This is a genomic window from Metabacillus sp. FJAT-52054 (assembly GCF_037201815.1).
GTDB classification, from domain to species: Bacteria; Bacillota; Bacilli; order Bacillales; family Bacillaceae; genus Metabacillus_B; species Metabacillus_B sediminis.
The window spans coordinates 1,776,212-1,833,882 of the sequence record NZ_CP147407.1 but is presented as its reverse complement, the minus strand read 5'-3'; the positions used below and the strand labels follow the sequence as shown (position 1 = coordinate 1,833,882).

The 57,671-nt window shown below is 44.8% G+C and carries 60 protein-coding genes, 2 riboswitches and 1 other annotated feature (1 of these 63 cut by a window edge); of the genes, 3 read left to right on the top strand and 57 right to left on the bottom strand.

The genetic code is table 11. The features are described 5' to 3' along the window. From WCV65_RS09660 to WCV65_RS09605, 12 genes are all read right to left on the bottom strand, one after another. Window positions 1-146: the 5' portion of a Stp1/IreP family PP2C-type Ser/Thr phosphatase gene (locus WCV65_RS09660; protein WP_338781887.1), read on the bottom strand. 616 nt of this gene lie to the left of the window's left edge; the window shows 146 of its 762 coding nt (coding positions 1-146); it begins with the start codon at window positions 144-146; its stop codon lies beyond the left edge, outside the window. Between the two features lie 6 nt (window positions 147-152). After that, window positions 153-1,244 (bottom strand): 23S rRNA (adenine(2503)-C(2))-methyltransferase RlmN, encoded by a 1,092-nt coding sequence (rlmN, locus tag WCV65_RS09655; RefSeq protein ID WP_338781886.1) that lies wholly within the window; start codon window positions 1,242-1,244, stop codon window positions 153-155. A gap of 3 nt (window positions 1,245-1,247) precedes the next feature. Further along, window positions 1,248-2,591 (bottom strand): 16S rRNA (cytosine(967)-C(5))-methyltransferase RsmB, encoded by a 1,344-nt coding sequence (gene rsmB, locus WCV65_RS09650; protein ID WP_338781884.1) that lies wholly within the window; start codon window positions 2,589-2,591, stop codon window positions 1,248-1,250. Then, entirely contained in the window at window positions 2,592-3,530 is a 939-nt protein-coding gene (gene fmt / locus WCV65_RS09645; protein WP_338781882.1) for a methionyl-tRNA formyltransferase, read from the bottom strand. It lies immediately after the preceding gene. Window positions 3,531-3,535: 5 nt separating this feature from the next. Further along, on the bottom strand, window positions 3,536-4,018 hold the full coding sequence (gene def / locus WCV65_RS09640) for a peptide deformylase (protein WP_035412814.1): 483 nt from the start codon (window positions 4,016-4,018) through the stop codon (window positions 3,536-3,538). A gap of 122 nt (window positions 4,019-4,140) precedes the next feature. Further along, complete coding sequence (gene priA / locus WCV65_RS09635; RefSeq protein WP_338781879.1) at window positions 4,141-6,552, bottom strand: primosomal protein N'; 2,412 nt, start codon at window positions 6,550-6,552, stop codon at window positions 4,141-4,143. Continuing rightward, complete coding sequence (coaBC, locus tag WCV65_RS09630; protein WP_338781877.1) at window positions 6,549-7,763, bottom strand: bifunctional phosphopantothenoylcysteine decarboxylase/phosphopantothenate--cysteine ligase CoaBC; 1,215 nt, start codon at window positions 7,761-7,763, stop codon at window positions 6,549-6,551. Before coaBC ends, priA begins: the two co-directional genes overlap by 4 nt. Window positions 7,764-7,977: 214 nt before the next feature. Then, window positions 7,978-8,178, bottom strand: coding sequence for a DNA-directed RNA polymerase subunit omega (gene rpoZ / locus WCV65_RS09625; protein ID WP_035412823.1), 201 nt, complete (start codon window positions 8,176-8,178; stop codon window positions 7,978-7,980). Window positions 8,179-8,183: 5 nt separating this feature from the next. Then, window positions 8,184-8,801 carry a guanylate kinase gene (gene gmk / locus WCV65_RS09620; protein ID WP_338781875.1) on the bottom strand — a complete coding sequence of 206 codons (618 nt, stop codon included), beginning with the start codon at window positions 8,799-8,801 and terminating at the stop codon, window positions 8,184-8,186. Window positions 8,802-8,816: 15 nt separating this feature from the next. Continuing rightward, on the bottom strand, window positions 8,817-9,080 hold the full coding sequence (locus WCV65_RS09615; RefSeq protein ID WP_035412829.1) for a DUF370 domain-containing protein: 264 nt from the start codon (window positions 9,078-9,080) through the stop codon (window positions 8,817-8,819). Between the two features lie 65 nt (window positions 9,081-9,145). Further along, entirely contained in the window at window positions 9,146-10,021 is an 876-nt protein-coding gene (locus WCV65_RS09610; protein WP_035412832.1) for a YicC/YloC family endoribonuclease, read from the bottom strand. A gap of 162 nt (window positions 10,022-10,183) precedes the next feature. Beyond that, complete coding sequence (locus WCV65_RS09605; protein ID WP_338782233.1) at window positions 10,184-12,856, bottom strand: cation-translocating P-type ATPase; 2,673 nt, start codon at window positions 12,854-12,856, stop codon at window positions 10,184-10,186. A gap of 280 nt (window positions 12,857-13,136) precedes the next feature. Here WCV65_RS09605 and WCV65_RS09600 point away from each other — a divergent pair, with 280 nt between their 5' ends. Further along, entirely contained in the window at window positions 13,137-14,846 is a 1,710-nt protein-coding gene (locus WCV65_RS09600) for an NFACT RNA binding domain-containing protein (RefSeq protein ID WP_338781872.1), read from the top strand. Between the two features lie 133 nt (window positions 14,847-14,979). On the opposite strand, the gene WCV65_RS09595 is transcribed toward WCV65_RS09600, so the two are convergent. The 10 genes from WCV65_RS09595 to WCV65_RS09550 form a co-directional block, all read right to left on the bottom strand. Next, on the bottom strand, window positions 14,980-15,381 hold the full coding sequence (locus WCV65_RS09595) for a hypothetical protein (RefSeq protein WP_082883917.1): 402 nt from the start codon (window positions 15,379-15,381) through the stop codon (window positions 14,980-14,982). Between the two features lie 3 nt (window positions 15,382-15,384). Further along, complete coding sequence (locus tag WCV65_RS09590; protein ID WP_338781868.1) at window positions 15,385-15,564, bottom strand: FbpB family small basic protein; 180 nt, start codon at window positions 15,562-15,564, stop codon at window positions 15,385-15,387. Between the two features lie 540 nt (window positions 15,565-16,104). After that, the gene (locus tag WCV65_RS09585; RefSeq protein WP_338781866.1) at window positions 16,105-16,611 is read right to left on the bottom strand and encodes a bifunctional precorrin-2 dehydrogenase/sirohydrochlorin ferrochelatase; all 507 of its coding nucleotides are present in this window, start codon (window positions 16,609-16,611) and stop codon (window positions 16,105-16,107) included. Beyond that, window positions 16,608-17,372 (bottom strand): sirohydrochlorin chelatase, encoded by a 765-nt coding sequence (locus tag WCV65_RS09580; protein WP_338781864.1) that lies wholly within the window; start codon window positions 17,370-17,372, stop codon window positions 16,608-16,610. Before WCV65_RS09580 ends, WCV65_RS09585 begins: the two co-directional genes overlap by 4 nt. Then, a complete protein-coding gene (gene cobA / locus WCV65_RS09575; protein ID WP_338781862.1) occupies window positions 17,373-18,149 on the bottom strand; it encodes a uroporphyrinogen-III C-methyltransferase in 777 nt (258 codons plus the stop codon). 61 nt (window positions 18,150-18,210) lie between these two features. Beyond that, window positions 18,211-18,825 (bottom strand): adenylyl-sulfate kinase, encoded by a 615-nt coding sequence (gene cysC / locus WCV65_RS09570; protein WP_338781860.1) that lies wholly within the window; start codon window positions 18,823-18,825, stop codon window positions 18,211-18,213. Continuing rightward, complete coding sequence (gene sat / locus WCV65_RS09565) at window positions 18,822-19,976, bottom strand: sulfate adenylyltransferase (RefSeq protein ID WP_338781858.1); 1,155 nt, start codon at window positions 19,974-19,976, stop codon at window positions 18,822-18,824. The genes cysC and sat overlap by 4 nt, the downstream gene beginning before the upstream one ends. 41 nt (window positions 19,977-20,017) lie before the next feature. Beyond that, a complete protein-coding gene (locus WCV65_RS09560) occupies window positions 20,018-21,079 on the bottom strand; it encodes an inorganic phosphate transporter (protein WP_338782229.1) in 1,062 nt (353 codons plus the stop codon). A 13-nt stretch (window positions 21,080-21,092) separates the two neighbouring features. After that, entirely contained in the window at window positions 21,093-21,794 is a 702-nt protein-coding gene (locus WCV65_RS09555) for a phosphoadenylyl-sulfate reductase (RefSeq protein WP_338781857.1), read from the bottom strand. Between the two features lie 123 nt (window positions 21,795-21,917). Continuing rightward, window positions 21,918-22,061 (bottom strand): YezD family protein, encoded by a 144-nt coding sequence (locus tag WCV65_RS09550; protein WP_082883918.1) that lies wholly within the window; start codon window positions 22,059-22,061, stop codon window positions 21,918-21,920. Between the two features lie 66 nt (window positions 22,062-22,127). Beyond that, window positions 22,128-22,233: riboswitch (SAM riboswitch) on the bottom strand. 165 nt (window positions 22,234-22,398) lie between these two features. Between WCV65_RS09550 and WCV65_RS09545 the strand changes: the two genes are divergently transcribed. Together WCV65_RS09545 and WCV65_RS09540 are read left to right on the top strand one after the other, a co-directional pair. After that, on the top strand, window positions 22,399-23,073 hold the full coding sequence (locus WCV65_RS09545; RefSeq protein ID WP_338781856.1) for a hypothetical protein: 675 nt from the start codon (window positions 22,399-22,401) through the stop codon (window positions 23,071-23,073). Then, complete coding sequence (locus WCV65_RS09540; RefSeq protein ID WP_338781855.1) at window positions 23,070-23,345, top strand: hypothetical protein; 276 nt, start codon at window positions 23,070-23,072, stop codon at window positions 23,343-23,345. The genes WCV65_RS09545 and WCV65_RS09540 overlap by 4 nt, the downstream gene beginning before the upstream one ends. Here the strand turns inward: WCV65_RS09540 and WCV65_RS09535 are convergent. The 35 genes from WCV65_RS09535 to murG form a co-directional block, all read right to left on the bottom strand. Continuing rightward, complete coding sequence (locus tag WCV65_RS09535) at window positions 23,322-24,521, bottom strand: ATP-binding protein (protein ID WP_338781853.1); 1,200 nt, start codon at window positions 24,519-24,521, stop codon at window positions 23,322-23,324. The genes WCV65_RS09540 and WCV65_RS09535 overlap by 24 nt on opposite strands. Before the next feature lie 123 nt (window positions 24,522-24,644). Further along, complete coding sequence (locus WCV65_RS09530; RefSeq protein WP_338781851.1) at window positions 24,645-24,950, bottom strand: hypothetical protein; 306 nt, start codon at window positions 24,948-24,950, stop codon at window positions 24,645-24,647. Between the two features lie 44 nt (window positions 24,951-24,994). Next, complete coding sequence (locus WCV65_RS09525) at window positions 24,995-25,117, bottom strand: hypothetical protein (protein WP_338781850.1); 123 nt, start codon at window positions 25,115-25,117, stop codon at window positions 24,995-24,997. Between the two features lie 170 nt (window positions 25,118-25,287). Next, window positions 25,288-25,467, bottom strand: a riboswitch (cobalamin riboswitch). Between the two features lie 61 nt (window positions 25,468-25,528). Then, window positions 25,529-26,170: an orotate phosphoribosyltransferase gene (pyrE, locus tag WCV65_RS09520; protein WP_338781848.1), complete on the bottom strand. Its 642-nt coding sequence runs from the start codon at window positions 26,168-26,170 to the stop codon at window positions 25,529-25,531. Beyond that, entirely contained in the window at window positions 26,167-26,886 is a 720-nt protein-coding gene (pyrF, locus tag WCV65_RS09515; protein ID WP_338781846.1) for an orotidine-5'-phosphate decarboxylase, read from the bottom strand. Before pyrF ends, pyrE begins: the two co-directional genes overlap by 4 nt. After that, complete coding sequence (locus tag WCV65_RS09510; RefSeq protein WP_338781844.1) at window positions 26,855-27,790, bottom strand: dihydroorotate dehydrogenase; 936 nt, start codon at window positions 27,788-27,790, stop codon at window positions 26,855-26,857. The genes pyrF and WCV65_RS09510 overlap by 32 nt, the downstream gene beginning before the upstream one ends. After that, complete coding sequence (locus WCV65_RS09505; RefSeq protein ID WP_338781842.1) at window positions 27,784-28,563, bottom strand: dihydroorotate dehydrogenase electron transfer subunit; 780 nt, start codon at window positions 28,561-28,563, stop codon at window positions 27,784-27,786. The genes WCV65_RS09510 and WCV65_RS09505 overlap by 7 nt, the downstream gene beginning before the upstream one ends. Then, complete coding sequence (gene carB, locus WCV65_RS09500; protein ID WP_338781840.1) at window positions 28,560-31,769, bottom strand: carbamoyl-phosphate synthase large subunit; 3,210 nt, start codon at window positions 31,767-31,769, stop codon at window positions 28,560-28,562. Before carB ends, WCV65_RS09505 begins: the two co-directional genes overlap by 4 nt. Continuing rightward, window positions 31,754-32,854 carry a carbamoyl phosphate synthase small subunit gene (locus WCV65_RS09495; protein ID WP_338781838.1) on the bottom strand — a complete coding sequence of 367 codons (1,101 nt, stop codon included), beginning with the start codon at window positions 32,852-32,854 and terminating at the stop codon, window positions 31,754-31,756. Before WCV65_RS09495 ends, carB begins: the two co-directional genes overlap by 16 nt. Next, window positions 32,851-34,137, bottom strand: coding sequence for a dihydroorotase (locus tag WCV65_RS09490; RefSeq protein ID WP_338781836.1), 1,287 nt, complete (start codon window positions 34,135-34,137; stop codon window positions 32,851-32,853). Before WCV65_RS09490 ends, WCV65_RS09495 begins: the two co-directional genes overlap by 4 nt. Then, entirely contained in the window at window positions 34,121-35,047 is a 927-nt protein-coding gene (locus WCV65_RS09485) for an aspartate carbamoyltransferase catalytic subunit (RefSeq protein ID WP_338781834.1), read from the bottom strand. The genes WCV65_RS09490 and WCV65_RS09485 overlap by 17 nt, the downstream gene beginning before the upstream one ends. A gap of 192 nt (window positions 35,048-35,239) precedes the next feature. After that, on the bottom strand, window positions 35,240-36,556 hold the full coding sequence (gene uraA / locus WCV65_RS09480; protein ID WP_338781832.1) for a uracil permease: 1,317 nt from the start codon (window positions 36,554-36,556) through the stop codon (window positions 35,240-35,242). A 127-nt stretch (window positions 36,557-36,683) separates the two neighbouring features. Next, window positions 36,684-37,232: a bifunctional pyr operon transcriptional regulator/uracil phosphoribosyltransferase PyrR gene (gene pyrR, locus WCV65_RS09475; RefSeq protein ID WP_338781830.1), complete on the bottom strand. Its 549-nt coding sequence runs from the start codon at window positions 37,230-37,232 to the stop codon at window positions 36,684-36,686. A 183-nt stretch (window positions 37,233-37,415) separates the two neighbouring features. After that, on the bottom strand, window positions 37,416-38,324 hold the full coding sequence (locus WCV65_RS09470; protein WP_338781828.1) for an RluA family pseudouridine synthase: 909 nt from the start codon (window positions 38,322-38,324) through the stop codon (window positions 37,416-37,418). Then, window positions 38,324-38,803: a signal peptidase II gene (gene lspA, locus WCV65_RS09465; protein ID WP_338781826.1), complete on the bottom strand. Its 480-nt coding sequence runs from the start codon at window positions 38,801-38,803 to the stop codon at window positions 38,324-38,326. The genes WCV65_RS09470 and lspA overlap by 1 nt, the downstream gene beginning before the upstream one ends. 103 nt (window positions 38,804-38,906) lie before the next feature. Beyond that, window positions 38,907-39,275, bottom strand: coding sequence for a TraR/DksA family transcriptional regulator (locus tag WCV65_RS09460; RefSeq protein ID WP_035412888.1), 369 nt, complete (start codon window positions 39,273-39,275; stop codon window positions 38,907-38,909). Window positions 39,276-39,697: 422 nt separating this feature from the next. After that, on the bottom strand, window positions 39,698-42,466 hold the full coding sequence (gene ileS / locus WCV65_RS09455; protein ID WP_338781822.1) for an isoleucine--tRNA ligase: 2,769 nt from the start codon (window positions 42,464-42,466) through the stop codon (window positions 39,698-39,700). A 106-nt stretch (window positions 42,467-42,572) separates the two neighbouring features. Next, window positions 42,573-42,794 (bottom strand) — a binding site (T-box leader). A 45-nt stretch (window positions 42,795-42,839) separates the two neighbouring features. Next, on the bottom strand, window positions 42,840-43,355 hold the full coding sequence (locus WCV65_RS09450) for a DivIVA domain-containing protein (RefSeq protein WP_035413387.1): 516 nt from the start codon (window positions 43,353-43,355) through the stop codon (window positions 42,840-42,842). Window positions 43,356-43,447: 92 nt separating this feature from the next. After that, window positions 43,448-44,224 (bottom strand): RNA-binding protein, encoded by a 777-nt coding sequence (locus tag WCV65_RS09445; RefSeq protein WP_338781819.1) that lies wholly within the window; start codon window positions 44,222-44,224, stop codon window positions 43,448-43,450. A gap of 50 nt (window positions 44,225-44,274) precedes the next feature. Next, entirely contained in the window at window positions 44,275-44,538 is a 264-nt protein-coding gene (locus WCV65_RS09440) for a YggT family protein (protein ID WP_338781817.1), read from the bottom strand. A gap of 6 nt (window positions 44,539-44,544) precedes the next feature. Beyond that, a complete protein-coding gene (locus WCV65_RS09435) occupies window positions 44,545-44,991 on the bottom strand; it encodes a cell division protein SepF (RefSeq protein ID WP_338781816.1) in 447 nt (148 codons plus the stop codon). 18 nt (window positions 44,992-45,009) lie between these two features. After that, window positions 45,010-45,678, bottom strand: coding sequence for a YggS family pyridoxal phosphate-dependent enzyme (locus WCV65_RS09430; RefSeq protein WP_338781815.1), 669 nt, complete (start codon window positions 45,676-45,678; stop codon window positions 45,010-45,012). Next, on the bottom strand, window positions 45,679-46,509 hold the full coding sequence (gene pgeF / locus WCV65_RS09425; RefSeq protein WP_338781814.1) for a peptidoglycan editing factor PgeF: 831 nt from the start codon (window positions 46,507-46,509) through the stop codon (window positions 45,679-45,681). Between the two features lie 123 nt (window positions 46,510-46,632). Further along, on the bottom strand, window positions 46,633-46,884 hold the full coding sequence (locus WCV65_RS09420) for a YlmC/YmxH family sporulation protein (RefSeq protein WP_035412908.1): 252 nt from the start codon (window positions 46,882-46,884) through the stop codon (window positions 46,633-46,635). Between the two features lie 286 nt (window positions 46,885-47,170). Next, on the bottom strand, window positions 47,171-48,019 hold the full coding sequence (sigG, locus tag WCV65_RS09415) for an RNA polymerase sporulation sigma factor SigG (protein ID WP_338781813.1): 849 nt from the start codon (window positions 48,017-48,019) through the stop codon (window positions 47,171-47,173). A gap of 80 nt (window positions 48,020-48,099) precedes the next feature. Continuing rightward, entirely contained in the window at window positions 48,100-48,819 is a 720-nt protein-coding gene (gene sigE / locus WCV65_RS09410; RefSeq protein ID WP_035412913.1) for an RNA polymerase sporulation sigma factor SigE, read from the bottom strand. A 42-nt stretch (window positions 48,820-48,861) separates the two neighbouring features. Continuing rightward, a complete protein-coding gene (gene spoIIGA / locus WCV65_RS09405) occupies window positions 48,862-49,785 on the bottom strand; it encodes a sigma-E processing peptidase SpoIIGA (protein ID WP_338781812.1) in 924 nt (307 codons plus the stop codon). 269 nt (window positions 49,786-50,054) lie between these two features. Next, window positions 50,055-51,215 carry a cell division protein FtsZ gene (ftsZ, locus tag WCV65_RS09400; RefSeq protein WP_035412918.1) on the bottom strand — a complete coding sequence of 387 codons (1,161 nt, stop codon included), beginning with the start codon at window positions 51,213-51,215 and terminating at the stop codon, window positions 50,055-50,057. Between the two features lie 42 nt (window positions 51,216-51,257). Then, on the bottom strand, window positions 51,258-52,550 hold the full coding sequence (gene ftsA, locus WCV65_RS09395) for a cell division protein FtsA (protein WP_035412920.1): 1,293 nt from the start codon (window positions 52,548-52,550) through the stop codon (window positions 51,258-51,260). 242 nt (window positions 52,551-52,792) lie between these two features. Next, window positions 52,793-53,158 carry a small basic family protein gene (locus WCV65_RS09390; RefSeq protein WP_035412922.1) on the bottom strand — a complete coding sequence of 122 codons (366 nt, stop codon included), beginning with the start codon at window positions 53,156-53,158 and terminating at the stop codon, window positions 52,793-52,795. Beyond that, window positions 53,158-53,883: a DUF881 domain-containing protein gene (locus WCV65_RS09385; protein ID WP_231889990.1), complete on the bottom strand. Its 726-nt coding sequence runs from the start codon at window positions 53,881-53,883 to the stop codon at window positions 53,158-53,160. The genes WCV65_RS09390 and WCV65_RS09385 overlap by 1 nt, the downstream gene beginning before the upstream one ends. Before the next feature lie 29 nt (window positions 53,884-53,912). Further along, window positions 53,913-54,617 carry a DUF881 domain-containing protein gene (locus WCV65_RS09380; RefSeq protein ID WP_338781811.1) on the bottom strand — a complete coding sequence of 235 codons (705 nt, stop codon included), beginning with the start codon at window positions 54,615-54,617 and terminating at the stop codon, window positions 53,913-53,915. Next, window positions 54,601-55,416, bottom strand: coding sequence for a cell division protein FtsQ/DivIB (locus WCV65_RS09375; RefSeq protein ID WP_338781810.1), 816 nt, complete (start codon window positions 55,414-55,416; stop codon window positions 54,601-54,603). Before WCV65_RS09375 ends, WCV65_RS09380 begins: the two co-directional genes overlap by 17 nt. A 136-nt stretch (window positions 55,417-55,552) precedes the next feature. Continuing rightward, window positions 55,553-56,464, bottom strand: a complete 912-nt coding sequence (gene murB, locus WCV65_RS09370) for a UDP-N-acetylmuramate dehydrogenase (protein WP_035412932.1) — start codon at window positions 56,462-56,464, stop codon at window positions 55,553-55,555. Between the two features lie 27 nt (window positions 56,465-56,491). Next, complete coding sequence (gene murG / locus WCV65_RS09365; RefSeq protein ID WP_338781809.1) at window positions 56,492-57,589, bottom strand: undecaprenyldiphospho-muramoylpentapeptide beta-N-acetylglucosaminyltransferase; 1,098 nt, start codon at window positions 57,587-57,589, stop codon at window positions 56,492-56,494. Window positions 57,590-57,671: the final 82 nt, after the last annotated feature.

Genomic DNA, 57,671 nt, shown 5'->3' with positions numbered 1-57,671 from the left:
GAGCTTGCTACATCGCCCGCTAAATGGCCTCCCATTCCGTCTGCTACTACGGCAAAAGCCGCTTGTTCCCTGTTAAAGAAAATACCTGTACAATCCTCATTATGAGAACGGACTTTACCTATGTCCGATCGAAAAGCAGTCTCCAAAAAAGGTCACCTCGTCTCTTCTTTCCGCTCCTTCGCCCTTAGCTGGCCGCATGCTGCGTCAATGTCAGAACCTTGCTCACGTCGAATCGTTACGTTTACACCGCGGTCTTTCAATGCTTTTTCAAACGCAAAAATTTGATCTCGAGGTGTCCGCACATAATCACGTTCCGGCACATAGTTCACAGGAATAAGGTTTACGTGGCATTTGATGCCTTTAATAAGGTCAGCCAATTCTTCTGCATGCTCCACCTGGTCGTTCACGCCGCCGAATAATCCATACTCAAATGAGATTCTGCGTCCCGTTTTGTTTACGTAATAACGAATGGATTCAATAAGATCAGGAAGCTTATAAGCCTTGTTGATCGGCATTAGACGGCTTCTGATTTCATTGTTTGGAGCGTGCAGGGAAAGGGCAAAGTTAATTTGCAGCTGTTCATCTGCAAATTTGTAGATTTTAGGAATAATTCCGCTTGTGGAAACAGTAATATGGCGTGCTCCTATGTTCAATCCTTTATCATGGTTGATGATTTTCAGGAAAGACATCATTGCATCATAGTTATCAAACGGTTCGCCGATTCCCATTATGACGACGGAGCTTACGCGTTCGCCAAGTTCATCGAGAGCCTTCTGTACTTTTACGACCTGAGCAACGATTTCTCCTGCTTCAAGGTTTCTTTTTAATCCCCCAAGGGTTGATGCGCAGAACGTACAGCCGATCCGGCAGCCTACCTGAGTGGTAACACAGATGGAGTTTCCATACTCATGCTTCATCAATACCGTTTCAATTGAAGAACCGTCATGCAGCTCGAAAAGAAACTTCATTGTACCGTCGCCGGACGTTTGCTGGATTAGCGTCTTTAATGTGGTTAATGTGAATTGCTGTTCCAGTTTTTGACGCAGTTCTTTTGAGAGGTTCGACATCTCTTCAAAAGAAGTAACCCTTTTTATAAATAGCCAGTCGAAAATCTGCTGTGCACGGAACGCCTTCTCGCCATTTTCCTCGAGCCAGGTTTTAATTTCATGAAGTTCAAGGGAATAAATGGACGGCTTAGCAGCCGTTACTCCCTTTTTACCTTGTTGTATTGTTGTTTTATTCAATGATTACACCTTCTTTTTTAATCTTGTGATGAAAAATCCATCTGTTTCAAAATAATGCGGAAGAATTTGCAGTTTTCCGCCGTTGATATATGGGTGAACCTTCTCAGGAAGGAGCTGTTTTAAGGAATGATCTTCTTCAAATTCAGGATGGGACGCCAGGAAATCAGCGATAACCTCTTCATTTTCTTCCTTATCGATTGTACAGGTACTATAGACAAGTGTACCACCTTTTTTAAGTAAACGCGAAACCGAATCCAGGAGCTCCTGCTGAATGGCAGAAAGTCTGTTAACATCGTTGGCATTTTTTGCATATTTTATATCTGGCTTTCTTCGAATGACACCAAAGCCCGAGCATGGCGCATCCACTAAAATTTTGTCAAATTGAATACCACTGAGTTCTAGTGGAGCCTCCCTCGCATCCATGACTTGAGGAGAAATGTTGTGGAGCCCGGCTCTTTCAGCCTGTTCCTCAATTAGCTTCACTTTGTGTTTGTGAAGATCCAGAGAAACAATCTCACCAGTCCCTTCCATCAATTCAGCCATATGCAAAGACTTGCCCCCAGGTGCAGCACAAGCATCAAGGACTACTTCATTTTTGGCTGGACTTACAGCTCTTGCAGTAAGCATGGAGCTTTCATCCTGAATGGACAGTTTCCCTGCTTTATAAAGTCTGCTTTTAGAAATATTGCCTCTTTTCAGGATTACCGCATCTTCTGAAAGAACTCCTCGTGCTGCGTCGAAGGATTCTTCTGCCAGACCAGCAACTGCCTCTTCAACGGTAAGGTGCATCCGATTTACCCTTGCGGAAGCGACAGGAGGCTTCATATGAACTTCGCACATTTTCTGTGTATCATCCAGTCCATACTGATCCGCCCATTTTTTCACGAGCCAAACCGGGTGGCTTGTTTCAAGCGCCAAACGTTCAATAGGATCTTCAATTTCATTGAGTGAAGGCACTCCTTCTCTTTGAACAGCACGAAGGACTCCATTTACAAATCCGGCAATTCCTTTATGCCCTTTTTTCTTGGAGATTTCGACTGCCTCAAAAAAGATCGCCCTTTCCGGAATGCGGTCAAGATAGATCATTTGATAAAGGGACATTCTAAGCAAAATCCGTACCCATAATTCCATTTTTTTTGCTTTCGAAGTAAAAGGCTCCAAATAATAATCAAGCGTTATTTTTCTTTGAAGTGTTCCATATACAAGCTCTGTGAATAAAGAAACGTCCTTAGATGACAAATTGCTTTTCTGGATGGTGGTGTTAAGCAGCAGGTTGCTGTATGCCTGATTTTTCTCAATGGACATCAAGGCATCTACTGCCAATTCTCGTACATTTGCTGTTTTCATTTATTCACCAAGTTTCGTTCCGGGGGCAATCTGGCTGCCGCGCAAAAAGTCTTCCCCGCTCATTTTTTTCTTGCCTGCCGGCTGAAGCTCTACTATTTTTACGGCAGTGCCGTTTCCAGAAGCCACGACAAAACCATCTGAATCGATTCCAATCACCGTGCCCGGCTCAGATGGATTGGTGCTTTTCATTTTTTCTCCGCGCCAAATCTTCACTGTTTGTCCCTCTAAAGAGGTGAAAGCTACCGGCCAGGGATTTAAACCGCGAATATGGTTGTAAATTTCTTCACCTGTTTTAGTCCAGTCGATCTTTTCCTGCTCGCGTTTAATATTGGATGCAAAAGTCGCCTTTGAATCATCTTGCTTTATCGGCTTCAGTTTGCCTTCCAGAAGCATCGGGAGAGTTTCAGCCAGTAGTTCTGTTCCGGCTTTGCTTAGTTTATCGTGCAATGTACCGACGTTATCTTCTTCTGTAATCATAACCTCAGCTTGTGTGAGGATATCACCCGCATCAAGTTTTTCGGCCATATACATAATTGTTATTCCCGTTTTTTCTTTCCCCTGTAAAATGGAATAATGAATGGGGGCGCCGCCGCGAAGTTCCGGCAGCAAGGAAGCATGGACGTTAATACAGCCGTGCTTTGGCGCTTCCAGCAGCTCATTCGGTAAAATTTGTCCGAATGCCGCTGTTACAACTAAATCCGGTTTCAGTGCCAGTACTTTGTCAAGATCCTTTTGATGGCGGATTTTCTCCGGCTGCAGGACCTCAATGCCATGCTTTAAAGCCTCTGTTTTGACTGGGGGAGGCGTCAGTTCTTTTTTGCGGCCTTTCGGACGGTCCGGCTGGGTGACAACACCGACTACATTATACCCTTCATCAACAAGCCTTCTTAAAACAGGAACAGAAAAATCAGGGGTTCCCATGAATACGATTCTAGTCATTTCATTCATCCTTCCATTTCCTCAAGCTCTCCGTCTTCATAATATCGAAGAACTTTAGCAGTAAAAAGAGTGCCATCCAGATGATCGATTTCATGCTGAAGAGCTCTTGCCAAAAAACCATCTGCTTCAACAGTGAAAGGTTTTCCTTTCCGATTGAGCGCATGTACTTTCACATAATCCGCACGCTTGACTTCACCAAACAGTCCTGGGAAGCTCAAGCAGCCTTCAGGTCCAGTCTGTTCTCCGCGTGAGTTCATAATTTTTGGGTTGATTAATTCGATTTTTCCATAATCATCTCCAATGTCTACTACAGCGATTCGTTTTGCAATCCCCACTTGAGGGGCGGCTAATCCTACCCCATCTGCAGCGATCATTGTTTCATACATATCTTTAAGCAGCCTTGTAAGCTCCCTATCAAAAACCGTTACTTTCTCACAGGACTGCTCAAGAATTGGATCCGGGTGCTCTGCAATTTTCAGTATAGCCATAAAAGGTTCCTCCCTCACATTTTGAAGTGTTTACTCGGTGCCGCAGGGTTTCCTAGCTTTTGATGAAATATACGTAAGCCCTGATTACATATATAAAACCGGCAACGGCCGGTCTTAGGATGCTACATTAAAGTTGTTGGGTTCAAATCAATTGAAATAACGAGCTCATCTCTTGCCATTTCCTGCTGATAGCGATCCATCACTTTTTTCAGCGCAGGGATTAATTTTTCATCCCGCTTGTATTTTATCATGCATTGATAACGATATCTATTCTTGATCCTGGGTATCGGTGATGCAACAGGACCCAGCACTTTTGTATGGGAATCAAGGTTTTGTATAAGAAACTGTGCGATTGTTTCCATTACTGATGACGTTTTAAGCAAATCGGGATGTGATACGTTGACAACCGCCACATAATAAAAAGGCGGATAGGCATGCTGCTTTCTTTCCATCATTTCCCTCTCATAAAACCCATCATAATCGTGATCTTTAGCGAGCTGGATACTGTAGTGATCCGGTGTATAGGATTGGATGACCACTTCACCGGTTAATTCATGCCTGCCCGCTCTGCCGCTTACCTGCGTTAGCAGCTGAAAGGTTTTCTCTGCAGCCCTGAAGTCCGGCAGGTGAAGCATCGTATCTGCGGCAAGAACTCCTACAAGCGTAACATTGGGAAAATCAAGACCCTTGGCAATCATTTGCGTTCCAAGCAGGATATCTGCTTTTCCTTCGCCAAATTGCCCCAGAAGCCGTTCATGGGCTCCTTTTCTTGAAGTTGTATCTACGTCCATTCGAATTACCCGTGCTTCCGGCAAAACCTTTGCAAGTTCTTCCTCCACCTTTTGAGTACCCGTTCCAAAAAAGCGGATATGCTCGCTGCTGCACTCTGGACATAAAGAAGGCATTGGTGCTTCATGTGCACAGTAGTGGCATTTTAGTTTATTTCCCTGACGGTGATAGGTCATGGAAATATCGCAGTTAGGACATTGAATGACATAGCCGCAATCCCTGCACATGACAAAGGCAGAAAAGCCCCTTCTGTTTAAAAACAGAACCGTTTGCTCTTTTCGGTCCAGCCTGAGCTGCAGCTGCTCGAAAAGATCGGAAGAAAACATCGAACGATTTCCATTTCGCAGCTCTTCTCTCATATCAACAACATTCACCTCAGGCAGTGCCCGGCTGTTGACCCGCTCCCTTAATGGAAGAAGATGATAAACCCCTTTGCTTGCCCTAGCAAACGATTCAAGGGATGGAGTCGCACTGCCTAATACAACCGGACAGCGGTAGCTTTCAGCTCTGTGAATTGCGACGTCACGGGCATGATATCTTGGGTTTTCTTCCTGTTTATAGCTTGATTCATGCTCCTCGTCAATTACAATGATTCCAAGGTTCTCAAACGGGGCAAAAATAGCCGAGCGGGCACCGACGGCGAGCTGGACTTCCTTGCGCTGAATTTTCCGCCATTCATCGTATTTTTCTCCCGTCGACAACCCGCTGTGCAATACGGCGACTTTTGAACCGAACCGTCCTTTGAACCGATCTACCATTTGCGGGGTAAGAGAAATTTCAGGAACGAGCACAATGGCTTCCTTTCCTTCTTTCATGACGCGGTCGATGGCTTGAAGATACACTTCTGTTTTCCCGCTTCCGGTCACACCGTACATCATAAAGACATCATGCCTGGAAGCTTCAATTGAATCCAGAATTGGAGCAATAGCACTTTGCTGTTCACTGGTAAGCGCCATATTTTCTGTTGCCTTAAAGGTGCGATGCTCAAATGGATCACGATATACTTCCAGCCATTCTTCAGCCAGTATCCCTTTTTGAACAAGAGCTTTAATGGAAGAATCGCTTGCGTTCGCTCCGCTTTTCAAATCGGCTGCAGAGATCTCACTTTTTTGGGATGCAATAATATAATCAAGAGCAGCCTTTTGCCTGCCGGCTTGTGCAGGCATTTCCTCTGCAGTTTTTTTTAATGCTTCAAGATCTGCTGCAGGTTTCAAATACCGGACTTTTTTTTGCTTCCCCTTTTGTGCTACCTGGTAGACGACTTCTAAGCTGCCTTTTTTTATTTCCTTCTGCAACTCTGCAAAGAGATTGTGAGCTTCAGCCTCTTTCCAGGATATATCCCTGGTATTTTCAAATAACACAGCAAGTTCCGGGGGCAATTCACTGCTATTCCGGGTCAGGCAAATCCGTTTTTCATATTTTGCTTTCATGGCTGCAGGAAGCATGGCTTGAAAAGCAGAAATCTGGAAGCACAGGGTTTTTTCTGTAAGCCACTTTCCAAGTTCAAGCAATTCATCCGTTAATGCCGGCGTCAAATCAAAAATCTCTGAAATTTTTTTGAGCTTGTTTACCTCAGATGCTGATGCCACCTCGATAACAAAGCCCTGTACTTTACGCGGGCCAAACGGTACGATCACTCTGATTCCCGGTACAATGACATCCTCCCACTCTTCCGGAACTAAATAATCAAAAGGCCTGTCTGTCTGCATGGCAGGGACATCGACCACTACCCTTGCAATTTTCATTCTTCTTTCTCCAAACGCAGCATTGCAGCAGCCTCCAGCAAAATACTCTCAGCTACCTTATTCTTAGACATTAAAGGGAGCTCCTTACTGGTTCCATCTTTGCGGTGGATTGTGACCAGATTGGTATCAGCAGCAAAACCGGCTCCCTCAATCGTCACATTATTCGAGATGATCAAATCGAGATTTTTCTTCACAAGCTTATGCATCGCATATTCATGAACATTGTCTGTTTCAGCAGCAAAACCAACAAGAAGCTGATGCTGTTTTTTCTCACCGAGTGTTTTTAAAATATCAGCTGTACGTTCCATTTCAACGGATAGCGGACCTTCTTGTTTTTTCATTTTATGGGACATAGGGTGTGCAGGCCTGTAATCAGCCACAGCAGCAGATTTAATGACAGCATCCTGCTGATCAAATCGTTCCATTACCTCGTTCAGCATTTCCTCAGCCGTTTGAACTCTTATCACAGCTGCTCCGTATGGATCCTCCAAATGGGATGGTCCGGTGACAAGCGTTACATCCGCCCCCATTTCCGCAGCCTTTTCAGCAAGTGCAAATCCCATCTTGCCCGTCGACCGGTTTGAGAAATACCTTACAGGATCAATGGGTTCCACGGTTGGACCGGCTGTAATTAAAACTTTTTTGCCTTTTAATGGTCCTCGTCCATCTATACGAAAGTAGCTTTGAATAAGGCGGACAATTTTTTCAGGCTCTTCAAGCCTGCCGCGTCCGACATATCCGCACGCTAAATATCCTTCGCTCGGTTCAATAAATCGAAATCCATCCTCATACAGCGTCTGGATATTTCTTTTTACTGCAGGGTGATCATACATATGTACGTTCATGGCCGGTGCAATCCATACTGGTGCCGTGGCAGCGAGCAGTGTTGTAGTCAGCATATCATCTGCCAGACCATTGGCAAGCTTTCCGATCACATTGGCGGTTGCCGGAGCGAGGACAATCAAATCCGCCCAGTCTGCTAAATCAATATGAGCAATAACGCTTGATTCTTTTTCATCAAACGTATCTGTATACACATCATGTCTTGAGAGCGCCTGAAAGGTCAGCGGTGCAACAAATTCACATGCCGAGGCAGTCATGATTACTTTTACATCATAACCAGCCTGGGTAAGCTTGCTTGTCAAGGCAGCTGCTTTGTATACGGCGATGCCTCCGCTTACTCCAAGCAGGATCTTTTTCTTATCTCCCATTGTAAACCCCCGCCATCATTGTTATTTGTCTATCATTTTACCAATGTTTCAAGGAATGCCAAAGCAGAAGACTTCATTAAATTTCTCTCCATAAAAAGAGGCCGCCCCATTGCAACCAGGCTGCCTTAAGCAGTTCGCCCTTCATAAAAGGGAGAAGAGCAAATGGCTTTCAGATTGAATGGGTCAGCCTTTCATAACGGCATATCAAGCAGGATCAGTTCTCTTCCTTATCGTAAAAAAGCAAGCCTGCATCGATTTCTTCCAAAGCTTTTCCTACAAATTTATGAGAAATCGGCTTTGTAATCTGCTGATCTTTGTAGATCTGCATTTCTCTTGCACGTTTGGATGCTACGGTTACAAGTGTGTATTTTGAATCAAGCTTATTCATTAACGAGTCAATAGAAGGATTTAACATAGGGTTTATTCGACCTCCGAAATTTTCTTTTTATACCATGGAGCAACACGTTCGCGGCGGCAATGCTCGGCCGTAACGATTGCTTTAATTCTGTCGCATGCCAGATTTACGTGATCATTTTCAACTACATAATCATAGGCATCCATCAGAAGGATTTCTTCTTTCGCTGCAAGCAGGCGGTTTTCAATAATATCCGCCGATTCCGTTCCGCGCGTCACAATCCGATTTTTTAATTCATCAAGGGAAGGCGGCATAAGGAAGATAAATAGTCCTTCCGGAAATGCTTTTCGCACCTGAAGGGCGCCCTGCACTTCAATTTCCAGGAAAACGTCTTTCCCTTCGCTAAGCGTCTTTTCAACATAATCGACAGGTGTTCCGTAGTAATTCCCTACGAATTCTGCCCATTCGAGTAGCTTATCATTCTTGATCATCTCTTCAAATTCCTCATGGGACTTAAAGAAATAATCGATGCCGTCAACTTCGCCGGTACGCGGCTTTCTTGTTGTTATGGATATGGAATAATGAAATTTTGTATCATCCTGAGAAAAAATCTCTTTTCTGACTGTCCCTTTTCCGACTCCCGAAGGACCTGAAAGGACAATGAGCAGTCCTCTTTCTTTCATAGCTTTCAATAACCCCTACCCTTCATCTGATAACTCTTCTTTATTTGAAAGTCTGTGTGCGACAGTTTCAGGCTGAACAGCAGATAGAATAATATGATCGCTGTCCATTACGACAACGGCCCTCGTTCTGCGTCCATACGTGGCGTCAATGAGCATGCCGCGGTCCCGGGCATCCTGGATAATTCTTTTAATAGGTGCAGATTCAGGACTGACAATGGAGATGATTCGATTAGCTGATACAATATTTCCAAAACCGATATTAATGAGTTTAATGTTCAACGTTTGCTCCCCCTATATGATACCAGCTCTAGTCTAGCCTGAAAAATGGCGGTCTAAACAGGCTCCTATTCTACGTTTTGGACCTGTTCCTTTATTTTTTCAATGGTACTTTTAAGCTCCACTGCAAATGCTGCAATTCGGCTGTCATTAGCTTTCGAACCAATGGTGTTGGCTTCCCGGTTCAGCTCCTGCACGATAAAATCGAGCTTTCTGCCAATTGCTTCACCTGAATGGAGTGCCTGGCTGAATTGCTGAAGATGACTGTATATTCGGGTGACTTCTTCCGTAATATCGGCTTTTTCGGCAAATATGGCTGCTTCAGTTAAAATTCTTGATTCATCCGCCTCTGTCTGCAGTAAATCCTTAAGCTTAGTGGAAAGCTTCTCCATATGGCTCTTTTGAACAGCCGGCGCAATTGCTTCGATTTGTTCTGCAGCCGCCCTTACATCATCCAGCCTTATTTCAATATCTTTAAGCAGATGCCGGCCTTCGCTCAGCCTCATCCCGCTAAGCTCAATAACCGCGGACTCAACTGTATCCAGAATTGCTTCAAGCAAACGGCTCTGGTCCCCGTGTTCTTCCTGTACTTGTACCACATCTTCTATTTTCAATAGACCATCCAATGTAAGCTGGTCATTAAAACCGTACCGTTCTTTCATTTTCGCTGCAGCCTCTGTCAGCTGATCGAGCAGATCCCAGTCAACACTGACAGTGCGCTTAGCAATCGGCTCTCCGTCGATTGTTATGTATGCTTCTAATCGGCCCCTGCGTATCCGGCCGGAGATCACTTTTTTGATTTTATCCTCTACAGACATTAGTTGTCTAGGCATTTTTACACTAATCTCACAGAATCGATGGTTTACCGATTTCATTTCAACTGAGATCGTCCGCCCATCCTTTTCTTGAACGGCCCTTCCGAACCCTGTCATACTCGCAATCATGATTATCACTTCCATTTTCCAAGAGTGAATTGGAAATATATGATGTCCCTGCAAAACCTCGCTGCTGAAAGTTGTATGGGATAACGGTAAACAGCAGATGGATACAGAAAAAATAAAAAGGTAATAGGCGCGCTATTACCTTGTGAATTATATCATAACAAATTAGGATTTTCTTGTTAAAAGTGAGCCGGCCAGTAAAAATGTAGGAAGTGAGGCCATTCCAAGGATAAGAATCCAATCCCTAGGGATGATGGATACCGTTTTGAAGATCGGCTGAAGCGGCGGATAATAGATGACGACAAGCATAAGCAGGATGGATGAGGCAACCGCTCCCAGCAGGTATAAATTTTCAAATGGATTTCGGTCAAAAATGGATTTCTCACTGCGGCAGTCGAATACATGAATGAGCTGAGCCATAACGAGAGTTGAAAAAGCAACTGTCTGGGCATATGCCAGATTTTCAGGATCACGGTTATAGATAAACATGAAGGCAGCAAGCGTTGCTGCTCCAATTAAGAATCCCCTTGAAATCACTTTCCATCCAAGCTTTCTCGCAAATACCCCTTCTTTAGGATGACGGGGCTTGCGATTCATCAAATTCCCTTCAGGCTGATCCAGGCCGAGCGCCATTGCCGGCAGTCCGTCCGTCACCAAATTCACCCATAGGATTTGGATAGGCACTAAAGGAAGCGGAAGAGCAAGAATCATCGCAAACAGCATAACCAAGATTTCTCCTACATTGGATGCGAGCAGGTAACGGATGAATTTCCGGATGTTCTCGTATATGTTTCTTCCTTCACGGATCGCGGATTTAATAGTGGCAAAGTTGTCATCTGCCAGAACAAGCGCTGATGCTTCCTTCGCAACATCTGTCCCTGTAATGCCCATTGATATACCAATGTCTGCAGCTTTAATGGCAGGGGCATCATTCACACCGTCTCCTGTCATTGCCACGATATGGCCGCGTTTTTGAAAGGCTTTCACAATTTTAAGCTTATGTTCGGGTGAAACCCTTGCAAAAACATAGACATCCTCTACCACTTTCTCTAAATCATCTGAAGAAAGCTTGTTCAGTGCCGCCCCGTCCATAACCTTTCCGTTGTGAGGCAGAAGGTCAAGCTGCTTGGCTATAGCCCGTGCGGTAATAACATGATCGCCCGTAATCATGATCGTTTTGATGCCAGCAGCCCGGCATTCTTTAATTGCCTGCTTGACCTCAGGCCTTGGAGGATCAATCATTCCCTGAAGCCCGACAAATACTAAATCCTTTTCGGCATCCTCCTGCTTATACACCCGGTCCTGGCTTATCGGTTTATAGGCTATGGCAATCGTTCTCAGCGCTTTGGACGCCATGCTCTCAATTGACTCTTTAATGCGCTGTTCATATTGTGACGTCATAGAATGCTGCCTGTCTTCCCAAAGGACCTGCCCTGCGATGCCAAGCAGGACGTCAGGTGCACCCTTTGTCACAACAAAACGCTTCCCGGCAGAATCCTCTGCGATGACACTCATCATTTTCCTTGTGGAATCAAAAGGGAATTCTTCAATAATCGTAAATTTCTTATTAAGCGATTCTCTTGTCATTCCAGCCTTCATTCCGGCAATCAGCAATGCGCCCTCTGTCGGATCCCCGTCAATCCTCTTTTCAGCTTCCGTTTCGTTTAATTCAGCCGTATTGCAAAGCATTCCGAACGTTAATATTTGCTGCAGCGCTTTTTCTTCTTTCAGGGCAACCGTTCTTTCCTTATAGGTAAATTCCCCTTTCACATCAAAGCCCGTTCCCGATACCTTCCACTGCTTCCCGCCTGACCATATATCCGTTACGGTCATTTTATTTTGAGTCATCGTTCCGGTTTTATCTGAACAGATCACCGAAGCACACCCAAGCGTTTCCACCGCCGGCAGCTTCCGGACGATGGAGCGCTGCTTAATCATCCGCTGTACGCCAAGTGATAAAGCAACTGTGACAATAGCCGGCAAGCCCTCCGGTATGGCGGCCACCGCCAGGGAGACCCCTGCAAGGAACATGGAATATAAGCTGTGGCCTTGAATGACGCCCACGCCCACTACAAGAGCAGTCAATATAAGAGCGACCACGATTAAAATCTTTCCAAGCTGTTCAAGCCGTTTCTGGAGCGGCGTGTCCAAGGATTCAGCCGTCTGCAGCAAATCGGCAATTTGCCCCATCGCCGTTTTCATCCCTGTTGCCACGACCATCCCGATTCCGCTGCCTCTTGTAACAAGCGTCCCCATAAAGGCCATATTCGTTAAATCCCCGAGACCCGCTTCTTTTACATGTAATGCTCCATTCGTTTTCTGCACGGGTACCGATTCTCCCGTCAATGCAGACTCCTCAATTTCCAGACTTTTTACCGTTAATAGTCTCAGGTCTGCTCCAATTCTGTCCCCTGAAGTAAATTTTATTATATCTCCCGGCACTAATTCTCTGGAAGCAATCCTTCCCCACTCCCCATCCCTAAGACAGTTCACCTGTGGAGCAGAAAGCTGTTTCAGGGCTTCAAGAGATTTTTCAGCCCGCCTTTCCTGGAAATACCCTAAAATACCATTCATAAGGACGATCGCCACAATCGCGACCGCATCAATGTATTCTCCTAAAAACGCAGAAATGATGGTAGCTCCAAGCAGGACGAGCACCATAAAATCTTTAAACTGACCCAAAAATAATAAAAGCGCGGAAGTCTTTTCCGCCTCTTGCAGCTCATTATAGCCAAATTTACCATAACGGGAATGGACCTCTCTGTCCGAAAGGCCCGTATCCCGGTTGGTGTTAACGGACTCCGCCACATCCTGAATCTCCATCTCATGCCATTTCATGATCTGCATATGCACCCCTTGCTCCAATTTGGTCAAGCCCTTCTCTATCACCATCCTATTCAGACAAGCACAGAAAAATGACTTTAAAAAAAGGGAAGCCTTTTATGCAGGACACTAAGCAGTAAAGGTATTTATAGTGAAAGATACCAGTCTTACACGTTATAATAGAGAGAAGCTTCCATAAACAGAGTTATTTGCAGCAGCAAATACAAATCATTCATGGAAATGCAACTAGAGGGACGTTCCTCTAAATCTTTACGAAACAGAGCAGGTGAAGGACATGTCGTTTGACGGAATATTTACATATGCCATGACAAAAGAGCTCCAGGGAAAGCTCGAGAATGGCAGAATCTCAAAAATATATCAGCCTTATAAGAATGAACTGATTCTTCAAATACGTTCAGGGGGCACAAATTATAAATTGCTGATTTCTGCGCATCCGAGCTATGCGAGGATTCACTTAACCAATGAAAATTATGATAATCCCTCCTCTCCGCCCATGTTTTGCATGCTGCTGAGAAAGCACCTGGAGGGCAGTGTTATTGAACAAATTGAGCAAAAGGATATGGAGCGGATCATTATTTTCCGTGTAAAAGGCCGCAGTGAACTGGGGGATGTCACCCATAAGGAACTGATTGTTGAAATCATGGGCCGCCACAGCAATATGGTGCTTGTTGATTCAGAACGGCAAATTATACTCGACAGCATTAAGCATCTCCCCCCTGCCGTCAACAGCTATCGTACCGTATTGCCTGGACATCCTTATGTGTTTCCTCCTAGCCAGGACAAAACGCCGCCTTTTGGACTGGACGAGGAAACGATCTTAAGAAAGCTTGATTTCTTTGGAGGGAAACTTGACAAACAGCTTGTAGAGCATTTTGCAGGTATTTCCCCCCTGCTGGCACGCGAGATTACTGAACGTTCAGGCATGGTCAATCGGGAAACCCTTCCTAAGGCATTTATAGAGACAATGAATCGTCTTCAGCAGGGCAGCTTGAATCCTGTCATGATTACAGGAAATGAAAAAGAAGCCTTTTATTTAACGGACCTCACCCATCTAAAAGGAGAAAGAAAATTTTTCGATTCCTTAAGCGGGCTTTTGGACAGATATTATTTCGGGAAAGCAGACCGCGACCGTGTTAAACAGCAGGGAAATGATCTGGAGCGGTTTCTTTCCAACGAACTGAAAAAAAATAAGTCAAAGATCAAAAAACTTCAACGGTCTCTAGTCGATGCGGAGGATGCAGAGAAATTCCAGCTATACGGGGAGCTGCTGACCGCCAATTTGTATTCTATGAAACGCGGAGATAGGCAAGCTGAAGTGTTGAATTATTATGATGAGAACGGAAGCACTATAACCATTGCACTGAGTCCTCAGAAAACCCCGTCTGAAAATGCTCAGAGCTATTTTACTAAGTATCAGAAGGCTAAAAAATCCATTACCCATATCCATGAGCAATTAAGATTGGCAGGAGAGGAAATTGACTACTTGAATAATCTTCTGCAGCAAATAGAGTCTGGTTCCCCAAAAGATTTAGAAGAAATCCGCGAAGAGCTTCAGGATGGCGGTTATATGAAGAAGAAGATTTTGAAAAAGGGCAAGAAACCGAAAGTGGTCCTCCCCGTCCTAGAGCAGTATGCTGCATCAGACGGCACCGTCATCCTTGTCGGGAAAAACAACAAACAAAATGAATACTTAACCAACCGTGCTGCAGCGAGAGATGATACGTGGCTTCATACGAAGGACATTCCAGGCTCTCACGTTGTCATTAAATCCAAGGATCCAGCTGAGGAAACCATACTGGAAGCAGCCAATATTGCTTCCTATTACAGTAAGGCGAGAAGCTCCGCATCTGTTCCAGTTGACTTCACTCTCGTCCGCCATGTAAAAAAACCGAGCGGTTCAAAACCCGGCTTTGTGATCTATGACCATCAGCAAACCGTTTTTGTTACACCGGATCCCGATTTGGTGAAGCGGCTTAAAAAATAGGCTAAGTTAAAGGATGATGTTGATTTTTTAAACCTATTGATTGGACCTGCAAGTGATCGCCCGAAGAGGAAACCAAAAACCAAGCTTAACACCTAAACACTAAAAAAAGGAGCCTGCCCGGCTCCTTTTCCTGTTATTGATGATATACGCGTCTGCGCTTCACCAGCTGATAAATTTTTCTAATTGCATATAGTAAGATAAAGATTCCTATCACATTGATAAGAAATCCGATGATTGAACCGAAGATCCCCATGTTCGCAAGCAAGCTCCCGAACAGAAGACCCGCTAATCCGCCTGCTATCAGACCCTTCATGAGTGAACGGTTCTTCGCTTTAGAAACAGCAGAATTTTTACTGTTATTGTATTTGTTCACCTGCGGTTTTTTATCTAAAATGGAGGATCGGTTTCCAAATCCCCCGCTCTTCTTAAATCCTTTCGCTTCAACGGTTTTGACACCCTGATCTGGAATCAGGTTTGTTACCGGGGTAAAAAGCAGTGCAGCGGCTGTCATGGCTGCAATCAATTTCTTCATCATTCGTCATCTTCTCCTATCGGTCTGCAGACTGGGTATATGTTTCTTGCTTTTTTCTGGATATACGACCGTATACCGGTCTTCAATTCTTTCTTCTAGCTTTTCCATTAAATCAGCATTGCTTGTCAGCTCCTGCTTATTCCTGCGGATAAATTCTTCCATTGAATATCTGACTGGTTTTCTCATAGCGATCCATTCCTTTCATTTCATCAAAATCAAAAGGGCGCCTTTACCATGCCGGTAAAAGCGCCCTGAATACAAAAATGCCTTTACCAACAATTTGGCAAAGGTCTCGCAAACAACAATATGCTGCCAATAAAGCCGGAGACGGTTATCTCGTAATGACGACTTTATTTGAACTGCTACTCCCCTTTGGAGTTCATATGAACTTATAAATCTATCATATAGGACTTCTGCCATTTTGTCAACTTGAGTATGGAAACAGTCAAAAAAGAGGGCTGTCCACATAGTCAGTTTTCAAAGCTCTGTTCGCATTTAAAAGCAGATTGATTTGGGCTGATTTCCGCTGCAGGTGCTTGCTTTGCGGGGGTCTCACCTTTTCCGCTGCTCTTAGCAAGGAGTCGCGCACCTTCCCCTCCAATCAGCCTATACAATAATTGTTCGAAAATGCTAAGTAAAAACCAAAACCCCCTGTATGCTCATTCAAAGCATTCAGGGGGTTTCATTCAATCCTATCCTCTTAGCAGGGGTTATTGGACAGCCCCCTCATATTTCTTGATTCGTTTTACGCATTTGTCTTTCCAGGTAACTCTGTTCAAGCAATTCAAAGGTTTCATCCTCTATACTGCCAATGAGCTTTGAACAGATTTCTTTAGCCATAGCCGGACTGGAACTGCCTGTATGGACGGAAACGGTCAGTTTTCCTTTAGAGGCACGCATGGGTACTTCAACATTTCCATCCTTCGCTTCATCAGCAATGTTCACTAGCTGCAGTGGATGGGTCTGTTCGGCTATGTATTTGTTTGCCGACCGGTCATCTGTTGCGGCAATGATTAAAAAGTAGCCATCCAGGTCTTCTTTTCTTATCTTCCGCTTAATCCACTGAATTTCCCCCGACAAATGAAGATCCCTTATTTCGCTCACTGCTTCAGGACTGATGACCGTGATGGCGGCCTCTTCCTTTAGAAATACCATAAGCCTGCGGTACGCGATTTTCCCGGCCCCGGCAATAAGGATAGGTTTTTCAGAAAAATTAATCATTAAAGGAATCACAGTCTCACCTCTGCTTCAGCAGAAGACGCCGGCAGCTTTTCTAACGCTTCTTGCACTCTCTTTATAAAAGCAGCTTGTACATGCTTTGAAAAACCTACGTATGAGCAAAGAATGATTTGTTTATCGGTTTTAAGCAAACTGATTTCTTTTTCAATTCCGTTCATGAGAAGACCGGTAAACAGCAAATAAGGGACAATATAGATTTTTTTTTCGGGAAACTCCTGAATCCTTTTTAAAACCTCTGAAAAAGAAGGCTCAGCCGCTGTTAAGTAGCATATGTTGACTTCGAGCCCCTCTGTCCGCTCCTCTACGCCTTTCGCTATTGCCCCTAAGTCCTTTTTTACATCCGGATCGGAGCTGCCTCTTCCTACAAGCAGAGCTCTGGCGTTTTCATGAGCAGGGAGCGGACTCAAGCGTTCAAGAATTGCTTCGGACATTTCCCCTTGAACGCCGATTGGCGCGCCATAGGAAACAGCTATATTAGGATGTTCTTTCATGACTGCTTCAAGCTCTTCGGGTATATCGGATTTCGCGTGGGCGGCTGTAAGCAGAAGTACAGGAATAACCGCTATAGAGTCTGCGCCTTTATTCAGGCACAATTCAAACCCGGTTTTTATATCCGGTTCTGCAAGTTCCAGAAAACAAATTTCCTGGATGGGTGCTTGCACGTGCTTTTTACATGCTGAGATAAATTCTATAGCCTCATCACGCGCTTTTTTCACGCGGCTTCCGTGGCATATATACAAAACAGCCTGCTTCATTTAGAGCGCCTCGCTTACTTGAGAATCTGTCCTGTCCTCTTTGAACCATTTGAGCTGCTCACGGTATGTAACCACTTCTCCAATGATAATCATGCTCGGATTGGATATACCGCCCTGCTTTACAGCTTCATGGATGTCAGCCAGTGTTCCGGTTACGGTTCTTTGCTCATCCGTGCTCCCCCAGTGGATCACCGCTGCCGGAGTTTTAGCAGGCTTCCCATGGGCCAGGAGCTGTTCCTGTATATATGGCAGCTGACTGATCCCCATGTAAATGGCAAGGGTATCTACTCCCCCGGCTAAGCTTTTCCAGCGGCTGCTTTCTTCCTCCCCCTCTTTCCGGTGGCCGGTAATGAATGCTACACTTCCGCTCGCATCCCTGTGGGTTACCGGAATCCCTGCATAAGCAGCAGCAGCAATTCCGGATGTAATTCCCGGAACCACTTCAAATTCAATTCCATGCTTAACAAGTGCTTCCGCCTCTTCGCCGCCGCGGCCGAATACAAACGGATCTCCGCCCTTAAGCCGTGTTACCACATGGCCGCCTTTAGCAAATTTTATGAGAAAACGGTTAATCGTTTCCTGTTTCATTGTATGATAATCAGGCAGCTTTCCGCAGTAAATGAGGTCAGCGCCTTCTTTAGCGTGCTCCAGCAATTCTTTATTCACGAGCCGGTCATATAAAATGGTATCGGCCTCCTGGATGCATCTCAGCCCTTTTACTGTGATCAAGTCCGGATCTCCCGGGCCTGCTCCCACGAGGTACACCTTCGACATCATCATCCCTCCCTTGAATCATTATACCGCAGAAGGGGTTTCAAGTCCTTACTCGGAAACAGCCCTATGCATTCTTCAAGCTGACAAACTGTCTATCTTTTAAATAGTGAAGAACCTGCTCTGCGCATTCAGAAGGATTGAACTCCCCGCTGTTCAGGACAATTTCCGGCTGATCCGGTTTCTCATAAGGGGAATCGATTCCTGTAAACCCTTTGATCTCTCCGCTTCTTGCTTTCTTATACAATCCTTTAGGATCTCGTTCTTCACATTTTTCAAGAGAACAGTCTGTAAACACTTCGACAAATTCATCTGCTTCCAAAAGGCCGCGAACTTGGCTCCGGTCCTCCTTAAACGGTGAGATAAAGGCTGTTATAACGACACTTCCCGCATCGGTAAACAGCTTGGATACTTCACCGATTCTCCTGATATTTTCGCGGCGGTCGCTGTCAGAGAATCCGAGATCCCCATTAAGGCCATGGCGGACATTATCCCCGTCCAGCACATAAACCTGCACACCGTTTTCATAAAGCTTCCGCGCCAGTTCATTGGCAACTGTAGATTTACCTGAGCCGGATAATCCCGTAAACCATACGACAAAGCTATGATGTCCGTTTCTTTCTCTCCGCTCCTGTTTGGAAATGGACTGCTGATGCCACGTAACGTTAGCAGACTGTTTCATCGAACTTCCTCCGCTTCTGCCTGTGTCTCTTTCATCCCTTCAATCAGCACCTTAATGACTTCAGGTCTGCTGAATGTGCTTGGAGGAACTTCTCCCTTCCGAAGCATCTCTCTTACCTTTGTACCGGAAAGAATAACCCGATGCTCCGGATCGTGAGGACATGATTTGGTTGTAGCCATTCCTTCGCATTTGCTGCAGTAAAAGCTGTGCTCAAAACGAAGCGGTGTTATGTCGATTTCTTCAGGGTTAAATTCGTCAAATATATACTGTGCATCATACGTGCCGTAATAATCGCCGACACCTGCATGATCTCTTCCAACAATAAAGTGGGTGCAGCCATAATTTTTCCGTACTAATGCATGAAAGATGGCTTCTCTTGGTCCTGCATATCTCATCGCAGCCGGGAACACTCCAAGGAATACCCGTTCCTTCGGATAGTATTCATCCAGCAGAACTCCATAGCTTTTCATTCTGATGGAGGCAGAAATGTCATCTGATTTTGTCTCCCCGACAAGCGGGTTTAAGAATAGACCATCGACGGTTTCAAGAGCCGTTTTCTGAATGTATTCATGCGCCCGGTGGACTGGGTTCCTCGTTTGGAATCCAACAATCGTTTTCCAGCCCTTTTGTTCAAAGGCAGCTCTGGTTTCAGCCGGCTCAAAATAATGATCAGGGAAATCAGGCTGGGTCCGTTTAATGAGCGTAATTTCCCCGCTTACGTAAAGCTCTCCTCTGGAAAATAGCTTTTTCACGCCGGGATGGTTCCGGTCTGATGTTCTGTAAACGTTAAGAGCTTCTTTTTCTTTATCCGGTCTGTAAATTTCGGCGATGTTTATGAATCCATAATCTGTGCCCTCAAAAACGAGCTTTGCCTGATCTCCTTTAGTAAGATCTTCTGCCTGCTTTTCAAAGATTGGAAGTGTTATAGGTATGGACCATACCGTACCATCGGAGAGCTTCATTGTTTCTACTACACTGAGATAGTCCTTTTCAGATAAAAATCCTGACAGCGGGCTGTACCCTCCTATAGCAATCAGTTCCAAGTCGCTTAATGCCATAGCATCCAGTTCAATCGTTTTCTTTAAATGTCCGAGACTCTTGCCTAAATCTGTTCGCTGTATTAATTTTCCTCCATGCGGTGCTAAACTCATCAATACTCCTCCTATTCAGATAAAACTACTTGGTTTCAAACTTAAATTCCTCCGCCTTGTTCATGTACAGAGCGCTTTTCTTTTTTTATTGCTTTCATTAACGAGAGAACTCCAAGCGTCGCAACCATAATCGCAACAGCTGAAAATGTGGAATAAAAATCGGATTGTACAAACAGCTTGACCATTACGTATGAGATCGCCAGACTCACCAGCGGGGAAACAATCCAAACTTTGACGATTTTTTTCACGATGCCCTTTTGAAAAACAATCGGACCATTTTTAGCAGCCCCGGACGCCATAATGGATGTTGAAGTAACTTGTGTTAAAGGGACGGGAAGACCGAATAGGGAGCTGATGATGACAAGCAGTGCACCCGTACCCGAAATTACAATACCTTCTGTTTTCGAAAGTCTTGTTATTTTCTTCCCATTCGTCTCAAGGACCCGACCGCCCAGAAGGACAGCACCAGCTGCTACGAAAAAGCCGCCAATCCATACCCCTTTGTTTACAGAAATAACTCCCGCCGCTACCAGCGGGCCGACAGCGTTGGCAACATTATTCATTCCAGCTGAGAATGCTTCAAAGAAACCTGCTGCAATTAAAAGATAAATCAGCATCGTTCCTCCTCGGGCCTCCAGCCTGGAAAAAAGCGGCTTTGATGCTCTGCATATAAAATAGGTGATAAAAAAGGCTGCCACTGGAATAATGACCCAGAACATCATGATGAGGAGAATAGATTGGACATATAGAGCATGATAGGCGACCCCAACCCCGACTACCGCTCCTACTGTAACTTCACTGGTAGACAGCGGAATGCCCATCAAATTGGCCATAAACAGCGAGATAGCAGCAGAACTGATAATAACCAGGACGATTTGCAATGTAATCATCGACTGGGGAATAATTCCCGAGCTGATGGTTTTAACGACTTCTCCTCCCCCGAGTACTGCGCCAAGAACTACGCCCGCGCCGCAGAGCAGGAGTGCTGCCATTCTGCGTTTTATTGCCCCTGATCCGTACGCGACACCCATGGAAGCAGCCGCTCCGCTTGCCCCAATATTCATTGCGAAAAATAAACTCAGGATGATCGCTGCAGCTTCCATCATAGCAGAGCCCTCAACCGTGCAGACCGCATTCTGTCTTTTGGCTGCCATTCCAGCGGCCGGATCTCGCATCATTTACATCGATTGCAGGCTGGGTGCATGGCTTGCATCCGATGCTCGGGTATCCTTGATCGTGGAGAACATTGTAATCCAAATCATTTTTGTGGGCATAACGCCAGACATCTTTCCATGTCCAGTGAATGAGCGGGCAGATTTTAACATTTTCGAATTTATCATCTCTGTTCAGAAACTGGGTGTTTTTCCTTGAAGGAGATTGCTCTCTGCGCAATCCGGAAATCCATGCTTTTTCGCTGCTCATAACCTCTCTGAGAGGAAGCACTTTCCTGATTCTGCAGCATTCATTCGGATCCCTCTTCCATAGTTCATCCCCGTGCTTTGCAGCCTGTTCAGCTACAGTTAGAGGCGGCTTTTTCAATAAAATATTTAAATCTGGGTACCTTGCCTTTACACGGTCAATCAAATCATAGGTTTCTTTAAAATGGAGCTCTGTATCTAAAAATACGATTCTGGCATCCTTTTTAATTTTTGATATGAGCTCGATCAGAACAATCCCTTCAATACCAAAGCTGCATGCGTAAACTAAATCGTCCTGATAATGTGAATACGCCCATTTTAGAACGTTGAGCGCTTCGACCGTTTTGTCATCATTTTCGAATTCTGGAGCGGTTTCTGTCCAATTTTCGAATGTCAGCATAAATTTACACTCCTCTTTTTTAAAACCAACGCAAAAAGGCAGGAACGCGCCGCTGCATAAACAAAGAGCAGGCAAACCGTTCCCGCCTCTAGTTTGTCTAGTCAGCGTACTCATATTGGATTTTTATTTCAGTCTGACTTTTTCATTTTTCTCAAGCTGAATGATCTTACCATCCTGGACAACCAGGGTGATGGATCCGTATTTCATTGCCTGAAGCATTTCTTTTAGCTTTCCGATAACTTCTTCAAGCTGATCCTGCTCCCCCACGGACAGCCCCTCCCCAATACAAAAATAAAAAGCCTTCCATTTTAGAAAGACTTGTGAGGTGTATTCCCCTTATCTCCCAAAATGGATTCCATTTTGCTGGATTTAGCACCTTGCTTTCAAGCAGGTTGCCGGGTTTCAAAGGGCCAGGTCCCTCCACCGCTCTGGATAAGTATGATGTGTTATTGATTTCAAATTTTAGCACAATTCGAACGATTGTCAACCCGAGTTATCGGGTAGGTTTTATAAAAAATCTAAAAATGTGCGAATTACCCAGTGATTTCAGCAGCTTAGAATTTTTTTTGTCAGTAGGATACAATTAGCTAAAGAGGTGAAATTCATGAAAAAGACGATTGTTTCATGGAGCGGCGGAAAAGACAGTACAATCATGCTTCACAGGCTTTTGCAAAACCCGGAATATCATATCTCCGGACTTTTTACATCGATCAACCGGGTTGCCCGCAGCGTCCCTTTTCATGGAATCAGAGAGGATTTGCTTAAAGATCAGGCAGCAAGCCTCGGTCTTGCTATTCAATTCATAGAACTCTCTCCATCTCCATCTAATAATGAATATGAGGAGAGCCTGGGCGAATTTCTTAAAAGCTGCAAAGAAAATCAAATCACTCATGCTGCTTTTGGCGACATCTTTTTAAAGGATATTCGGGAATATAGAGAAAACCTTGTCATGGACAGTGGTTTACAGGCTGTTTTTCCTCTATGGAGAGAGCGGACCGACTCTTTGGCTGGACAATTTATAGCTGATGGCTATAAAGCGTTTATTTGCGGTATAGATGGATCGAAGCTTCCATATTCTTTACTGGGACATCACTATGATGGAGCATTCATTGAAACCATAAAAAAATCAGCCGATCCATGCGGAGAAAACGGGGAGTTTCATACCTTTGTGTACGGCGGACCGATTTTCAGCACAGAGCTTTCATTTGCGGCAGCCGGCACGGAAAACACGTTTTCTGATTTCCGTACACTTTTGCTGCAGCGGGAGGATAACACATGATTGGTAAAGCGTTCTTGTCACTGATTGGTTTTATGATGGCAGCAATCGGCTATTCCTTTTCCTTCTCTTCAAAATGGAGCAAAGAAGAGCTGAATGAAATAAGAATAACCGCAGCTGGCGGCTTTAAGTTATTTGCTGCTGGCGGCTTATTATATTGGTCCATTCTGGAGAAGACCGTTCCTGAAAAACAAACGGCCCTATTGTTTCACCTTAGCTTTCTGTTAATCGGCCTTGCCGGTTTTGCCTTATCAGTCTTCATTTGGTTCAGTTAATGCAATAGGGAATTCCATGTAAAAAGATGTTCCTTCCTTATTGCTGACAACCCGAAGTTCACCATGATGATTTTCAATGATCTTTCTTGAAATAGAGAGACCCAGGCCTGTTCCATCATCCTTCGTTGTATAAAATGGATCGAATATATGAACGAGAACCTCAGGCTCAATTCCGCTCCCGTTATCCGAAAAAGAAATTTGCACCATATCCCCGTATATGGCTGCTTTCACGTCAACCTTTAGTTTTTTATTCATGGTCTTTGCCTGCTGGGCGTTAGCAAACAGATTCATAAATACTTGCAGAAGCTCCTCCTTGTTTCCGAGGATAGCCGTTTCAGGGAGTATCTTTTTACAATCAATGATCAGATCCGTGTCATGCAGGAACGCTTCACTGTGAAGAAACTTGCCCAAATAGTTCTTGAGGAAGTCAGACACATACAGAGTCTCAAATGGCAGCGCCTCCGTTTTTGATAACCTCAAAAAATCCGTAATAATACCGTTCGCACGATCGAGCTCAGGAATAAGCAAAGCCGAAAACAGCCGGTTCATATCTGGACCGAGCTGTCCGCTGAGAAGCTGGAGATACCCCCGGACAGTGGTAAGGGGATTTCTGATCTCATGCGCGATTCCTGCTGCAATTCTCCCTGACATCGCCATTTTTTCAGCATCCTTTAAATTATTCAGAAAATGAAACACTCCGGCTACCCTGCTAATACTCCCATCGTGCCGTCGTATGATATATGTATTAACGATCCCATAATTGCGGTCCCACAATTCCCGATTGCGGATAGCCTGTCCGGTCTGAAGCGTTTCCAATATAGCAATCTGATGATCAGGAATACGCAGCAGCTCCCTGATATGTGTACCGATCACGGCTTCATGATCGGCCTTTAGATCGGCAGCTGACTGCCTGTTGCAAAGCGTAATCTTTCCATCAGCATCTGTGATGACTAGATGATGCGGTATCAAATCAGCCAGCGGAGCAAGCTTCTCCTCCAGCTTTTCAAGCAGGTCTCCTTCTAAAGATGTAATGGTAAACGAACCTTCTTGATCAGCAGCAGGCTGATGCTGATAAAATCTTCCTGATTCAGGATCCTTAAACTCAAAAGCAAAAGGAATCGAATCTATTAGCCGTTTATAAAATAGAAGTTCTTTTTGATCCCCGAATTCTTTCATTTCTTCCTCCAGCTTACATAATTGATCATTTCCCATTATAAGGGAGGATTACAGATCGTTCCAATGCTTTTTTGCAATCCCCGCAAAAGGAAAACCTCCTTCTATAATAGGAGGCATCAACTGTTATAGAGTTGGAATGTTATGTTTTTCTCTTACTTGGAACGCTGCTTCTGCCATACTGCTGTGTGACTGGAGAAGCTGAGCATAAAGGGCAGCAGATTCATCGACATTGGAAAGCCTGATAAAGGTATAAGGACCAATGGTGACAGACTGTCCCTCCGCCCACTCTTTCACTTCAAGATCATGTTCAAGCGGTTTGAAATTGAGCTTCGGTTCTGAGCCTTCCCACTCCGGAACAAGGTAATGGTAGTGTTTATCAAACCACTTTGTCATCCCGCATGCAGTTGCATGCTTCGACCCCCTTGCCATGAAAAACAGCTGTCAACGGAGGCAGAATTCTCTGTCCGGTGCCTTTAAGGAATCGGGTTAAAAATCCAGGCCATATCAAGCATTTGATCGCAGAATGTAAAATCACCGACCGGGACAAGATCAATGCCGGCATCTTTTTGCTTGCGCTGCTTTTCAGCTGCGTTCAAACCTCTCTCCTTTCGTATTAAACAAAAAAAGACTGACCCTAATCTCCCTGTCTGCTTCGCCTACAATGGCACAGACAGGTCTGACAAGGTTCAGTCCAAAACGGTCGATGACAAACAATAAAAAGAATCGTATGTAACACAATCTTTTTCACATCTTCCCCCGAAGATTGAAAACTCCAAGGAATAGCAGGTCTCCTGGCTTATGCTTCAGTCTTTTCTGCGCCTTCCCGTCCATAATGACAGTGGCTTTTCAGCAGAATCGTCAGCACGTACAGTTGCGGGGACAGCTCCGGATTATAACCGGATTAATTAAACCGCTATAAGCGGTACCTGTTATTCCTCTACAATATGAAATTGATAGTTTCTTTTATAGCATACTAGCTTTCACAATGGCAAGAGTAATCTTTCTATTCAGACAGAGGTTTCCGCCTTCCATTCGAGGGAAGAAGGATTTTCCCTCCACAATTCAAGCTTTTTAAGATCCTTTTCTTTAATACGGTTTTCCTCCCTGGCTATTTGAATGAGAGTCGAATAGTCTGTCAGGGTCCGGTATGAAATCAGCTCTTCGCTGAAGTTTTGATCAGCTGCGTCAAACTCATAAGTGAAAATTGCAGCAACACCCAGCACCTCCGCACCTGCTTGACGAAGCACCTTGGCGGTATGAATAGAGCTTCCGCCAGTAGATATCAGGTCTTCGATGACCACTGCCCGGTCGTTCTCTCCAGCTATTCCCTCAATCATATTGCCTTTGCCGTGTCCTTTGGCACTTCCGCGCACATAGCACATCGGCAGTCCGAGAATATCACTGACAAGAGCTGCATGGGCAATCCCAGCCGTTGCCGTTCCGGCAATCAGGGTAGCATCCGGATAATTCAGCTGAATTACTCGTGCCAGACCTTTAGCGATCTCACTGCGTATTTCCGGATAAGACAGGGTTAAACGATTATCGCAGTAAATAGGGGAAAGCATCCCGCTTGACCATGTAAACGGCTCGTTTGGCTTCAGTGTGACCGCCCCTATTTCAAGAAGTGACTTTGCAATTTTTTCTTTCATATCTTTACACCCTCCCAGTCCATTTGCATCTTTTTATACGCATTCAGCGGATGTTCTTTTTGAGTAATGCTTCTTCCGGCAACAAAATAGGTAGAATTTTCGCTGCGCGCCATTTCTGGTGTTGCGACTCTTGACTGATCCAGAGCCGCATCGCCTGCCAGCCGGATCCCAGGCGTAATGGTCATAAAATCCGGGCCAAATGCCTTCTTGATCTGTTTTGATTCCCATACGCTGCAAACAATGCCATCCAGTCCGGATTGCTTAACATTTTCTGCATAATGATGCACTGCCTTATACATGCTTCCTTCGATGAGGAGCTCCTCATTCATTACCTCTTGAGACGTACTGGTAAGCTGTGTGACCCCGATTAAATACGGGCGGTTCTGTCCTGCTGGAGTCCCTGCGATCAGCCCTTCCATCGCTGCCTCCATCATTGAGCGTCCTCCGGCTGCGTGGACATTGATCATGTCCGGCTGAAGTGAGGCAAGTGCCTTCATCGCCCTATTTACGGTGTTCGGTATATCGTGAAGCTTTAAATCCAAAAATACTTGATGGCCTTCATCCTTCAGCCATTCAATAACGGCTGGACCTTCCTTATAAAAAAGCTCCATTCCGGTTTTTACATACAGCTTTTCATTGCCCATTTCCTTCAAAAAGCGGGCAGTTTCTGCTTTATTTACAAAATCAAGCGCGATGATAATCGGGTTCCGGTGCATCCTCATGGCTCCTTCCTATACACTCCCGAACATGTCTGAAACCATATCTGCTCAGCATTTCAGGAAGTGCATCAATGATTTCAGAACAGATAAACGGATTGACAAAGTTCGCCGTTCCAACAGCAACCGCACTTGCGCCGGCATATAAAAACTCTAATACATCCTCTGCCGATTGAATGCCGCCCATTCCAATGATTGGGATGGTTACAGCACGGCTGACCTCATGAATCATCCGGATTGCCACAGGCTTGATGGCAGGACCTGAAAGCCCTCCTGTTTTGTTAGCCAAAACGGGTCTTCCGGTTTTCAGATCGAGCCGCATTCCAAGAAGTGTGTTGATCATTGTTAATCCGTCTGCTCCAGCCTGTTCCGCTGCGATTGCAATTTCAGAAATGCTCGTGACATTCGGCGACAGCTTGACATATACAGGCACGCTGGAAACCCGTTTTACTGCCGCGGTCAGGTCAGCTGCCATCTTAGGATCCGTACCGAATGCAATGCCCCCCGTTTTTACATTTGGACAGGAAATATTCAATTCCAGTGCCGCTACATTTGGAACCTGGCTGATTTGCTCGGCTACTTTCATGTAGTCCTCTATGCTCGACCCCGCTACATTGGCAATGATCGGTACATCAAAGGACTCAAGCCTTGGCAGCTCGCCCTGAATTACTCCCAAGAGGCCGGGATTTTGAAGTCCGATCGCGTTCAGCATCCCGCCGGGCGTCTCCGCCACGCGCGGCGTTTCGTTACCGAATCTCGCTTCAGGTGTAGCTGCTTTAATCATGATGGCACCGAGCTTGTTCAAGTCATAGAGGCTGGAGAACTCCTTGCCGAAACCGAAGCATCCGGAAGCAGGCATAACCGGATTTTTCAGCGATAATCCCGGAAGTGTTATGTTCAGCATGAAAGCACCACCTCACCCGCTCTAAATACCGGCCCGTCGCTGCATACTTTTTTGTAGCCGGCTGGATCATTTGGAATGTGGCACACACAGGCAAAGCAAGCTCCTATCCCGCAGCCCATTCTCTCTTCAAGGGAAAGGTATACTTCCCTTTCGGTATACCTGGTTTCAAGCGCCTTCAGCATTGGTGTCGGGCCGCAGGCGTATAAACGGTCAAACTCAATCTCATGATAGCTGATGGCGTCTGTTACGAATCCTTTCACTCCCAAGCTGCCATCCGTTGTAGAAAAATAGGTATCTCCCAGTCTGGCAAACTCTTCTTTATAGAAGGACGACTCTATATTTTCAAAGCCCAATACATGGACAGGCACTGCTCCTATGGCTTTCAGCTGGCGCGAAAGTTCATACAGGGGAGGAACGCCGATGCCGCCTCCTGTAAGCAAAACCTTTTTTCCTTTTAAAGAACTGTCAATAGGAAACCCGTTTCCGAGCGGCCCGATGACGTCTGCCTTTTCCCCAGGTTTTTTTTTAGAAAGAAGTGCCGTGCCTTCCCCGCTTTTTCTGTAGATGATGGTAAATGTCTTGTCCTCACGGCTGATTCTGGCAATGCTGATTGGTCTTCTAAGAAGAGGGACAAATGTTTCCGATACTTTTACATGGACAAACTGGCCGGGCTTCGTCATTTGAAGGGTCAATTCTCCCTGAAGAACCAGTTCAAAAATATTTGCGGCAATTTCTCTATGCGAAACAATCAGCATGTCTTCTTTTCCGGTCATGAATAAACAGCCTCCCGTCCGGGATTCAGCTCCTGCATCGCTTCTGTCGAAAAGCTCATGGATTCAAGAACCCTTAATATCGCTTTCGCTGTATCCAGTGATGTCAGGCACGGCACACCGTTTTCAACGGATTCACGTCGGATTTTGAAGCCGTCTCTTGCCGGCTGTTTGCCTTTTGTCAATGTGTTGATGACAAATTGCGCTTCTCCGTTCCGGATCACATCCAGCAGGTTCGGCTGCTCACTGATTTTATTGACAATTTTTGAAGGAATGCCCGCTTCCTGCAGGTATTCGGCTGTTCCGCTTGTTGCAAGGATCTGGTAGCCGATCCGGTTAAACCGTCTTGCAATTTCCAGGCCTTCCGTTTTGTCTTTATCTGCTACGGTCAGAAGAACAGATCCATATTTATGAATTTGAATTCCGGATGCAACCAATCCTTTATACAAAGCCTTTTCAAGAGTGGCGTCTTTCCCCATTACTTCCCCTGTGGATTTCATTTCCGGTCCAAGGGTAATGTCCACCATCCTTAGTTTCGCAAAAGAGAACACAGGTACTTTTACATATACTCCAGCCTTCTCTTCAATCAGGCCTGTTTCATATCCCATGTCCCTTAGCTTGTGGCCTAAAACCACTTTCGTTGCAAGATTCGCCATAGGCACGCCGGTAATTTTGCTTAAAAACGGAACCGTCCTGCTTGACCGCGGGTTTACTTCTAGGACGAACACATCACCTTTATAAATAACAAACTGGATATTCAGGAGTCCGGAGATATTCAGTCCCTTCGCGAGTGCGATCGTATGCTCAATGATTTTGTTTTTGCAGTCATCCGAAAGGGTTTGAGGAGGATATACCGCAATCGAGTCTCCGGAATGGACACCGGCTCTTTCTATATGCTCCATAATCCCCGGTATCACGATCGTCTCCCCGTCAGAGATCGCATCCACTTCAATTTCCTTGCCCGTTAAGTATTTGTCGATTAGGACAGGATGAGCTGGATTTACTTTCACTGCATTCTCCATGTAATGAAGCAATTCTTCTTCCCGGTAGACAATCTCCATCGCTCGTCCTCCTAATACATAGGAAGGCCGGACAAGGACCGGGTAACCAATTTCATTTGCAATTACGGCAGCTTCACTTGCCGATACAGCTGTTTTTCCAAGGGGCTGAGGAATTCCCAGGGTATTCAGAGTTTGCTCAAACTTATCCCGGTTTTCCGCCCGGTCCAAATCTTCCAAAGATGTTCCAAGAATTTTCACACCGCGTGCAGAAAGCTCATCCGCTAGATTAATGGCCGTCTGGCCGCCAAACTGCACGACCACACCAATTGGTTTTTCAAGTTCAATGACATGCATCACATCTTCAGCAGTGAGCGGTTCAAAGTAAAGCTTATCGGAGATGCTGAAATCGGTTGAAACCGTCTCTGGATTATTGTTAATAATAATTGCCTCATAGCCTGCTTCTTTTATCGCCCAGACAGAGTGAACCGTCGCATAGTCAAATTCTACTCCCTGACCGATGCGGATCGGGCCTGAGCCAAGAACGAGAACGCTCTCCCTAGCTGTTACCGCGGACTCATTTTCTTCTTCGTACGTACCATAAAAATACGGTGTGGACGATTCAAATTCGGCAGCACACGTATCAACCATTTTATAAACAGGCAGGAGTCCCGATTGTTTTCTGAGCTCATAGATTTCTCTTTCATCAGATGACCATAAATTTGCTATTGCCAGATCAGAGAATCCATTTGCTTTGGCTTCGTAAAGAACCTCCAGATCATATGGGCGGTTCGCCACATGCTTTTCCAGGGCAATAATTCCGGTTAGCTTATTCAGGAAAAATAAATCAATCCCGCTCCACTCGTGCAATGTTTCTGCTGAGACTCCTCTCCGAAGTGCTTCTGCAAGATAAAAGAGACGCTCATCTCCCGCTTTGCGGATTCTTTTTTCAATATGATGGTCGTCAAGCTCTGCTGCACTCTTCAATTCAAGATGATGGACATCCGCTTCGAGTGAACGGACCGCTTTCAGCAGCGATTCCTCAAATGTTCTTCCAATCGCCATTACTTCACCTGTAGCCTTCATTTGGGTACCAAGCCATCTGTTGGCGGATTCGAATTTATCAAATGGCCAGCGCGGAATTTTAGTAACGATATAATCCAATGCCGGTTCAAAGCAAGCGTATGTTTTACCGGTAACCGGGTTCATCATTTCATCGAGTGTAAGACCTACGGCAATTTTCGCTGCCAGTTTAGCAATCGGATAGCCTGTTGCCTTAGAAGCAAGAGCAGATGACCGGCTTACCCTCGGGTTGACTTCAATAATGTAATATTGAAAGCTGTCCGGATCGAGTGCGAGCTGAACGTTGCAGCCGCCTTCTATTCCAAGGGCCCTGATAATTTTTAGCGAGACATTTCTTAACAGCTGATATTCCCGGTCACTCAGCGTCTGTGAAGGTGCGACTACTATACTGTCACCAGTATGGATTCCGACAGGATCGAAGTTCTCCATGTTGCAGACGACAATCGCATGGTCCCCGCTGTCCCTCATGACTTCATACTCGATTTCCTTAAAGCCTGCGATGCTTTTTTCAAGAAGGCATTGGGTAACCGGACTTGCTTTTAACCCGTAAGCGACGATTTCGGCAAGCTCTTCCTCATTGCCGCAAATGCCGCCCCCTGTACCGCCAAGGGTAAATGCAGGGCGAACGATAATCGGATAGCCGATTACTTCAGCAAATGCGAAGGCTTCATCAATCGTATGAACAATTTCACTATCCGGCACCGGCTCGTTCAGCTCATTCATTAATCTGCGGAACAGGTCCCTGTCTTCTGCCTTTTGAATGGCCTCAAGGCTCGTTCCGAGTATTTCCACACCGCATTCATCGAGAACACCGGATTGGGCAAGCTCAACCGCAAGATTCAGGCCGGTTTGACCGCCAAGTGTAGGAACGAGTGCATCCGGTCTCTCTTTGCGGATGATGTTGCTGACAAACTCTGCTGTTAAAGGTTCGATATAAACTTTATCTGCGATTTCCGTATCCGTCATGATTGTGGCAGGATTGGAATTGACGAGAACGACTTCATATCCTTCTTCCTTTAGTGAGATGCACGCCTGAGTGCCTGCATAATCAAATTCTGCAGCCTGGCCAATGACGATCGGTCCAGATCCAATAACTAGTATCTTCTTAATATCTACACGTTTTGGCATAGTCGGTTTCCTGCCTTTCCTGCTGATTCAATCAGTTCCATGAATTGGTCGAACAATCCGTTTGCGTCTTCCGGCCCAGGTGATGCCTCCGGGTGGTACTGCACTGTAAAGGCGGCATGCTGATTATGCTTTAAGCCTTCAATCGTCCGGTCATTTAATGCAATATGAGTAACAGCTAATTCCGTTTGTTCAAGTGAACTCTCTCTTACTGTGTAGCCATGGTTTTGAGAAGTAATGGCTACTTTACCCGTTTCCAGATCCTTTACCGGGTGATTGGATCCCCTATGTCCGAATTTCATTTTTTCGGTATCCGCTCCGCATGCCAGAGCAAAAAGCTGATGTCCGAGGCAAATCCCGAATAAAGGAACTTTCCCTAAAACTCCCCTGATCATTTCAATGCCTTCCGGAACATCCTTTGGATCCCCAGGACCGTTTGAAAGCATAATGCCATCCGGATTTAGCTGAAGAATTTCTTCTGCAGAAGTATGAAATGGAACAACAACGACATCGCAATGCCTTTTATTTAATTCCCGGAGGATACCGTGCTTCATCCCATAATCAACAAGCACGACTCTTCTGCCTCTGCCGGGACTTGCATAAGGAGTTTTTGCTGATACTCTTTCCACCTGGTTCACAGGCAGGCGCACAGCTCTTAACTTCTCTAAAATCGTTTGTGGATCTGATTCACTTGAGCAAAGAGCGCCTTTTAGTGTCCCGTGGCTGCGGATGATTCTTGTGAGCCTTCTCGTATCAATCCCGGCAAGACCCGGGATATTTTTCATCTTCAAGTATTCGTCAAGCGAATACTCGCTTCTCCAGTTTGATGGGTGGACCGCATGCTCTTTCACAATGAATCCTCCGGTAAATGGAGTGATGGTTTCAAAATCATCGCGGTTGATCCCGTAATTCCCAATCAGCGGATAGGTCATCGTTACAATCTGCCCGCAATAGGATGGGTCAGACAGAATCTCCTGATAACCGGTCATACCGGTGTTGAACACGATTTCTCCAATTGATTCCCGTTCGCTTCCAAAGCCTTTTCCTGTAAAAATCGTTCCATCTTCAAGTATAAGCAATCGCTTCATGCCCGGACTCCCCTTTCATCGAATACCACGTTACCATTTGCAATGGTGAGAACCGGCCAGCCTGTGCAGCTCCAGCCTGCAAACGGTGTATTTTTCCCCTTTGAAACAAAGGTTTCAGGATCAATTTGCCGTTCGTCCGAGATGTTAATCATCACCAGATCTGCCGGGCCCCCCTCCTTCAAGGTGCCATAAGGCAATCCGAACGTTTTGGACGGCAGGATGGTCAGCCAGTTTAAAAGCTGCTGGAGCGTTGCCATTCCCGTTTTCACAAGGTTCGTATAAAGGAGCGGGAACGCCGTTTCCAGTCCTGTAATTCCGAATGGTGCGAGCTTCATCCCCTCCGCTTTTTCCTCAAGCGTGTGAGGAGCATGGTCTGTCGCGATAAAATCAATCGTTCCATCCAGCAGGCCTTCAATTAATGCCTCTCGATCCTCTCTCCCCCTAAGCGGCGGATTCATTTTGAAATTCGGATCAAGGCCGGGAATATCTTCATCACACAAGATTAAATGATGAGGTGTAACTTCTGCTGTTACATTAATGCCTGCTCTCTTCGCATCTCTCACTGTGCGTACAGATTCCTTCGTGCTGATATGGCATACGTGATAATGGCACCCTGCTGCTTCAGCGAGCAGGATATCTCTTGCAATATGTACAGATTCACAAACGGATGGAATCCCGTTTATCTGATGTTTTTCGGAAAACACACCTTCGTGGACCGATCCTTTATTAATGAGCGAATTATCCTCGCAGTGCGCTACAATGCTCACCCCCGCTTTAGCCGCCTCTTTCATCGCCTGAAGCATCATTCCTGCTTCCTGAACACCGACCCCGTCATCGGTTAGGGCAAATGCGCCCGCTGCTTTTAATTCGCTAAAGCTTGTTAGCTTTTTCCCAGCCTGCCTTTCTGTAATCGATGCGTACGGCAGAACTCTTACAGAGGCATTCTCGCGGATTTTCTCCATCAACGCCTCCATCTGCTCTTTATGATCTGGAACGGGGCGCGTATTTGGCATCGCAGCAATGGTTGTAAAACCTCCTTTTGCTGCTGCTTTTGTTCCCGTTTCAATCGTTTCTTTGTGTTCTCCCCCCGGCTCTCTTAAATGAACGTGAACATCAACAAAACCTGCTGACACAATGTGACCGGAGGCATCGATTATTTCTTTCCCATCTCTATGAATGGAATCATCTATTTTTGCAATCTTTCCTTCTTCAATTAGAAGATCCTGAATTTGAAACTGGCCTTCGCTGTTTAGTATGTTTGCCTGTTTAAGAATATAAGACATGGTGATCCTCTCCTCTTTTCAGCATTTTAGATTCAAGCGCTCTTGCCAGAACGGCCATCCTTACATATACTCCGTTTTCCATCTGTTTAAAAATTCTGGAGCGGCTGCACTCCACAAGACTGCTTTCGATTTCAACCCCCCTGTTTATTGGGGCAGGATGCATAATGATTCCGTGATCCTTCATATTTTTTTCCCTTTCAGCTGTTAATCCGTACCTGTCAAGGTAGGAGTGCGTATCTGCAGCAGCAGCCGAAGCATGACGCTCATGCTGAATTCTTAAGAGCATCACAACATCCGAATTCTCTATCGCCTCATCAACAGAGACGCTGTGTCCGAAAGCATTGAGCGGATCCTGCCATTCAGGCGGGCCAGAGAAAAGAACATTCGCTCCAAGCCTCGTGAGCGTTTCAGCATTTGACCGGGCCACCCGGCTGTGGCGGATGTCTCCGTGGATGCTTACGGTTAACCCTTTGAATCCGCCGAATTCTTCATGGATGGTCATCAGATCCAGCAGGGACTGTGTCGGATGATTTCCGCAGCCGTCCCCCGCATTTAGAATGGGAATGCCAACATGTTCCTTTAAGCTTTCAAAATAACGGTCCATTGGATGTCTGATGATGACTGCGTCCGCCCCGATCGCCTCCAGTGTCCGGACTGTGTCATACAGAGTCTCGCCTTTCTGAACACTCGAGCTTTCGGCCTGAAAGTTCAGCACTTGAATTCCCAGTCTTTTTTCGGCAACCTCAAAACTGAACCGTGTCCTCGTACTCGGTTCAAAAAACAGGTTTGCAGCAAATACCGGGTTTTCCTTCGGCGAAGGCAGATTCCCTGCTTTCATGCACTTTGCGTTATGAATGATTTCAAAGATTTCATCAATAGCGAGCTCAGACATGGTTAAAAGATGCTTCATCATTCCATCCCCCTTTTTGTTAGATCCTGTTTTCATTCAGTCAAAGAAACTGGTTCAAACAGACATGTTTTAAAAAGATCTAATAAAAACACCCTGAACGATCCGGTTCAGGGTGCAGGAAAACAGAAGGGCCATTCGGCCTTTCTTTACACCCTTTCAAGTCTCTCTGGACTTTATTTAAAAGGCGGTATATTAAGAGACAGCCGATTTCTTTTCCGTCTCGTTTTCAACTTTGCTTTCTGCATCAGGCTCATTGCCAGGCAGGACCATATTAAGGATCACTCCGATGATGGCGGCAAGCGCCATTCCGTGAAGCTCGAAGTTCTGGCCGATTTTTATCACAGCTCCTCCGATTCCAATGACAAGGATTACAGATGAAATAATTAAATTCCGTTTGTCCCCAAGATCAATCTGGCTGTCAATCAGCATGCGCAGCCCTGATGAAGCGATGATGCCGAAAAGCAGGATGGAGACGCCCCCCATAACCGGGGTAGGAATCGAACTGATCAGTGCTGAAATTTTCCCGATAAATCCGAACGTAATGGCAAGAACTGCTGCCCCTCCCAGAACAAATACGCTGTATACTCTCGTGATCGCCAACACTCCGATGTTTTCACCATATGTCGTGTTCGGAGGTCCTCCAATAAGGGCGGCGGCAAAGGTAGCGAGCCCATCTCCCATGATGGAGCGGTGCAGCCCTGGCTTTTGAACCAAATCCCTTCCTACGACATTGCTTAGAACCATTTGATGTCCGATATGTTCAGAGAGCGTGACAAGCGCAACAGGCGCCATCAAGAGAAGAATCTGCCATGAAAACTGAGGCTGATAATCCACAAATGGAATGGTAAAGTTCGGAGCCTGCAGCCATCTTGCCTGGGCAACTTTGCTGAAATCCACAATGCCGATTGCCAGTGCATATAAGTATCCGGTGAAAATTCCAATCAGCACCGGAATCAGATTGAAAAACCCTTTGAAGTAAATCGAGCAGATAATCGTAACAGCTAGTGTAATGAGAGCAGCCGAGAAGTGAAGCAGACTATATTCACCCGCGGGGTTATTCGTAGCCATTCCGACCGCTGTACCTGCAAGACTAAGGCCGATAACAATGATCACCGGACCGACCACCACCGGCGGCATCAATCGTAGTATCCAGCGGTGTCCCGTCCCTTTAATGATCAAGGCGACTAGCGCATAAACAGCTCCTGCAAACATACTGCCCACCATTGCTGCTCCAGGTCCTCCCCCGGTTTGAGCCGCCATGAGAGGCGCGATAAAAGCAAAAGAAGATCCTAGATAAGCAGGCACTTGAAATTTCGTGATCAGCAGGAAAATCAAGGTTCCTACACCGCTTGAAATCAGTGCGACGGCAGGATCCATCTTAACAAGAAACGGAACAAGGATCGTAGCCCCAAACATCGCAAACAAATGCTGAAAGCTAAGTGTGAGCCAAGTCGCCGGGCTGGGTTTATCGTGTATATCAAGAACAATTTTTTCGTTTTCTTTCATCATTTTCCCTCCTATATAAAAAACCTCTTTGCCTGAGAGCAAAGAGGTACGCAGAAAGACAGGCATCCCTGTAAAGGAAGCATCTGTTTCCGGTTCTCTTTGCGGTCTCACGGGACTGCGTTAAAAAGAACTAGCTATTTTTTTCAAAAATGGAGACTTGATCGCATTCATCAACCTCTGCCATCTCAACCACAATCTTCTCTGAGCTTGAGGTCGGAATGTTTTTCCCGACAAAATCAGCGCGGATCGGAAGCTCACGATGGCCTCTGTCAACCAATACCGCAAGCTGGATCGCTGCCGGCCTCCCGATGTCAACAAGCGCATCCATGGCCGCACGAACTGTTCGTCCGGTATACAGCACATCATCCACAAGAATCACCTTTTTATCCCGAATGGACTGCGGAATATCCGAGCCCCTGACAAGCGGCTCCTGACTGCTTGTTTTTTTCGTTAAATCATCCCGGTAAAGCGTAATATCGAGTTCCCCGATTGGAATATCCTTGCCTTCAATCTGGCGGATCTTCTCAGCAAGCCGGTTTGCGATATAGATTCCCCTTGTTTTAATCCCGATCAGCAGGCAATCATCTATTCCTTTATTGCGTTCAATAAGTTCATGGGCAATTCGGGTTAATGCTCTCCTGATTGCCTGTTCATCCAATACGACTGCTTTTTTTGACATCCTTACCTGCCTCCCTTCATTTAGGGCAAAAATAAAGCCCTCCTATCCTGCTGGGATAAGAGGGCATAGAAATTCCTTGTATCATAACATCTGCCGTACCCTTCCCAGCCTCACAGGACTGTCCTTAAAGGTTCTATTCAACTAATAAACATTATGGCAAATGCAAGGCTTGCTGTCAATGCTTTATTTGTCGATTTGCGTTAAAAGCTTGCTAAAGTACTCTGGCAGCGGAGCTTCAAATTCCAAATACTCACCGGACCTTGGATGAACGAATCCAAGAATTCCTGCATGAAGAGCCTGTCCTCCGATTGAAAGGGTTTTTCTCGGTCCGTATTTCGGGTCACCCGCCAGCGGATAGCCAATATACTTCATGTGAACGCGGATTTGATGAGTTCTTCCGGTTTCAAGCTGGCACTCGATGTAAGTATACTCTTTGAATCGTTCCAGCACCTTAAAGTGAGTAACCGCATCACGGCTGTTCTCACGGGTTACCGTCATACTTTGGCGTTCCTGCTTATCACGGCCGATCGGCGCATCTACTGTTCCCTGGTCATGGGAGATGTTCCCGTGGACAAGCGCTTTATACCGTCTTGTAACGGTTTTTGCAACAAGCTGGCTGACTAGTGATTCGTGCGCCAAATCATTTTTGGCCACCATCAGCAGCCCAGAAGTGTCTTTGTCGATGCGATGGACGATTCCCGGCCTCAAAACCCCGTTGATCCCTGATAAATCTTTGCAATGAGCCATCAGACCATTTACGAGTGTTCCAGTCAGATGACCTGGAGCCGGATGTACAACCATCCCTTTTGGTTTATTTACTACAAGAACATCACTGTCCTCATAAAATATTTCCAAATCCATTTCTTCCGCCTGGATATTTAATTCTTCAGGCTCTGGAATTTCAACTGTTACAAGATCGCCTTCTGAGCCTTTATAATTCGTTTTTACTGCATTTCCATTAACAAGAACCAGTCCGCTTTTCATCATCGACTGAATCTGCGTCCGGGACCATTCTTGATTTAACACGGACAGTGTTTTATCAAGCCTGTCCCCGGCATGTTCATTTACTATCGTATATTCATGGATGTCCATTACAAGATTTGCCCCTCTTTTTTCTCATTTTTACTGTCAATCATCATTTGAATAAACAGAAGTGCGACTCCTACGCAAAGCGCAGAGTCTGCAATATTGAAAATTGGGAAATTGTACGAGAAGATAAAGGTTTGCACAAAATCAACAACCTCCTGGTGGCGAACCCGGTCAATAAAATTCCCGATGGCCCCGCCAAGCATTAATCCTAATGCAGCTCCCAGCAAGACCGCTTTCGCTGCGAATTTTTGGATATAATACACAATCGCACCAATGACAACAAGCGTTACAATATAGAAGAACCACATCTGTCCCTGAAGAATCCCCCATGCCGCCCCTTCATTTCGATGGGACGTGATATAAAAGAAATTTTCGATGACAGGTATACTTTCTCCAATTTCTAAGTTTTGAACAACCAGCCATTTTGTCAGCTGATCCAAACAAATAATAGCAACCGCAAGTATGTAGCTCACTAAACGCACGTACGTTCCCCCAACCATTCAAATTAGATACATTGAATTTTATCACAAAAATTTAAAAAGAGTAAGGAATAGCGGAAAAAACCGTTCAAATTCATGAACGGTTCTAAAACACCATCTCTCCTGTGCTTTGATCTTCATAATCGATTACTCCCGTATAGTCAAATGGAAGCGACTTTTTTTCATATTGGTCCTTATAAGAAAAATCATGAATGCTCCTTGCTGTCGGCAAAAACTTAAGACTGGCCAGAGGCAGCACTGCTCCCGTCTCTTCACAAATGCCATATAACCCGCTGTTCATTTTGTTCAGCGCATGCTCCACATCATGAAGCTCTTCTTTCACATGATACATGAGCGTTCCAGATAACGCCTCTGAATTCCCGTTATCAAAAAATGAATGGTGAAACAATCGCTCCTGAAGCTCCTCCCGCATTAATTCAAGCTCTTTTCTAATCGCAAAAAAATCATTGCTCAATGCGGCTCAACTCCTGCTGTAAGGTTTGTAAAAATAGTTTATCCTTTCAGCCGAACCTCACCCTGTTCATTTTTTTCCACGGATTTTTTATTGGGTTTGTCTGACAAACCGGGTTTTCTTTTGTTTGTCTGACTATTTTGTCTGACAACCCGTGGTTTTCTTCGTTTGTCTGACTATTTTGTCTGACAAACCCATGTTTTCTCCGTTTGTCTGACTATTTTGTCTGACAAACCCAGTATTGCTTCGTTTGTCGACGATTTTGACTGACAAACCCAGTATTGCTTCGTTTGTCTGACTATTTTGTCTGACTACCCGTGGTTTTCTCCGTTTGCCTGACATATTTGTACCCTTCCTGCACCAGCGTCTCCGTTCCGCACACCATAATAAAAAGACCCGAATCAAATTCGGGTCTTTCACTTCAATTAGTTGGAGGCATATTCTTTTTCTACAATGCCAGCACAGCGGACGCAAAGTCCCGGGTGGTTTTGATCCTGACCAACCTCTGGTGTTACGATCCAGCAGCGTTCGCACGTTTCGCCTTCTGCTGCTTCAACTGTAATTTTTACGTTGCTGAATTCCTGAGCGTTTTCCGGTGCAGCACTTATATCTCCGCCAAGTTCAAAACCGGAGACGATAAAGAGCTGTTTAAGATCTTCTTCTACCGATTCAAGCAGGGATTTTGCTTTTTGGTCCGGATAAAGAGTAATTTTAGCCGTCAGGGATTTTCCGATGACTTTTTCATTCCTTGCTGTTTCAAGGGCTTTTAGTACATCGTCGCGAAGAGCCATGAATGCATCCCATTTCTCTTCTAGTGCTTCTGACTGTTCAATCTTGGTGCTTTCAGGCATATCCGTAAGCTGAACGCTTTCTGCCTTTTCAGACTCAATATGCTCCCAAACTTCATCTGCAGTATGCGGAAGAATTGGCGCCGTTAATTTGGTCAGAGCCATCAGGGTTTGATGGAGAACCGTTTGAATGGCGCGGCGGTCCGGATGATCCTTGCCCTCGATGTAAAGAACATCTTTCGCAAAATCCAGATAGAATGCACTCAATTCAATTGTGCAGAAGTTATGGACTGCATGATAGATAACGGCAAATTCATATTCATCATATGCTTTCTTTACTTTATCAATCAGTTTATTGAGTTTAACAAGCATGTATCTGTCAACATCCCGAAGGTTTTCCCATTCTACAGCATCCGCTGGAGTAAAGTCTGCAAGGTTTCCTAACAAGAAACGGAATGTGTTGCGGATTTTGCGGTACACCTCAGCCACTTGCTTCAGAATAGCATCGGATACCCGGACATCGGCCTGGTAGTCAACAGATGCTACCCATAGGCGAAGGATATCTCCGCCGAGCTGGTTCATGACTTTCGAAGGAACAACGACGTTCCCTACAGATTTACTCATTTTGCGGCCCTGGCCATCAAGAGCGAAGCCATGGCTTAACACTCCTTTATAAGGCGCTTTTCCTGTTACAGCTACAGCTGTGGATAAGGATGAGTTAAACCAGCCTCTATACTGATCCGATCCCTCGAGGTACAAGTCAGCTGGACGCTGCAGGTCGTCTCGTTCCTGCAGAACGGCTTGATGAGAAGATCCGGAATCAAACCATACATCCATAATATCCGTTTCACGTGTGAAAAGACCGTTCGGGCTTCCTTCATGAGAGAATCCTTCAGGCAGCAGATCCTTTGTTTCGCGCTCGAACCAAATATTCGATCCGTGCTGGCGGAACAAATCAGATACATGGCTGATTGTTTCATCCGTGATAATTGGTTCCCCGTTTTCAGCATAGAACACTGGAATTGGAACACCCCATGCGCGCTGTCTTGAAATACACCAGTCTCCGCGGTCTCTGACCATATTGAACAATCTTGTTTCACCCCAGGCCGGAACCCATTTCGTTTCTTTAACGGCATCAAGGAGTTCGCTGCGGAAATCTTTAATAGAAGCAAACCACTGTGCTGTCGCTCTGAAAATGACCGGTTTTTTCGTTCTCCAGTCATGCGGATAGGAGTGGGTGAAGAACTGAAGCTTGAGCAGAGCTCCGTTTTCCTGAAGCTTTTCCGTGATTGGCTTATTTGCTTCATCATAAAATAACCCTTCAAATCCTGGAGCTTCGCTTGTCATAACACCTTTTTCATCCACTGGGCAAAGAACATCCAGTCCGTATTTCTGACCTACGATGAAGTCATCCTCCCCATGCCCTGGAGCGGTATGAACGCAGCCTGTTCCTGCATCAGTCGTAACGTGGTCGCCGAGCACAACGAGGGATTCTCTTCCGTAAATCGGATGCTTTGCAGAGATTCTTTCCATCTCTTTCCCTTTAATCGTACGTACAAGTTCATGATTTTCCCATTCCAGCTCTTTTGCTACGGAATGAAGAAGCTCTGATGCGATGACATATTTTGATCCGTTTGCACGGACTACACTGTACTCCAGGTCAGGATGGACAGCGATTCCCAGGTTTGCCGGAATGGTCCAAGGAGTTGTAGTCCAGATGATGATTTTTTCATCTTCTTCAAGCACGCCTTTTCCATCTGCTACGTCAAAAGCAACAAAGATGGAAGGAGATTTTTTATCCTGATATTCAATCTCCGCTTCAGCAAGAGCTGATTCGCTGGACGGAGACCAGTATACTGGCTTTTTGCCTTTATAGATGTACCCTTTTTTAGCCATTTCGCCAAATACAAGGATTTGCTGTGCTTCATATTCAGGTTGCAGGGTTACGTATGGATTATCCCAATCTCCCCTTACTCCTAAACGTTTAAATTGCTCCCGCTGGCCATTGATCTGCTCCCATGCATACTCTTCGCAAAGCTTGCGGAATTCGGCAACAGACATTTCCTTTCGGTTTACTTTTTTATTTTTCGTCAATGCTGTTTCAATCGGAAGACCGTGCGTGTCCCAGCCGGGTACATAAGGGGCATTGTAGCCGCTCATGGATTTGTAGCGGACGATAAAATCCTTAAGGATTTTATTTAGAGCGTGGCCCATGTGAATATCTCCGTTTGCATATGGAGGTCCATCGTGCAGGATGAAGAGCGGGCGGTCTTTTGTATGCTCCTGAACCATTTTATAAATATTCATCTTTTCCCATTTTTCCTGCATTTCAGGTTCACGCTTTGGTAAATTTCCGCGCATCGGAAATTCTGTTTTAGGCATGAGCAGCGTATCTTTGTAATCCATTCTTTTTCCTCCTATGTGTAGGCACTTTTTAATAACCTGGACAAGCGGTTTGTATTGAAAAATCAAAATTGAATCTGAAAAATACAAAAAAGCCTTCTCATCCCTGGAAAGGGACGAGAAGGCTTGCTCCACGCGGTACCACCCTTATAGATGCAAAAACACATCCACTTAAGCATTCTTATCGGGAATGAGGCGCCCTCCTTACTCGTTCATTTCAGGAAGGAACTCAAGGGTGATCTTCATCTGAATTCTTTAGCCGGGCTCCCACCATCCCCGGTTCGCTTCGTAAAGGGTTCATTCAGACTACTTTCCCTGTCATCGTCGAGTCATATTTTGATTGTGCTCAAATTATATGCGAATTGCCATGAAAAAGTCAAGAACGGTATTTAGCTTCTTCTTCTTCACCTGTATAAATGCTGTCCACTTCATACTCAAGAAGATGATCCCAATCATCATTTTTCAAAAGATCCAGCTGTGCTTCAATCAGCATTTGGAATCGCGTCCGGAACACTTTGGACTGTTTTTTCAGCTCTTCAATTTCCATCGCTACCTTGCGGGATTTTGAAAGAGATTCATTGATGATGCGGTCAGCATTCTTTTCTGCTTCTTTAATTATAAGCTTTGATTCCTTTTGAGCGTTGCGCTTTACTTCTTCAGCGGTTTCCTGTGCAATCAGGATCGATTTATTTAATGTCTCTTCGATGACCGTATAGTGGCTCAGCCTTTCTTCCATCTCTGCAACACGGGTTTCGAATTCCTTTTTATCACGGAGCACCATTTCATAATCTTTAATAACCTGATCCAAAAATTCGTTTACTTCATCTTCGTCATAACCGCGGAATCCTTTATTAAATTCCTTATTATGAATATCAAGCGGTGTTAAAGGCACAAAGGCCACCTCCATATGTATCGTTTGCACTCCTGCATACCATTATAATTCATTATTCGGCAATTATGGGGCAAATCCTCCAAAATTCAAGATTATTTTTGCCTGCCGTAAAGAAGTCTGATTTTATCTTTTTTCGTGCGTCCTAAAATCTCTGTCACTTTGCTGCGGCCGAACCCTCTTACTGAAATTCTGTCGCCTTCCTGGCATTCCATCGATCCCTGCTCCGCAGTACGCCAATTTACTTTAACTTGTCCTGCCTGCAAAAGCGGCTGCACTTTCTGTCTTGAGATTCCATATATAGCCGCTATCACCGCATCCAGTCTGAGTGAGCTAACGGTAGAAGAGAATTCACTCCACTCATCATACTTGATGATCGCCTTTGAAAAATCAATTTTCTTCAGCTCAACCTTTGCTTTCCCAATCTCATTCAGCTGCAGTCTTAAGAAATCGTCCATTTCTTCTGCAGCGACAAGCTGAATGTTCTCACCCTCGATCAATATATCTCCATATTTTGATCGTTTAAGGCCGATAGACATGAGAGCGCCGAGCACTTGCCTGTGTTCCAGGGTAATAAATTTTGAAGGGTAGCCTATTTGGAATAAGCTTAATGCAAAGTCTTCATGCTCCGGCTCCAAATACTCTGGATAAAGCAGGGCCCGTTTTCTTTCCGACTGAGAGGTACCTCCTTGAAAAGCCGCCTTTACTTCCTTTTGATCACCGATAAGAGAACGGACAATTTCCTGTTCCCTCGGGTCCAGAAAGTCAGTCAGCTTCGGGCTGTATGAGGAAAGAACATAATCCCTCCAGCCAATCACTTTCTCAATAAAATCACGTTCATCTTCTCTAAAATGCTGAAATAAATCTGTCATTTGCATCACCGTTTCATTAATTGGAAAAAGGGACTATGACGTCCCTTCCATTACGCAATCATATAGTATAGAGACCGCAATCCGCCTTGTGCCAGGTTCAGTACAAGGATCGCGGCAATTGGAGAGAGATCAATCATGCCAAGTGACGGAATAATCCTGCGGAACGGTTCTAGAAATGGTTCGCAAACCGACTCTAGAATTTGTCCGAATCTGCTTTCTTTCGCATTCGGAAACCAGGACATAAGAATATAAATGATGATGGCATACGAATATACCTGAAGTAAAGATTGTAAAACTGAAAACACTATGCCCATTGTCTATTACCACCTTTGAGGTTCATCTTCAACTGCCAGTTCGGAGATCGTTCCTGATACGTCCACATTATCTGGAGTACAGAGAAAAATATTCATTCCGATTTTTTGGATATCTCCGCCGATTGCATATACGGTCCCGCTCAGGAAATCAACGATTCGTTTTGCCTGATCATGCTGAATACGCTGAAGATTAACAACAATCGCACGGCGGTTCTTAAGCTGATCAGCTATATCCTGTGCTTCAGAGTATGCGCGAGGCTCACATAGCACTACTTTAGAGGATTTTTGAAGACTTTGCAAACTTACAACGTTTTGCTTTCCTTCTTTTCTTGGGGCTTGCGGATCGGGAGTTAAATATTCCTCCTCCTCCTCCTCATAGCTTTGTTTATCAGTATATTCATATTCCTCTTCATCAAGAGCAAAAAAGTTCTTGAAGCGGTTTTTTATACTCATTTTGACACCTCCTGTAAATTATCCTACGAGTGAAGAGCCGATTCGGATGAAAGTAGCTCCCTCTTCGATGGCAATCATATAATCGTTTGACATTCCCATAGAAAGCTCTGTGCAAGGTGCATGGGCCAGGCCCAGACCTTGTACTTCTTCCTTAAGCTCTCTCAGGCGCTGAAAAGTCTGGCGGATCGCTGAGGTGTCGTCAGTGTTGGGAGCCATCGTCATCAGCCCGGCAATCTGAATGGCCGGATATTCGCTGCATGCTCTGATAAATGAAATGGTTTCTTCCGGCTTTATTCCATGCTTGGATTCCTCACCGGATGTATTGACCTGCACAAAACATCGAACGGGTGCTTCTGCACGCTTATCGATCTCTTTAGCGAGGGACAGGCGATCCAGTGAATGTATGTATGATACCTTATCAATTATCTGTTTAACTTTTCTTGATTGCAGGGAGCCGATAAAATGCCAGATTGCTTTTTGGCCAATGCGCTCGTATTTCTCTGAGAGACCCTCATCCCGATTTTCTCCCAAATGAAGAATTCCAGCTTCTATGGCCTCCTGGGCCCGCTCTGCTGTAACGTATTTGGTCACGGCAACGAGGTGCACATCCTCAGGATTCCGGCCAGCCTGTCTGCAAGCAGTTATGATATTCTCTTTGATGACAGACAGATTTTCTTTTACTTCCAATCAGGAGCCCTCCTCTTTCAATCCTATAAAGCCAATCATTCTGCCTGTCTTGCCATTATCCCTGCGATGTGAGAAGAACAATTGATCCTCACAGCTTGTACAACGGCCTGACACTGATATATTTTCTCTATTTAATCCGGCTTTCACCAGCAGCGCTTCGTTAAGTGCTTTCAGGTCAAGGAAATATTGACCTGCCCCCGCTTCCTTGTAAGGAACCTCTTCAACTGGGTCGAAATGCTTGTTGACTTCTTCGATTACACGGTCATCTACCTTGTAGCAGCATGAACCAATAGACGGCCCGATAACCGCATGAATCCGGTCTAATTGGGCACCTTCCGCTTCTATCCACCGGCTGATCATGGCTTGGCCAATGTTGAGGACGCTTCCTTTCCATCCGGCATGAGCCACTCCGATCAGATTCGCTGCCTCTTCATAAAAAAAGATTGGCACACAATCTGCGAAGGCAAGTGCAAGCATCGTATCTGCTTTATCTGTATAGATCCCGTCGGCAGCATGTATCGCAGCTTCGTATTCGAAAGCGCCGTCTCCACGATTTTCTTTCTCCGCTTTCACGATCCGGCTCCCGTGAACCTGATCTGCAAAGACCCAGTTCCGGAGCGGAATGGACGTTTCTAATGCACAGATTTTTCTATTAGCCACTACATCTGCGGGATCATCGTTTACATGAAGCCCCATATTTAAAGTGGAAAAATGGGAGGTGCTGACGCCTCCATTTTTTACCGTAAATCCTGCAATGATAGAAGAATTGATTGTCGTAAAGCCGTCCAGGCTCAAAAAAGTCTCTCGATCCTTTATAAATGGCTCCATCATAATATCAATCTCCTTTTCGACAAAATCCCTAAATGAATGCTTTTATTTTACCACATCTTTCCCTTCAAGTTCATAAAATAAAGGGCAAAATTAATCATTTATGGCATTATTTCATGAGCTTTATTAAAGCGGAGTATCCTGAGAAGACATTCTTACTAAAATTACATCTTCCCCAATCTTTACTATGTTTCGCCATGGGATAACAAATTCCTCTTCTCTGCCGAAGAAACCCATCATTTTGCCCGGTCCGGTTATGATAATAGCCTGTATTTTTCCAGTTGTAACATTAATGTCGAAGTCTCCAATGCTTCCAAGTTTTTTCCCGTCTGACACATTTACAATATCCTTTGTTTGAAACTCGGAAATGTTCATCATGTTTACCGCTCCTCTCAAACAAGTCTTTTACTATTCAATGTATGAAAGGATTCGGTTAGTATTCGCACACAATCATTAGCAGGAGATTGGGTTTTAAAAAAAGCTTTGTTAAACCAGGCTGTTGATTGAGCATCTGCGGGGTCTCACCAGTCCCGTTGCTCTCAGCTCGGAGTCCAGCGCCCTCCACTCCAATCAACACTTGTTGTAAAATCAGCATAAATGTATAACATTGCCTAAATAAAAGGGGATCCTCCGTTTCCGGCAGGATCCCTCAGGCTTGTCCAGCTTACTGCTGAATATTTTTATTCATTTGCTTGATTGCTGCTTTTTCCAGCCTCGATACCTGTGCTTGGGAGATTCCTATTTCATCAGCAACCTCCATTTGTGTTTTCCCTTGAAAAAACCGCTTTCTTAAAATGAGTTTTTCCCTATCGTTAAGTCGCCTCATTCCTTCCTTTAAGGCGAGCTCTTCGATCCACTGGATATCCCGGTTCCGCTCATCACTCAGCTGATCCATTACATAAATTGGATCGCCTCCGTCATTGTAAATCGGCTCGAATAATGAAACTGGATCCTGAATGGCATCAAGCGCGAAAACAATTTCTTCGTGGGGAACCTCAAGCACTTTTGCTATTTCTTCTGCGGATGGTTCTCTTGATGTCTGAGTCATCAGCTTTTCCCTCACCTGCAGGGCTTTATAGGCGATGTCCCTTAATGACCTGGAAACCCTAATCGGATTATTATCGCGCAAATAGCGTCTGATTTCCCCTATAATCATAGGCACAGCATAGGTTGAAAATTTCACATTCTGTCCCAGGTCGAAATTATCAATGGATTTCATAAGGCCAATACAGCCAACCTGAAACAAGTCATCGACAAATTCTCCTCTGTTGTTAAAACGCTGGATGACACTCAAGACAAGCCTGAGGTTTCCATTTACGAGTTTTTCTCTTGCTGAACTTTCCCCGCTTTGCATCTCTCTGAAGAGAATTCGCATTTCTTCATTTTTTAATACGGGAAGCTTTGACGTGTCTACTCCGCAAATCTCTACTTTATTTCGTGTCACATCTTTCCCTCCAGTCAGGAGCTGCTGTACAAAAAACAGTATTTCCTGGAGTTGGAAAAATATGCACATAGAAAAGACGCTAAAATTTCAAGAAAACTATTTTCCCCAAATAAAAAAAGGGTTTTTCGACCCTTTTTATTTAAAAATTTTTACACCATTTTATTAAATTCTTTTCTTAACCGTTTGATAATGCGCTTTTCCAGCCTCGAAATATACGATTGAGAGATCCCTAGCATATCGGCTACATCCTTTTGCGTTTTTTCTTCGCCGCCCTGCAAGCCAAACCGCAGCTCCATAATTTGCTTTTCCCTGTCGTTCAGCTGCTGAAGAGCTTTTAGGAGAAGCTTACGGTCAACATTTGCTTCGAGATCCTTCGTAATAATATCATCATCTGTTCCGAGAACATCCGATAGGAGAAGCTCATTTCCGTCCCAGTCAATATTGAGCGGTTCATCAAAAGAAACTTCGGATCGAATTTTATTGTTTCTTCTCAAATACATGAGGATTTCATTTTCGATGCATCTGGATGCATATGTAGCCAGTTTGATTTTCTTCTCAGGATTAAATGTGTTGACTGCCTTAATCAGACCAATCGTGCCGATGCTGATCAAGTCCTCGATATTAATACCTGTATTCTCAAATTTTCTGGCAATATAAACGACTAGCCGCAAGTTTCTTTCAATGAGGATTGCTCTGGCAGCCTGGTCTCCTGTTGGAAGCTTCTTTAGAAGGATTTCTTCCTCATCTTTATTAAGGGGGGGAGGCAGAGCCTCACTTCCTCCAATGTAATAAATCTCATCTGTCTTAAAGCCCAGCTTCGTTAATAATTTGTACCACCAATACGTCATTCTCAGCCTAAGGTTTTTCATCTTATTCCCCCTTCTAAAAGTCCAAAACGCGAGTAAACTTATTTAAGACACATGTGCAGATGATGGCCCCTGGAGCATTTGAGGATGAACAATGCAAGTGAAATCTCCATCAGCTGATAGCTGTGAGGAGCTTAAGCCGATAATGGCTTTTTTCACGTTTACTTCTTCTTTTTCTGTTTGAATTTTTAAAGAGTCCGGCTTTAGGCCGATAAGAAATTGATTTTGCTGTCCGACTCCCCTGTAAGGAATAATCCGTATTCTTAGCTGCCAATGATCATCCAGCTCAGGAGTATCGTCCAGAATATTTCCTGACATCACTTTGTCTGTTAAAGCTTTAGGGAGCAGCCCGGCAAGTTTGTCCGTATCTGCAATCATGACAGGCGTTCTTGTGATGGGATCAAATAGTTGATTTCCGCTGTCGATCAGTCCGGTCATTGGGAGAATTGTTTCTCCAAAGACGGCTGTTACCTTTACGATTTCATGATACTGGAGTTTTTTAACTTGCACGTCCTTTCCGCGCCCTGCTGAAAACAGCCAAAGCAGAGGAAAGCCAATAACAACAAAAATCCACGTAATCGGATCACCGAAGCCTGTTGTCTGGGTCATTAATATCCCATTGGTTAAATAGCTGTCTTTCTGCAGAAAATAATGGGCTCCAATAATTCCGCCTCCAAGAGCGAACGTTGAAAAGTAAAACATAAACCAGTTCTGCAAAAAGTATTTAAACCTTACAAAGCCAAAAGCAGACCAAACCATAAGGACAGAGATGAAAAGCTTTCCTGCAGGATGACTGAAGAACGGCCCAAGGGGTGTAAACATAAAAAGAATGATAGCTGAACCTATGAAACCGCCCAATAAAAGCCTATACCAAACTTTTGGCCTCTTCAGTAAGGAAGCAGTAAGCATCAGAAGAAACAGATCAAAAAGGAAATTAAGCATCCATATGACATCTAAATATACGGACAATGTCTAACCCTCTTCCATGACAGGTTCCAGATTGTCTAAATAGCAGGATATAGCCCTAAGTATAATGAGATCGTCCGAGGAAGTCTGTCAATTCATGAAGGGGAAAACAGTGTTTTTTTAAGGGGTTTTGTCGGAAGGGAAGGGTTCTTAGTTTAATCGTTTTATTCCTTTCTACAGGCGCAGGCTGGCTGGGTTGGCCTTTATTTTGGCTTATTTTATTTCATGCAAAAAGAGCCAGGCAGGTATGCCAGGCTCTTTTTAAAGGAATATTATCGTCTTCTGTTTCGGTTTCTAAGAAAAGTCGGAATATCCAGAGCATCATCAGGCTGCTGCTGGCGGGTATTTTCATTATAAGGTGATGGCTCCTCACGCTTCATATCGCGTTCCCGTTCACGCTTTTGGGGCATAGCCGGTTTAGGAGTTTGAGGTGCTTGCGTGCTTCCTCCAAAGCGAGGCTGTTTTCCAGGGTTAATTTCCTGTTCGCTGAACCCTGTTGCAATAACCGTTACGACGATTTCATCTTTCAGGTTTTCGTTAATAACAGATCCAAAGATCATGTTGACTTCCTGATCAGATGCGGATGCTACGATGTCTGCAGCTTCCTGAACTTCATAAAGACTTAGGTTTGTTCCGCCTGTGATGTTCATAAGAACGCCTTGTGCCCCATCAATGGACGTTTCAAGAAGCGGACTGGAAATCGCTTTTTTAGCAGCCTCTGCCGCTCTGCTTTCACCAGTTGCTACACCGATTCCCATTAGTGCGGACCCTCTGTTGGACATAATCGTTTTCACATCTGCGAAGTCAAGGTTAATTAGACCAGGAACCGCAATCAGGTCAGATATACCCTGTACACCCTGACGGAGAACGTTATCTGCTTCACGGAACGCTTCAAGCATTGGTGTATTCTTATCTACTATTTCAAGCAAGCGGTCATTTGGAATAACAATCAGCGTGTCTACTGATTCTTTCATTGAAGAAATTCCGCCTGATGCCTGCATCGCACGCTTTCTTCCCTCAAATGTGAATGGACGTGTAACAACACCAACTGTTAGTGCTCCTAGATCCTTGGCAATTTGAGCAATAACCGGAGCCGCTCCAGTTCCGGTTCCGCCGCCCATCCCTGCAGTAACAAAGACCATATCCGCACCGCGAAGTGCTTCTTCAATCTGCTCTTTGCTTTCTTCTGCAGCTTTTTTGCCTACTTCAGGGTTTGCACCTGCACCAAGCCCTCTTGTAAGCTTGGAACCTATTTGCATCTTCACTTCCGCTTTTGATAGATTTAATGCTTGTGCATCCGTATTAACGGCAATAAATTCTACCCCTTGAACACCATGTTCAATCATTCGGTTTACAGCGTTGTTTCCGCCTCCGCCTACCCCAATTACTTTTATGGTTGCAAGACCGTCAATATTCGTTTCAAACTCTAACATGCTTAATCCTCCTAATCCATCAATCACTTCTTGTTGATCTTTTTATTCAAAGAAGTAGCCGAAAAACTTTTTCACTTTGCTTTGTTTTTTTTCTTCATTTGTTTTTGGTTTGCTGCTGTTTCGCTGAGTCGGTTCCTCCCGGACAGCGGCTGCCTGTTCAGTATAGACTTCCTGTGAAACATTGGAGCCAATTCTTCTGCCTTGAATTTTAGCATTTTTATAAGCGAATTGTATGAGCCCGACTCCTGTCATATATCGGGGTTCTCTTACCCCGATATAATCAGGGCTTGCAATTCTCACACTGCTTTGCAGCATATCCTGGGCAAGTTCAAGAACTCCGGGCATGCTTACTGTTCCGCCAGTCAATACGAAACCTCCTGGAAGGTCTCTCACACCCAGCCTCATAAGCTCATGCTGGACCATCTCAAATAATTCTTCAAGTCTCGCTTCAATAATATCAGAAATTTCCAGTTGATTAAATTGCTGTTTTTGATCGGTTCCAATAATGGACACTTCGAATACTTCATCAGGTGAAGCAAGATCATAAAAAGCATGTCCATGTTTGACTTTAATTCTTTCCGCCTCTTCTGTTGCTGTACGAAGCCCGATGGAAAGATCTTTTGTCAAATGCTCCCCTCCGATTGGAAGGACGGAAGCAGTACGCAAATGCCCCTGCTCAAATAAAGCAATGGTTGTAGAGCCGCCTCCAATATCAATCATGGCAACTCCAAGATTTTTCTCGTCACGAGACAATGCTACAGAACCGGCAGCCAAAGGCTGAAGGCAGATGTCTGTTATTTCAAGCCCCGCCCTTTCAACACAGCGGAGCAGATTATGTAAGATTGTTTTGGAACCGGTAATGATTGTCCCTTCCATTTCAAGACGAACCCCGAGCATTCCGCGGGGATCATTTATCTCATCCAGACCGTCAACGATGAACTGACGGGGAATAACGTCAATAATTTCTCGTTCAGGAGGAATGGACATCACCTGAGCCGCTTCAATCACACGGCGGACATCTTCATTCGCTATTTCTCTGTTTTCACTTGAAACAGCAACCACTCCATGACAGTCCTGAAGATGTACATGGTTGCCTGCAACTCCCACAACCACTCTTTTCAGGGGAATTCCTACCATGCGTTCCGCTTGTTCCACGGCTTTTTTAATAGAATGAACGGTTTCGTCTATATCAACGATTGAACCTTTTTTTAATCCTTCTGATTTTACATTCCCCACACCGATTACGTTTAAAGCATCGTCGGCCATTTCCCCGATTATGACTTTAACACTGGATGTACCGATGTCGAGACTCACGAAGATTTCACTGTTGTTCATTCTATGGCACCTCCTTCTCTCTCTACATTTCCTATTCTATTATTTGATGGACAACTTTACAATCTGCAGCATGAACATTTTGAGACCGCGCATTGAACAGCTCGCTTCGCAGCCTTTAGAGCCCATGCCTATTGAATTTAAATTGGGTATTTCTTATGCACCCTGCTTGAATTCACTTTTTTCTTAGACATAAATGATGCTATAAGAAATTATTCGTCAAAAGATGCATTTTTCCCTCTACTTTAATCAACTTTTTTCACCTTTTGTCTGGAATCACTCCACTTTGAGATTAAAATCCTTCTGATGACCGCAATGTTTTGGAACAATCTTACTCCAAAGGCAAAAATCGCCACCAGATATAAGTCTACACCAAGATGGACACCTAGAAAAGCTAAAGCTGCAGCTAAGAGAATATTAAAGAAAAACCCAGATACGAATACCAGCTCATCATATATATTCTGCAGCTGGGCGCGTATTCCGCCAAGCAATGTATCAAGAGCAGCCAGGATCGCTATAGACAGGTAATTCGAATACTCAGCAGGGATTTTAAATTCTGTGGAAAAGCCCAGAGCAATTCCTAAAATCAGCCCAAGTACAGGCAGCCACATCAATTTCCTCCCCCTTTGCCGCTCTCATAGGGCTTCAATTCCCCCGTACGAATTTTCTTATCGCTGCCGGGAACGACTATGTCTTCCCTGGGTTTCTCCGCTGTCAGCTTAATATTATCGACTGCAAACAAATCATGTGTGCTTGACACTTTAACTCTGTCAAAAAGCTTATTTGCATCCTTTGCGATGACTTTGATTTCAATTGGCAGTGTATCCAATTCATAGCCGTCCATCTTTGTCACTCCATTAATGTCTCTGATAACGGTTGTACTAGACACCCTGTGTCCATTAATGGAAATATGCTCTGCATCATATGTGTTTAGTTCGTTAATCAGTTTTCTAAGTAAATCAGGTGAGACAGATATCGTATTTTCCCCAATTAGGTCCTGGCTAAACAATGGCTCAAGACGGAGGTTCATTCCCTCCCCTTTTACTTCGGTTAAACCAGCTTGTATTTTGAGCTCATCCAGCGTTTTTTTTAAGGCTTGCTCCCGTTCTTCTCCTCCCATGGTGTCGTACGTATTCAGAAGCTTATCGTATTTCCTGATTTCCTCCAGAAGGTCTGATTGCTGCTTTTGCTCCTCTTTAAGCTGCTCTCTGATTTCCCACAGGTCTCTTGTATCCCTTGTAACAGGTTCCTTTATGGATAAAAATTGGACGGATAGCATAAATCCGAATAGACCCATGATGACGGTGTAGCCCATTATTTTCTTCCTGCCTGACACATTCTTTACTCCTTACTTTACATGAAAGATCAGGATTTCCTGTCACCCTGAAGTATTGAATTCATGGTAATCTCACTTTTCTTTTCCGATTTCACAACGATATTGTCATAAACAAGCTGTTCTGAAATGCCGCCGGATATCGTAAAAGCGCTGATCATGACGTCCGGATCTCCAATTGCTGAGATGACAAACGGTGCCGGAAACTGATTTCCGTCAACATTAACAACCGGCCCATTGCAGAAAATATACGAGTCTGCTGAAATTCGCTGGCCATTAATGGAAACAGCAGAAGCACCCGAAATAAGGAGCTCGTTGATGACTTTGAAAATATGGCTCTCATGAACGATGTAATTGTTGGCGTTTTCGTCCGCAGGTATGTATGAGGAATCTTCAAGGGTAATTTGAACACCTTCCCCTTTGACTCCAGTTTCGCCAACATACATTCTCAAGTTTTCAATTTGTTCAACTAGACCGCTGGCAGCCTGTTTATCCTTTTTAAGCTTTTTCTCATAATCCTGAACATTCTTTTGCTTTTTCTGCAGTGCTGCCTGAAGCTTCAGGTTTTTCTCTTCCTGTTCAATGAGGAGCTGTCTGGATTCATACTCTTTATCCCATTGTTCAGCTGACATGCTACCAGGCTTCTTCTCATTTGTGAGCTGATAAGAAAATGAAATTAGATAGCCTAGAACAAGCATGACAATGGAAAGCAGAACATACTTACTCTTGGGCTTCATTTAATTCTTCTCCCTGATCTTTTTTATCTTTGCTGTCTGAAGGTTTTTCAAAGGACTCGAAGTATGTCCCTACTTCCATATGAATGATCCCTTTAGTACCTGGTTTCAGCTGAGATACAATCGAAGGATAGGCCTTAATTTTGTCTGCAATATTCCTAACAGATCCGCTGATTACATAGCCCTCGTTCATATAAAGCGTGATATGCCATGAATCATTCTTTTCCGGAGCATGATAGATTTCAGAAATGGATGATGCAATCGGCTTTGGGATTTGAAGCAGAGCGGAAGCCATTTCCTGAATTTGATCGGCATCCTTCCAATTTATTAAAATTGGAGCATCCGACGGAAGAGATTTTTCATCTGACTTCAATACAACTCCGTTTTCAAGGATTGGCATAAAGGAGCCGTTCTTTTCCGCATAAGCCACCCGTTTATACTCTTCGACCTGAAGTGTCACTTTATTGGGGAACGTCTTCAAAACCCGGGCAGATTTTATTTCTTTCATTTTTTTGATCTCTCTCTCTGCCTGCTCCCCGTTTAAATTCCAAAAGCCTGTCCCAATGGAAACCCCGCTCTGTTTTAAAATGGATTCATCGGTGGCATGAGCATTTCCGGCCACTTCAATAGCCGAAATTTTACTTAGGGGCGATTGGAAATAGACGACGAGAAGAATCAAAATAAAGAAAAGACAAAGAAATAAAGTAAGCCGCTTATTTGTTTTTTGTTTGCGCTGCTGTTTCAATTTAGGTATGCGGTCTTCGATCGAAACAATTTTTTCCTGTTCCATTCGATTATTCAAATTCCCAGTCACCCTTCATGAAATATTCATTCAAATCAGAATGGGAAATATAAACAAACGGCATACAAGGATGCCGTTTTACAATTTTCCTATATTAGTCATTATAGCACAATAGGCGGATATTTAAGAACATTCTTCAGGAATTTCGCCCGATAATTTCAACCTCGGTTTCAAGCTCTGTTCCGTACTGCTCCATAATCGTTTTTTTAATAAAAGCAATCAGATTCAATACATCCTCAGCAGTTGCCCCGCCTGCATTCACAATAAAATTGCCATGCATATCCGAAACCTGAGCTCCGCCGAGTTTATATCCTTTAAGGCCTGCTTTTTCCACCAATGCTCCTGCATATTCCGGAAGCGGGTTGCGGAATATGCTCCCTGCGCACGGGAAATTCCAAGGCTGAGTATCTCTGCGGTAATCCTTATTTTTTTGCATGACTTTCACGATGTCCTCTTTAACTCCTGCTTCAAGCTTTAGGACAGCCTCCAGGCAAATCCCCGGTCGTTCCTTTTGAAGCAAAGAGGTCCGATAGGAAAAATTCAGTTCTTCATTCGTCAGCCAGTCCATTGTTCCGTCTTCAAACAGCACACGTGCTTTCACCAGGATTTTGCTCATATCAGAACCATGTGCTCCCGCATTCATATAAACAGCTCCGCCGATCGACCCGGGAATACCGCTTGCGAATTCAAGGCCGGAAAGCCCCTTTTTACTGATAATCGTAGCAAGCTTTATGACGGAGTAACCGCCGCCGACGGTCAGGATATCCCCATCAATTTCCATATGGTCCAGTCCATCTCCAAGCTTTATAACGACCCCTTCAATTCCTTGATCGGCTACCAGAAGGTTTGAGCCCCTTCCGATTGCCCGCCATTTTACGCCATGTTTTTTCACAATGCGTATAATGGTTTCAATACTCTCAATATCCTTCGGCTGCACCAAACAGTCTGCCGGTCCTCCAATTTTCATCGTCGTATGTTTGGATAAAGGCTCATTGACTAATACTTTCCCGATATCTGCCTGTTCCAGTTCTTTGATGACGTTTTCCATAATACCCTCCTATAAACAAAAAGAATCTTATTTTTTTACAGAAACTTCTTCAAGCAATTCCGCCAGTCTTGATGCTGCATCGGGCATCCCAATTTCTGAAGAAGCCGTTCTCATTGCAATAAGAATGGATTCCTCATTCATAATCTTATCCATTTCACGCAGAAGCGCCTTTCCATTCAGGTCTTTTTCCAGCATGAGTACAGCCGCACCCTTATCACTCAAGGACCTTGCGTTAACCTCCTGATGATTGGCTGTCACATAAGGACTTGGAATGAGAATGCTAGGCAGTCCGAGTGCAGTGATCTCAGCAATAGACGTGGCACCTGCACGCCCTACGATTAAATCCGTTCCAGCAAGGACTTCAGGCATGTTATGAATAAATGGCTTGATTATAACATTATCCGGCGAGCCAAGTGCTTTCGCTTCTTCCGCCACTTGGCTGTAATGGACCTCTCCTGTAACATAGAGAAGCTGGTAATCTCTTTTTCCAATCTCCGGAAGCACTTCGAGAATCGCTTTATTAATGGGTCTTGCACCCCGGCTTCCGCCAAAGACGAGTACAGATTTCCTTCCCGGCTGTAATCCGGCTGAAAGCTTGCCCTTCTCTCCGTTTACTCCAGCTACCTCTGAAGCCCGGGGATTGCCTGTCATGACGGCTTTATCAGCAGGAAAATAGCTTCTCGCTTCCTCAAAGCAAATGGCAACCTTATCAGCGTACCTTGAAAGAAATTTATTCGTTAAACCAGGCAGGCTATTCTGCTCATGAATGACCGAAGGAATTTTCATTTTCGCCGCTGCGTAAACGACAGGCCCGCATACATATCCGCCTGTTCCAATGACAACATCCGGTTTAAATTCCTTTAAATAACGCTTACTCGTTTGAACACCCTTTAAGAACCTCATTACGGTCTTAACATTATCCATGGAAATCTTCCGTTTAAATCCTGTAATTTCAATGGCTTTAAAAGGAATGTTTTCTCGTTCAACGATCCTTTTTTCAAGACCATTTTCTGTGCCTATATATAGAAATTCCGCATTCGGGTTTTTCTTTTTCATTTCCTTGATCAGAGCAAGTGCAGGATATATATGTCCTCCAGTACCGCCGCCGCTCACAGCTACCTTCATTTATGTTCCTCCTCACCCCGTTAAAAAAGGGGAAAATGGGATGGGCTGGCCCTATAGCTAAAGAATGCTCACACAGGAGCCA

Coding starts and splice junctions, on each gene's coding strand:
- pgeF (WP_338781814.1), bottom strand. CDS start 46,509: ATGATGGAGCCATTTATAAAGGATCGAGAGACTTTTTTGAGCCTGGAC.
- WCV65_RS09540 (WP_338781855.1), top strand. CDS start 23,070: ATGATTGGTAAAGCGTTCTTGTCACTGATTGGTTTTATGATGGCAGCA.
- pyrF (WP_338781846.1), bottom strand. CDS start 26,886: ATGCACCGGAACCCGATTATCATCGCGCTTGATTTTGTAAATAAAGCA.
- WCV65_RS09505 (WP_338781842.1), bottom strand. CDS start 28,563: ATGACCGGAAAAGAAGACATGCTGATTGTTTCGCATAGAGAAATTGCC.
- WCV65_RS09490 (WP_338781836.1), bottom strand. CDS start 34,137: ATGTCTTATATTCTTAAACAGGCAAACATACTAAACAGCGAAGGCCAG.
- rpoZ (WP_035412823.1), bottom strand. CDS start 8,178: ATGTTAAATCCTTCTATTGACTCGTTAATGAATAAGCTTGATTCAAAA.
- cobA (WP_338781862.1), bottom strand. CDS start 18,149: ATGATGTCGAAGGTGTACCTCGTGGGAGCAGGCCCGGGAGATCCGGAC.
- ftsZ (WP_035412918.1), bottom strand. CDS start 51,215: ATGTTAGAGTTTGAAACGAATATTGACGGTCTTGCAACCATAAAAGTA.
- sat (WP_338781858.1), bottom strand. CDS start 19,976: ATGAGTTTAGCACCGCATGGAGGAAAATTAATACAGCGAACAGATTTA.
- WCV65_RS09470 (WP_338781828.1), bottom strand. CDS start 38,324: ATGGACATCCATGAATATACGATAGTAAATGAACATGCCGGGGACAGG.
- WCV65_RS09610 (WP_035412832.1), bottom strand. CDS start 10,021: ATGATTGCGAGTATGACAGGGTTCGGAAGGGCCGTTCAAGAAAAGGAT.
- WCV65_RS09555 (WP_338781857.1), bottom strand. CDS start 21,794: ATGCTGACATTCGAAAATTGGACAGAAACCGCTCCAGAATTCGAAAAT.
- sigG (WP_338781813.1), bottom strand. CDS start 48,019: ATGTGCATATTTTTCCAACTCCAGGAAATACTGTTTTTTGTACAGCAG.
- WCV65_RS09445 (WP_338781819.1), bottom strand. CDS start 44,224: ATGACAGATTTATTTCAGCATTTTAGAGAAGATGAACGTGATTTTATT.
- WCV65_RS09435 (WP_338781816.1), bottom strand. CDS start 44,991: ATGAGTATAAAAAACCGCTTCAAGAACTTTTTTGCTCTTGATGAAGAG.
- murG (WP_338781809.1), bottom strand. CDS start 57,589: ATGAAGGTAGCTGTGAGCGGCGGCGGTACTGGAGGACATATATATCCT.
- WCV65_RS09605 (WP_338782233.1), bottom strand. CDS start 12,856: ATGAAATGGCATGAGATGGAGATTCAGGATGTGGCGGAGTCCGTTAAC.
- WCV65_RS09545 (WP_338781856.1), top strand. CDS start 22,399: ATGAAAAAGACGATTGTTTCATGGAGCGGCGGAAAAGACAGTACAATC.
- fmt (WP_338781882.1), bottom strand. CDS start 3,530: ATGACTAGAATCGTATTCATGGGAACCCCTGATTTTTCTGTTCCTGTT.
- murB (WP_035412932.1), bottom strand. CDS start 56,464: ATGGAAAACGTCATCAAAGAACTGGAACAGGCAGATATCGGGAAAGTA.
- coaBC (WP_338781877.1), bottom strand. CDS start 7,763: ATGGGAGATAAGAAAAAGATCCTGCTTGGAGTAAGCGGAGGCATCGCC.
- WCV65_RS09590 (WP_338781868.1), bottom strand. CDS start 15,564: ATGAGAAAACCAGTCAGATATTCAATGGAAGAATTTATCCGCAGGAAT.
- def (WP_035412814.1), bottom strand. CDS start 4,018: ATGGCTATACTGAAAATTGCAGAGCACCCGGATCCAATTCTTGAGCAG.
- rsmB (WP_338781884.1), bottom strand. CDS start 2,591: ATGAAAACAGCAAATGTACGAGAATTGGCAGTAGATGCCTTGATGTCC.
- uraA (WP_338781832.1), bottom strand. CDS start 36,556: ATGATGAAAGAAAACGAAAAAATTGTTCTTGATATACACGATAAACCC.
- pyrR (WP_338781830.1), bottom strand. CDS start 37,232: ATGTCAAAAAAAGCAGTCGTATTGGATGAACAGGCAATCAGGAGAGCA.
- WCV65_RS09530 (WP_338781851.1), bottom strand. CDS start 24,950: ATGGCAAGGGGGTCGAAGCATGCAACTGCATGCGGGATGACAAAGTGG.
- WCV65_RS09495 (WP_338781838.1), bottom strand. CDS start 32,854: ATGAAGCGATTGCTTATACTTGAAGATGGAACGATTTTTACAGGAAAA.
- WCV65_RS09485 (WP_338781834.1), bottom strand. CDS start 35,047: ATGAAGCATCTTTTAACCATGTCTGAGCTCGCTATTGATGAAATCTTT.
- WCV65_RS09380 (WP_338781811.1), bottom strand. CDS start 54,617: ATGAAGCCCAAGAGTAAGTATGTTCTGCTTTCCATTGTCATGCTTGTT.
- pyrE (WP_338781848.1), bottom strand. CDS start 26,170: ATGAAAGAAAAAATTGCAAAGTCACTTCTTGAAATAGGGGCGGTCACA.
- WCV65_RS09420 (WP_035412908.1), bottom strand. CDS start 46,884: ATGATGAACATTTCCGAGTTTCAAACAAAGGATATTGTAAATGTGTCA.
- cysC (WP_338781860.1), bottom strand. CDS start 18,825: ATGAAACAGTCTGCTAACGTTACGTGGCATCAGCAGTCCATTTCCAAA.
- WCV65_RS09595 (WP_082883917.1), bottom strand. CDS start 15,381: ATGATGAAGAAATTGATTGCAGCCATGACAGCCGCTGCACTGCTTTTT.
- ileS (WP_338781822.1), bottom strand. CDS start 42,466: ATGGATTACAAAGATACGCTGCTCATGCCTAAAACAGAATTTCCGATG.
- WCV65_RS09580 (WP_338781864.1), bottom strand. CDS start 17,372: ATGAAGCAGGCTGTTTTGTATATATGCCACGGAAGCCGCGTGAAAAAA.
- WCV65_RS09600 (WP_338781872.1), top strand. CDS start 13,137: ATGTCGTTTGACGGAATATTTACATATGCCATGACAAAAGAGCTCCAG.
- ftsA (WP_035412920.1), bottom strand. CDS start 52,550: ATGAACAACAGTGAAATCTTCGTGAGTCTCGACATCGGTACATCCAGT.
- WCV65_RS09510 (WP_338781844.1), bottom strand. CDS start 27,790: ATGCTGAACATAACACTTCCGGGATTATCGCTGAAAAATCCGGTTATG.
- WCV65_RS09535 (WP_338781853.1), bottom strand. CDS start 24,521: ATGAAAGAATTCGGGGATCAAAAAGAACTTCTATTTTATAAACGGCTA.
- sigE (WP_035412913.1), bottom strand. CDS start 48,819: ATGAAAAACCTTAGGCTGAGAATGACGTATTGGTGGTACAAATTATTA.
- WCV65_RS09560 (WP_338782229.1), bottom strand. CDS start 21,079: ATGGAAGCTGCAGCGATCATCCTGAGTTTATTTTTCGCAATGAATATT.
- carB (WP_338781840.1), bottom strand. CDS start 31,769: ATGCCAAAACGTGTAGATATTAAGAAGATACTAGTTATTGGATCTGGA.
- WCV65_RS09440 (WP_338781817.1), bottom strand. CDS start 44,538: ATGGGCATAGTGTTTTCAGTTTTACAATCTTTACTTCAGGTATATTCG.
- gmk (WP_338781875.1), bottom strand. CDS start 8,801: ATGAAAGAAAGAGGACTGCTCATTGTCCTTTCAGGTCCTTCGGGAGTC.
- priA (WP_338781879.1), bottom strand. CDS start 6,552: ATGAAAATTGCAAGGGTAGTGGTCGATGTCCCTGCCATGCAGACAGAC.
- WCV65_RS09390 (WP_035412922.1), bottom strand. CDS start 53,158: ATGTGGCTGCCTGTACTTGGGCTGATTTTAGGAATTGCTCTGGGCTTT.